Source organism: Streptomyces sp. NPDC059649 (genome assembly GCF_042734445.1).
Lineage (GTDB): Bacteria > Actinomycetota > Actinomycetes > Streptomycetales > Streptomycetaceae > Streptomyces.
This window is the reverse complement of record NZ_JBHWDV010000009.1, coordinates 57,082-111,420: the sequence shown is the minus strand read 5'-3', so window position 1 is coordinate 111,420 and position 54,339 is coordinate 57,082. Positions and strand designations below refer to the sequence as shown.

At 73.3% G+C, this 54,339-nt stretch carries 57 protein-coding genes; 32 read left to right on the top strand and 25 right to left on the bottom strand.

Going from position 1 to position 54,339, the window contains the following annotated elements; genetic code table 11:
- Positions 1-70: 70 nt before the first annotated feature.
- Positions 71-991 (bottom strand): zinc-binding dehydrogenase, encoded by a 921-nt coding sequence (locus tag ACFV1J_RS13900; protein ID WP_385857563.1) that lies wholly within the window; start codon positions 989-991, stop codon positions 71-73.
- Positions 992-1,142: 151 nt separating this feature from the next.
- Here ACFV1J_RS13900 and ACFV1J_RS13895 point away from each other — a divergent pair, with 151 nt between their 5' ends.
- A complete protein-coding gene (locus ACFV1J_RS13895) occupies positions 1,143-2,096 on the top strand; it encodes a LysR family transcriptional regulator (RefSeq protein ID WP_385857562.1) in 954 nt (317 codons plus the stop codon).
- Positions 2,097-2,120: 24 nt separating this feature from the next.
- Here ACFV1J_RS13895 and ACFV1J_RS13890 read toward each other — a convergent pair whose 3' ends face one another.
- Positions 2,121-2,867, bottom strand: coding sequence for a TetR/AcrR family transcriptional regulator (locus tag ACFV1J_RS13890; protein ID WP_385857561.1), 747 nt, complete (start codon positions 2,865-2,867; stop codon positions 2,121-2,123).
- Positions 2,868-2,979: 112 nt separating this feature from the next.
- Between ACFV1J_RS13890 and ACFV1J_RS13885 the strand changes: the two genes are divergently transcribed.
- Entirely contained in the window at positions 2,980-4,065 is a 1,086-nt protein-coding gene (locus tag ACFV1J_RS13885; RefSeq protein WP_385857560.1) for an alpha/beta fold hydrolase, read from the top strand.
- Positions 4,066-4,111: 46 nt separating this feature from the next.
- Here the strand turns inward: ACFV1J_RS13885 and ACFV1J_RS13880 are convergent, their stop codons facing one another.
- Positions 4,112-4,960: a helix-turn-helix transcriptional regulator gene (locus ACFV1J_RS13880; RefSeq protein WP_385857559.1), complete on the bottom strand. Its 849-nt coding sequence runs from the start codon at positions 4,958-4,960 to the stop codon at positions 4,112-4,114.
- Between the two features lie 149 nt (positions 4,961-5,109).
- Here ACFV1J_RS13880 and ACFV1J_RS13875 point away from each other — a divergent pair, with 149 nt between their 5' ends.
- From ACFV1J_RS13875 to ACFV1J_RS13860, 4 genes are all read left to right on the top strand, one after another.
- Complete coding sequence (locus ACFV1J_RS13875) at positions 5,110-5,871, top strand: SDR family oxidoreductase (protein WP_385857558.1); 762 nt, start codon at positions 5,110-5,112, stop codon at positions 5,869-5,871.
- 253 nt (positions 5,872-6,124) lie between these two features.
- Entirely contained in the window at positions 6,125-6,937 is an 813-nt protein-coding gene (locus tag ACFV1J_RS13870) for a family 16 glycosylhydrolase (RefSeq protein WP_385857557.1), read from the top strand.
- Positions 6,938-7,015: 78 nt separating this feature from the next.
- Positions 7,016-8,224, top strand: a complete 1,209-nt coding sequence (locus ACFV1J_RS13865) for a 4-hydroxybenzoate 3-monooxygenase (protein ID WP_385857556.1) — start codon at positions 7,016-7,018, stop codon at positions 8,222-8,224.
- Positions 8,225-8,434: 210 nt separating this feature from the next.
- Positions 8,435-8,512: a 50S ribosomal protein bL37 gene (locus ACFV1J_RS13860; RefSeq protein WP_381394572.1), complete on the top strand. Its 78-nt coding sequence runs from the start codon at positions 8,435-8,437 to the stop codon at positions 8,510-8,512.
- Between the two features lie 155 nt (positions 8,513-8,667).
- Here ACFV1J_RS13860 and ACFV1J_RS13855 read toward each other — a convergent pair whose 3' ends face one another.
- The gene (locus tag ACFV1J_RS13855) at positions 8,668-9,900 is read right to left on the bottom strand and encodes a serine hydrolase domain-containing protein (protein WP_385857555.1); all 1,233 of its coding nucleotides are present in this window, start codon (positions 9,898-9,900) and stop codon (positions 8,668-8,670) included.
- Between the two features lie 197 nt (positions 9,901-10,097).
- Between ACFV1J_RS13855 and ACFV1J_RS13850 the strand changes: the two genes are divergently transcribed.
- Positions 10,098-10,421, top strand: a complete 324-nt coding sequence (locus tag ACFV1J_RS13850) for a putative quinol monooxygenase (RefSeq protein ID WP_385857554.1) — start codon at positions 10,098-10,100, stop codon at positions 10,419-10,421.
- Between the two features lie 78 nt (positions 10,422-10,499).
- Here ACFV1J_RS13850 and ACFV1J_RS13845 read toward each other — a convergent pair whose 3' ends face one another.
- Positions 10,500-11,855: a phosphoribosyltransferase family protein gene (locus ACFV1J_RS13845; RefSeq protein ID WP_385857553.1), complete on the bottom strand. Its 1,356-nt coding sequence runs from the start codon at positions 11,853-11,855 to the stop codon at positions 10,500-10,502.
- A 154-nt stretch (positions 11,856-12,009) separates the two neighbouring features.
- On the opposite strand from ACFV1J_RS13845, the gene ACFV1J_RS13840 reads away from it, so the two are divergent.
- Positions 12,010-12,813 carry a TIGR01458 family HAD-type hydrolase gene (locus tag ACFV1J_RS13840; RefSeq protein WP_385857552.1) on the top strand — a complete coding sequence of 268 codons (804 nt, stop codon included), beginning with the start codon at positions 12,010-12,012 and terminating at the stop codon, positions 12,811-12,813.
- Here the strand turns inward: ACFV1J_RS13840 and ACFV1J_RS13835 are convergent.
- Positions 12,770-13,531: a histone deacetylase gene (locus ACFV1J_RS13835; protein WP_385857619.1), complete on the bottom strand. Its 762-nt coding sequence runs from the start codon at positions 13,529-13,531 to the stop codon at positions 12,770-12,772. The two genes, ACFV1J_RS13840 and ACFV1J_RS13835, sit on opposite strands and share 44 nt — an antisense overlap.
- A 192-nt stretch (positions 13,532-13,723) precedes the next feature.
- Between ACFV1J_RS13835 and ACFV1J_RS13830 the strand changes: the two genes are divergently transcribed.
- The 4 genes from ACFV1J_RS13830 to ACFV1J_RS13815 all read left to right on the top strand — a co-directional run bounded on the left by ACFV1J_RS13830 (position 13,724) and on the right by ACFV1J_RS13815 (position 18,251).
- Positions 13,724-14,830, top strand: coding sequence for a hypothetical protein (locus ACFV1J_RS13830; RefSeq protein ID WP_385857551.1), 1,107 nt, complete (start codon positions 13,724-13,726; stop codon positions 14,828-14,830).
- A gap of 160 nt (positions 14,831-14,990) precedes the next feature.
- The gene (locus ACFV1J_RS13825) at positions 14,991-16,538 is read left to right on the top strand and encodes an ATP-dependent DNA ligase (RefSeq protein WP_385857550.1); all 1,548 of its coding nucleotides are present in this window, start codon (positions 14,991-14,993) and stop codon (positions 16,536-16,538) included.
- Between the two features lie 3 nt (positions 16,539-16,541).
- Positions 16,542-17,015: an NUDIX domain-containing protein gene (locus ACFV1J_RS13820; RefSeq protein WP_385857549.1), complete on the top strand. Its 474-nt coding sequence runs from the start codon at positions 16,542-16,544 to the stop codon at positions 17,013-17,015.
- A gap of 222 nt (positions 17,016-17,237) precedes the next feature.
- Positions 17,238-18,251, top strand: coding sequence for a winged helix-turn-helix domain-containing protein (locus ACFV1J_RS13815; protein WP_385857548.1), 1,014 nt, complete (start codon positions 17,238-17,240; stop codon positions 18,249-18,251).
- 19 nt (positions 18,252-18,270) lie between these two features.
- Here the strand turns inward: ACFV1J_RS13815 and ACFV1J_RS13810 are convergent, their stop codons facing one another.
- The 5 genes from ACFV1J_RS13810 to ACFV1J_RS13790 all read right to left on the bottom strand — a co-directional run bounded on the left by ACFV1J_RS13810 (position 18,271) and on the right by ACFV1J_RS13790 (position 23,395).
- On the bottom strand, positions 18,271-19,263 hold the full coding sequence (locus tag ACFV1J_RS13810; protein WP_385857547.1) for a zinc-dependent alcohol dehydrogenase family protein: 993 nt from the start codon (positions 19,261-19,263) through the stop codon (positions 18,271-18,273).
- Between the two features lie 13 nt (positions 19,264-19,276).
- On the bottom strand, positions 19,277-20,125 hold the full coding sequence (locus tag ACFV1J_RS13805; RefSeq protein WP_385857546.1) for a carbohydrate ABC transporter permease: 849 nt from the start codon (positions 20,123-20,125) through the stop codon (positions 19,277-19,279).
- Positions 20,122-21,105 carry a carbohydrate ABC transporter permease gene (locus ACFV1J_RS13800; protein WP_385857545.1) on the bottom strand — a complete coding sequence of 328 codons (984 nt, stop codon included), beginning with the start codon at positions 21,103-21,105 and terminating at the stop codon, positions 20,122-20,124. Before ACFV1J_RS13800 ends, ACFV1J_RS13805 begins: the two co-directional genes overlap by 4 nt.
- Positions 21,086-22,417: an ABC transporter substrate-binding protein gene (locus tag ACFV1J_RS13795; RefSeq protein WP_385857618.1), complete on the bottom strand. Its 1,332-nt coding sequence runs from the start codon at positions 22,415-22,417 to the stop codon at positions 21,086-21,088. The genes ACFV1J_RS13800 and ACFV1J_RS13795 overlap by 20 nt, the downstream gene beginning before the upstream one ends.
- 216 nt (positions 22,418-22,633) lie before the next feature.
- A complete protein-coding gene (locus ACFV1J_RS13790; protein ID WP_385857544.1) occupies positions 22,634-23,395 on the bottom strand; it encodes a DeoR/GlpR family DNA-binding transcription regulator in 762 nt (253 codons plus the stop codon).
- 292 nt (positions 23,396-23,687) lie between these two features.
- Between ACFV1J_RS13790 and ACFV1J_RS13785 the strand changes: the two genes are divergently transcribed.
- Positions 23,688-24,095, top strand: coding sequence for an STAS domain-containing protein (locus ACFV1J_RS13785; RefSeq protein WP_385857543.1), 408 nt, complete (start codon positions 23,688-23,690; stop codon positions 24,093-24,095).
- Positions 24,096-24,104: 9 nt separating this feature from the next.
- Here ACFV1J_RS13785 and ACFV1J_RS13780 read toward each other — a convergent pair whose 3' ends face one another.
- On the bottom strand, positions 24,105-25,310 hold the full coding sequence (locus tag ACFV1J_RS13780; RefSeq protein WP_385857542.1) for an exo-alpha-sialidase: 1,206 nt from the start codon (positions 25,308-25,310) through the stop codon (positions 24,105-24,107).
- Positions 25,311-25,601: 291 nt separating this feature from the next.
- Here ACFV1J_RS13780 and ACFV1J_RS13775 point away from each other — a divergent pair, with 291 nt between their 5' ends.
- Genes ACFV1J_RS13775 through ACFV1J_RS13765 form a run of 3 tightly spaced genes read left to right on the top strand, consistent with a single transcriptional unit; the run spans position 25,602 to position 29,879 of the window.
- Positions 25,602-26,798, top strand: a complete 1,197-nt coding sequence (locus ACFV1J_RS13775) for an NAD(P)/FAD-dependent oxidoreductase (RefSeq protein WP_385857541.1) — start codon at positions 25,602-25,604, stop codon at positions 26,796-26,798.
- 42 nt (positions 26,799-26,840) lie between these two features.
- Positions 26,841-28,277, top strand: coding sequence for a 2-oxoadipate dioxygenase/decarboxylase family protein (locus ACFV1J_RS13770; protein WP_385857540.1), 1,437 nt, complete (start codon positions 26,841-26,843; stop codon positions 28,275-28,277).
- A 36-nt stretch (positions 28,278-28,313) separates the two neighbouring features.
- Entirely contained in the window at positions 28,314-29,879 is a 1,566-nt protein-coding gene (locus tag ACFV1J_RS13765; protein ID WP_385857538.1) for an aldehyde dehydrogenase family protein, read from the top strand.
- A 20-nt stretch (positions 29,880-29,899) separates the two neighbouring features.
- On the opposite strand, the gene ACFV1J_RS13760 is transcribed toward ACFV1J_RS13765, so the two are convergent.
- A complete protein-coding gene (locus ACFV1J_RS13760) occupies positions 29,900-30,661 on the bottom strand; it encodes a hypothetical protein (protein WP_385857537.1) in 762 nt (253 codons plus the stop codon).
- Positions 30,662-30,663: 2 nt separating this feature from the next.
- Positions 30,664-31,185, bottom strand: coding sequence for an RNA polymerase sigma factor (locus ACFV1J_RS13755; RefSeq protein WP_385857535.1), 522 nt, complete (start codon positions 31,183-31,185; stop codon positions 30,664-30,666).
- 517 nt (positions 31,186-31,702) lie between these two features.
- Here ACFV1J_RS13755 and ACFV1J_RS13750 point away from each other — a divergent pair.
- Positions 31,703-32,521 carry an SAM-dependent methyltransferase gene (locus tag ACFV1J_RS13750; RefSeq protein WP_385857534.1) on the top strand — a complete coding sequence of 273 codons (819 nt, stop codon included), beginning with the start codon at positions 31,703-31,705 and terminating at the stop codon, positions 32,519-32,521.
- A gap of 76 nt (positions 32,522-32,597) precedes the next feature.
- Here the strand turns inward: ACFV1J_RS13750 and ACFV1J_RS13745 are convergent, their stop codons facing one another.
- The 3 genes from ACFV1J_RS13745 to dhaK form a co-directional block, all read right to left on the bottom strand.
- Positions 32,598-33,047 (bottom strand): PTS-dependent dihydroxyacetone kinase phosphotransferase subunit DhaM, encoded by a 450-nt coding sequence (locus ACFV1J_RS13745; protein ID WP_385857533.1) that lies wholly within the window; start codon positions 33,045-33,047, stop codon positions 32,598-32,600.
- Positions 33,044-33,652: a dihydroxyacetone kinase subunit DhaL gene (dhaL, locus tag ACFV1J_RS13740; RefSeq protein ID WP_385857532.1), complete on the bottom strand. Its 609-nt coding sequence runs from the start codon at positions 33,650-33,652 to the stop codon at positions 33,044-33,046. Before dhaL ends, ACFV1J_RS13745 begins: the two co-directional genes overlap by 4 nt.
- 112 nt (positions 33,653-33,764) lie before the next feature.
- Entirely contained in the window at positions 33,765-34,757 is a 993-nt protein-coding gene (gene dhaK, locus ACFV1J_RS13735; protein WP_385857531.1) for a dihydroxyacetone kinase subunit DhaK, read from the bottom strand.
- Between the two features lie 290 nt (positions 34,758-35,047).
- On the opposite strand from dhaK, the gene rpmB reads away from it, so the two are divergent.
- Positions 35,048-35,284: a 50S ribosomal protein L28 gene (rpmB, locus tag ACFV1J_RS13730; protein ID WP_385857530.1), complete on the top strand. Its 237-nt coding sequence runs from the start codon at positions 35,048-35,050 to the stop codon at positions 35,282-35,284.
- A complete protein-coding gene (rpsN, locus tag ACFV1J_RS13725) occupies positions 35,284-35,589 on the top strand; it encodes a 30S ribosomal protein S14 (RefSeq protein ID WP_385857528.1) in 306 nt (101 codons plus the stop codon). Before rpmB ends, rpsN begins: the two co-directional genes overlap by 1 nt.
- 85 nt (positions 35,590-35,674) lie before the next feature.
- On the opposite strand, the gene ACFV1J_RS13720 is transcribed toward rpsN, so the two are convergent.
- Together ACFV1J_RS13720 and ACFV1J_RS13715 are read right to left on the bottom strand one after the other, a co-directional pair.
- Positions 35,675-36,835: an adenosine deaminase gene (locus tag ACFV1J_RS13720; RefSeq protein ID WP_385857527.1), complete on the bottom strand. Its 1,161-nt coding sequence runs from the start codon at positions 36,833-36,835 to the stop codon at positions 35,675-35,677.
- 167 nt (positions 36,836-37,002) lie between these two features.
- Positions 37,003-37,749: a GntR family transcriptional regulator gene (locus ACFV1J_RS13715; RefSeq protein WP_385857526.1), complete on the bottom strand. Its 747-nt coding sequence runs from the start codon at positions 37,747-37,749 to the stop codon at positions 37,003-37,005.
- Between the two features lie 130 nt (positions 37,750-37,879).
- On the opposite strand from ACFV1J_RS13715, the gene ACFV1J_RS13710 reads away from it, so the two are divergent.
- A complete protein-coding gene (locus ACFV1J_RS13710) occupies positions 37,880-39,844 on the top strand; it encodes an aconitate hydratase (RefSeq protein WP_385857524.1) in 1,965 nt (654 codons plus the stop codon).
- 9 nt (positions 39,845-39,853) lie between these two features.
- Here the strand turns inward: ACFV1J_RS13710 and ACFV1J_RS13705 are convergent, their stop codons facing one another.
- On the bottom strand, positions 39,854-40,171 hold the full coding sequence (locus tag ACFV1J_RS13705; protein ID WP_385857523.1) for a DUF6343 family protein: 318 nt from the start codon (positions 40,169-40,171) through the stop codon (positions 39,854-39,856).
- Between the two features lie 314 nt (positions 40,172-40,485).
- Between ACFV1J_RS13705 and ACFV1J_RS13700 the strand changes: the two genes are divergently transcribed.
- The 3 genes from ACFV1J_RS13700 (at position 40,486) to ACFV1J_RS13690 (ending at position 43,601) form a co-directional block, all read left to right on the top strand.
- Positions 40,486-41,277 carry a SigB/SigF/SigG family RNA polymerase sigma factor gene (locus tag ACFV1J_RS13700; protein WP_385857522.1) on the top strand — a complete coding sequence of 264 codons (792 nt, stop codon included), beginning with the start codon at positions 40,486-40,488 and terminating at the stop codon, positions 41,275-41,277.
- Positions 41,278-41,438: 161 nt separating this feature from the next.
- On the top strand, positions 41,439-41,867 hold the full coding sequence (locus ACFV1J_RS13695; protein ID WP_385857521.1) for an SRPBCC family protein: 429 nt from the start codon (positions 41,439-41,441) through the stop codon (positions 41,865-41,867).
- A gap of 105 nt (positions 41,868-41,972) precedes the next feature.
- Entirely contained in the window at positions 41,973-43,601 is a 1,629-nt protein-coding gene (locus tag ACFV1J_RS13690; protein ID WP_385857520.1) for a phytoene desaturase family protein, read from the top strand.
- Between the two features lie 79 nt (positions 43,602-43,680).
- Here ACFV1J_RS13690 and ACFV1J_RS13685 read toward each other — a convergent pair whose 3' ends face one another.
- Positions 43,681-44,577 carry a universal stress protein gene (locus tag ACFV1J_RS13685; protein ID WP_385857519.1) on the bottom strand — a complete coding sequence of 299 codons (897 nt, stop codon included), beginning with the start codon at positions 44,575-44,577 and terminating at the stop codon, positions 43,681-43,683.
- 79 nt (positions 44,578-44,656) lie between these two features.
- The gene (locus tag ACFV1J_RS13680; RefSeq protein ID WP_385857518.1) at positions 44,657-46,807 is read right to left on the bottom strand and encodes a SpoIIE family protein phosphatase; all 2,151 of its coding nucleotides are present in this window, start codon (positions 46,805-46,807) and stop codon (positions 44,657-44,659) included.
- 229 nt (positions 46,808-47,036) lie between these two features.
- On the opposite strand from ACFV1J_RS13680, the gene ACFV1J_RS13675 reads away from it, so the two are divergent.
- From ACFV1J_RS13675 to ACFV1J_RS13635, 9 genes are all read left to right on the top strand, one after another.
- Positions 47,037-47,423, top strand: a complete 387-nt coding sequence (locus ACFV1J_RS13675) for a gas vesicle protein (RefSeq protein WP_385857517.1) — start codon at positions 47,037-47,039, stop codon at positions 47,421-47,423.
- A gap of 90 nt (positions 47,424-47,513) precedes the next feature.
- Complete coding sequence (locus tag ACFV1J_RS13670; protein ID WP_385857516.1) at positions 47,514-47,945, top strand: gas vesicle structural protein GvpA; 432 nt, start codon at positions 47,514-47,516, stop codon at positions 47,943-47,945.
- A gap of 3 nt (positions 47,946-47,948) precedes the next feature.
- The gene (locus ACFV1J_RS13665) at positions 47,949-48,662 is read left to right on the top strand and encodes a GvpL/GvpF family gas vesicle protein (protein ID WP_385857515.1); all 714 of its coding nucleotides are present in this window, start codon (positions 47,949-47,951) and stop codon (positions 48,660-48,662) included.
- 70 nt (positions 48,663-48,732) lie between these two features.
- Entirely contained in the window at positions 48,733-48,984 is a 252-nt protein-coding gene (locus ACFV1J_RS13660) for a gas vesicle protein GvpG (protein ID WP_385857514.1), read from the top strand.
- A gap of 48 nt (positions 48,985-49,032) precedes the next feature.
- Positions 49,033-49,674, top strand: a complete 642-nt coding sequence (locus tag ACFV1J_RS13655; protein ID WP_385857513.1) for a gas vesicle protein — start codon at positions 49,033-49,035, stop codon at positions 49,672-49,674.
- Positions 49,671-50,486, top strand: coding sequence for a GvpL/GvpF family gas vesicle protein (locus ACFV1J_RS13650; protein WP_385857512.1), 816 nt, complete (start codon positions 49,671-49,673; stop codon positions 50,484-50,486). Before ACFV1J_RS13655 ends, ACFV1J_RS13650 begins: the two co-directional genes overlap by 4 nt.
- On the top strand, positions 50,483-50,770 hold the full coding sequence (locus tag ACFV1J_RS13645) for a gas vesicle protein (protein WP_385857511.1): 288 nt from the start codon (positions 50,483-50,485) through the stop codon (positions 50,768-50,770). Before ACFV1J_RS13650 ends, ACFV1J_RS13645 begins: the two co-directional genes overlap by 4 nt.
- Positions 50,767-51,177 (top strand): gas vesicle protein K, encoded by a 411-nt coding sequence (locus ACFV1J_RS13640; protein WP_385857510.1) that lies wholly within the window; start codon positions 50,767-50,769, stop codon positions 51,175-51,177. Before ACFV1J_RS13645 ends, ACFV1J_RS13640 begins: the two co-directional genes overlap by 4 nt.
- 108 nt (positions 51,178-51,285) lie before the next feature.
- Entirely contained in the window at positions 51,286-51,480 is a 195-nt protein-coding gene (locus ACFV1J_RS13635) for a CsbD family protein (protein WP_385857509.1), read from the top strand.
- Between the two features lie 157 nt (positions 51,481-51,637).
- Here ACFV1J_RS13635 and ACFV1J_RS13630 read toward each other — a convergent pair whose 3' ends face one another.
- The 3 genes from ACFV1J_RS13630 to ACFV1J_RS13620 are packed head-to-tail and all read right to left on the bottom strand — an operon-like array spanning position 51,638 to position 54,330.
- Complete coding sequence (locus ACFV1J_RS13630; RefSeq protein WP_385857508.1) at positions 51,638-52,624, bottom strand: Rieske 2Fe-2S domain-containing protein; 987 nt, start codon at positions 52,622-52,624, stop codon at positions 51,638-51,640.
- A 5-nt stretch (positions 52,625-52,629) separates the two neighbouring features.
- On the bottom strand, positions 52,630-53,634 hold the full coding sequence (locus ACFV1J_RS13625; RefSeq protein WP_385857507.1) for an SRPBCC family protein: 1,005 nt from the start codon (positions 53,632-53,634) through the stop codon (positions 52,630-52,632).
- 6 nt (positions 53,635-53,640) lie between these two features.
- Positions 53,641-54,330 (bottom strand): histone protein, encoded by a 690-nt coding sequence (locus tag ACFV1J_RS13620; RefSeq protein WP_385857506.1) that lies wholly within the window; start codon positions 54,328-54,330, stop codon positions 53,641-53,643.
- Positions 54,331-54,339: the final 9 nt, after the last annotated feature.

Genomic DNA, 54,339 nt, shown 5'->3' with positions numbered 1-54,339 from the left:
GTTCGTGTGCGTGCAATGGGCCGGGAGGTCCGGCCGTGGAAGGGAAGGGGAAAGCCGAACGGCGAAGTGTTCAGGACAGGGTGAGCACGGCCTTGCCGCGGATGCGGCGGTCGCGCAGATCGATGAGGGTGGCCGCGGTGTCGGCCCAGTCCGCGACACGGCCGATCTCCGGGTGCAGCCGGCCCTGTTCGGTCAGCCGGACCAGCGCCGCCAGGTCGTCGTCGAGGCGGGTGTCCGCGTCGAGGTAGTGGAAGTGCCGGAGCACGGCCGACTCGGGGCCGCGGAAGAACTCGAAGAAGTCGAGCGTGACCGGGGTGCGGCTGGCCTGCCCGAACCAGATGAGCGTGCCGCGCCGGGCCAGCCGCGCCAGCGCGAGCGGAAGGGCCCGGCCGCCGGTCGACTCCAGTACGAGGTCGTAGGGGCCGCTCGCGTCGGCGACGTCATGGACGATCTCGGCGGCGCCGAGTCCGGCCAGCCGGGCGCCGCGTTCGGCGTCCCTCGTCACGGCGGTGACCTGCGCCCCCGCCGCGGCCGCGAGCTCGGTCACGTAATGGCCCACGCCGCCGGACGCACCGGTCAGCAGGACCCGCCGGCCCACCACGGGCCCGGCCGCGCGCAGCAGCCGCACCGCGGTGAGCCCGGCCAGCGGCAGCGCCGCGCCCTGGAGCACCGACACCCCGTCCGGCAGCACCGCGAGCGCGTCCGTCGGCACCGCCACGTACTCCGCCCAGCCGCCCGCCATGGGGTGGCCGACGACCCGGGTGATCCCGGACGGCCCGCTCCCGTCGGCGGCCGGCTGCACCACCAGCCCCGCGACGTCCTTCCCGGGGCGCTCGCCGGGCACCGGCCGCTCCAGCTTGAACGTCTCGCCCCGGTTGACCGAGAACGCCTCGACCTTGACCAGCGCCTCGTGGGGGCGCGGGGTCGGCTCGGGGACGTCGGCGAGTACGACCGGCTCGGCGGGATCCCCGGTCGGTATCAGCGCTTTCATCGTGGTCGGTCCTCCTTGGTGGCTTCCGGGGCCGCCCCCGGTGCGACGCCCGGTGCGGCGTCGAGGACCATCTGACCGGGCGGTGCGGTGGCCCGGCCAACAACCGAACGGACCGGCCGACAACGCGTGGTTGTCGCATAAGGTCAGCGGCATGGATCTCGACCTCGCCCTGGTCCGTGCGTTCACCACGACCGCCGGGACGCTGCACTTCGGGCGGGCCGCCGAGCAGCTGAAGACCAGTCAGCAGGCGCTGTCCAAGCGCATCGCACGGCTGGAGGAACTGCTGGCCGTGCGGCTCTTCGTGCGCGAGGGCGGCGTCCGGCTGACCGAGGCGGGCGAGCGGTTCCTGCCGGCCGCGCACGAGGCGCTGGCGGCGGGCGAGCGCGCGCTCGCGGCGGTGAGCGGGTCCGGCCCGGCCGTACGGATCGACACCTGGGGCCACCTCTACGCACCGATGCGCACCGTCGCCCAGGCCGTGCAGGCGCTCGGGCCGGTGCGGCTGGAGCCCGGGCCGGGGCGCGACTGGCCCTCGGTCGCGCAGGCCCTGCTGCGCGGCGGGACCGACCTGGGCTTCGGCCGGGTGCACCCGCTGTCCGGCGGCCGCGACGCGGGGCTCACCCAGCGGCTGGTGCGGCTGGAACCCGTCGACGCGGTGGTCGGCCCCGGCCATCCGCTGGCCGGCGCTGAGGCGCTGCGCCCGGCCGACCTGCGCGAGAGCACCCTGTGGTGCCCGGCCGAGCTGACCCGGCTGGACTTCCTCCGCCGCTTCGCCGACGCCTTCGGCCTCACCCGGCGGCAGGACGGCCCCAACCTCGGACTGGACCACCTCGTCCAGCACCTCCGCGGCGACACCGCGTGCTTCACCCTCTTCCCCGCCGACGCCCCGCTGCCCGACCACGCGGGCCTGCGCGCCATCCCGCTCGTCGAGCCGGTCCCGCTCTACGCCTGGTCGCTGGCCTGGCGCGAGTCCACCCGCCACCCGCTGCTCGACACCCTGCTCCGCGGCTTCACCGAAACCGGCCGCTCCCGGCGCTGGCTGGACTACGCCCCGCGGCGCGACTGGCTCCCCGACACCGACCACGCCAAGCTCGCCGCGGGCCGGTAATTCCCTGGGCCGGGGGCCGCATCCCTAACTGCCGCGCGGCGCCTCGCGGTCGATGAGGGTCTGGACACCGTCGAGGATGCGGTCCAGGCCGAAGGCGAGCGGGTCCTCGGCGGCGGGGGCGAAGGCACCGGCGGCGACGGCCCTGGTCAGGGCGGGGAAGCGGTCGGCGTGCCGGTCGAGGAGCTCGCCCGTGAGGCGGTTCCACTCCTCGTCCTGCTGCGCGTCGAAATCCAGCAGCTGCTGGGCGAGGTTGCGGATCAGTCCCACCACGAGCAGGAAGACCTGGTGCCGTTGGGCCGCGGTCAGACCGGTCGGCTCCAGAGCGGCCAACGCGGCGTCCAGCCAGCCCAGTTGGTGGGGGCCCAGGGCCTGGCGGCGCATCGCGGTGGCCGTGAGCAGCCAGGGGTGGGCCTGGTAGACGGCCCAGGACCGGCGGGCCCACTCGGTCAGCCGCGGCCGCCAGCCGTCTCCCGCCGCCGAGAGGTCGGGCCGCTCCGCGAGCACGGCCTCGACCATCAGCTCGACCAGTTCGGCCTTGCCGGGGACATAGCGGTACAGCGCCATCGCCGAGACGCCGAACGTGCCGGCGACCTTGTTCATGGAGACGGCTTCCAGGCCCTCGGCGTCGGCCAGCGCCACGGCGGCCTCCGCTATGCGGTGGGGGGTGAGGCTGGGCTTGGGCCCGCGGGTGGGCCGGCCCTGCTCGTTCCACAGCAGCGCGAGGCTCGCGCGTACGTCCCGCGCCTCCTTGGCCTTGGTGGTCCTGGCCACGGCGGTCCTCCTTCTCCTCGCGGTCGAACGGAAGCCGGTTGACGTCCGCTCCAACTGTATATACCGTAAAGCTCACTGCTGATGGCATAAACAGTTTAGGGGGAACACACTCATGATGCTCGGAACCGTTCTTGCTGTGTCCGGTGCCGCCGTCGTCGCCGGGCCGGCGGCCGGGCTGCTGGGGTACCGCCAGGTCAAGCGCGCTTCGCTGGCCCAGAAGCTGCGCATCACCGCGCCCGGGGGGATCGACGAGGCCGGCTTCGTCCGCCTCGGAGGCATCGACCAGTACGTCTCCGTGCGCGGCGAGGACCGCCGCAACCCGGTCGTCCTGGAGCTGCACGGCGGCCCCGGCGCCTCCAACCTGGTCTTCGCCCCGCGCACCCGCGCCTGGGAGAAGCACTTCACGATCGTGCGGTGGGACATGCGCGGCGCCGGCAAGACCTTCGGCCGGGGCGGCCCGGCCGGGCAGGGCGAGATGAGCCTGGACCGGCTGCTGGCCGACGCCCTGGAGCTGACCGAGCACCTCCGCGCCCGGCTCGGCGTCGGCAAGGTCCTGCTGGTCGCCAACTCCTTCGGCTCCGTGGTCGGGCTCCGCCTGGCCCGCAGCCACCCGGAGCTGTTCTCCGGCTACGTCGGCACCGACCAGAACATCGTCGCGGGCGGCCGCGACCGGTCCTCCTACGATGCGCTGTGCGCGCGCCTCCGGGAGTCCGGCAAGCGCAAGGAGCTGGCCGCCGTCACCGCCACGGGCCCCGACGCCACGGCCTGGAGCCCCGAACAGTGGTCGCAGTACGCCAAGTTCGTCGTCACGTCCGACCCGCTGACCTACGACACCATGAAGACCGTGGTGATCCGGTCGCTCTGGTTCTCCCCGCTGCACAGCCTCCGCGAACTGCGCACCTACCTCAAGGGCATGAACTTCTCCGAGCAGCTCGGGCCCGAGGCCACGGGCATCGACGAATGGGCCGAGGGGACCGCGTTCCGCATCCCGTTCTTCCTGTTCCAGGGCGACCGTGACGTGCTCACCCCGCCCGAGCCCGCCCGGCGGTTCTTCGACGACGTCACCGCACCGGTCAAGGACTTCGCGCTCATACGCAACGCCAGTCACTTCGCGTCGTTCCGGCACCCCGACCAGTTCCTGGACCTGATGCTCACCAAGGTGCGGCCCGTGGTCACCGGCCGGCCGGTCGCCCACTGAGTGCGGAGGGGGGCGGGCGAGCTCCGGCGAGGCCCGCCCGCAGAGGTCAGACCGCCGGGGTCGCCGCCCAGCTGGCCAGCAGTCGCAGGCGTTCCTCGGTCTGCGAACCGGGCTCCGGCGTGTAGACCACCAGCATCTGGTCCGGCACCCCGGAGACGGTCAAGGTCTCGTACGGCATGGTGAGTTCACCCACCACGGGATGCCGCATGCGCTTGGCACCGGAGGTCTTCTCCTTGACCAGGTGGTCCGCCCACAGCCGGCGGAAGTCCTCGCTGCCCAACGACAACTCGCCCACCAGCGTGGCCAGTTGCCGGTCCTGCGGATGGCTGCCCGCGTCCAGGCGCAGATAGGCGACCGTCTCCGCGGCCACCGCCGGCCAGTCGGGATACAGCTCGCGCGCCTGCGGGTTGAGGAACACCTGGCGCGGCATATTGCGCTCCTCGGGCGGCATCTGGGAGAAGCCGACGACGGCATCGCCCAGCGCGTTCCAGGCGAGCACGTCCATGCGGCGGCCGAGGATGAACGCGGGGACCCTGTCGATGCTGTCCAGGAGGAGACGCAGGCCCGGGCGGACCTTCTGGGGCGCGGCTCCGGCGGCGGCCCTGCGACGGGCGGCGGGGCGGGCCACCGTCCGCAGGTACTCCTGCTCGGTGTCGTCGAGGCGCAGGACGCGCCCGACGGCGTCGAGCACGGCATCCGAGACGGACGGGCCACGGCCCTGTTCGAGGCGGATGTAGTAGTCGACGCTGACGCCCGCGAGCTGCGCGACCTCCTCCCGCCGCAGGCCCGGCACCCGCCGCCTGCCGTGACCGGGCAGCCCGACCTCCTCCGGCTGGATACGGGCGCGCCGCGAGCGCAGGAAGTCGCCGAGTTCCCGGTCCGGGGATATGTCCATGACGCGATCCTAGGCGCCGGGAGCCGGTCCGTTCCTGGTACTGCCAGACCCAGGAAAACGGCAGCCCTGGGTAAGTGCGACGGCCGGGCCCAAGGTGGGATCAGCCCCGGGAGACGCCCGGCGGCAACCCCCTCTCACCAGGAGTTCCCATGTCGTACGACACCCTTGCCGGCCGTACCGCCGTCGTCACCGGAGCCGCCAGCGGGATGGGCGAGGCCACCGCCCGGCTGCTCGCCTCGCACGGTGTGCGGGTGGCGCTGCTCGCCCGCCGGGCCGAGCGGCTGACGGAACTGGCCGGCACGATCGAGGCGGCGGGCGGGCAGGCCCTCGCGGTCGCCACCGACGTCACCGACCCGGCGTCCGTGGAGGCGGCGGCGGAGCGGGTGCACGCCGCGTACGGCCGGGTCGACCTGGTGGTCAACGCGGCGGGCGTGATGCTGCCGAACCCGGTCACCGAGGGCCGCGCCGACGAATGGCAGCGGATGCTCGACACCAACGTGGCCGGCGCGCTGCGCGTCATCCGTGCCTTCACGCCCGATCTGATCGCGGTGGCGGAGTCCGGCCGTACCGCGGACCTGGTCAACATCTCCTCGATCGGCGCGCACATCCCCTTCCCGAACTACGCGGTGTACGGCGCGACGAAGGCCGCGCTGACGTACCTCTCGCAGTCCCTGCGCACGGAGCTGGGCCCGCGCGACGTCCGCGTCACCAACATCGAGCCGGGCCTGACGGACACCGAGCTGGGCGGCCACATCGACAACGCGGAGCTGTCCGGCCAGCTGGACGGGATGTTCGACGCCCTGCTCGGCCTGTCCGCGGACGACATCGCGGACCTGATCGCCTACACGACCAGCCGCGCCCGCCACGTCAATCTGCGCCAGGCCATCGTGCTGCCCACGCGCCAGGCGTGAGCCGGCGAGGCGGGAGAGGCCCGATGTGAGACCCCGCACATCGGGCCGGTGAATCTGGCCGGTCCGCGCTCTTTCCGTGTATGCCTGGTATTCGCTCTCGCCCGGTTTCGGGGCGGAGTGACCGGGATTACGTCGTGATGCACCGATGGCGCAGCGCAATCATCGGAGATCCCGTATTCGCAGTTCTTTGTCGAATTCCGTATTCATTGGGGGAATTTCCGAGAGGGGCAGCAGAACCGTGCATCGTCTGAAGGTGGCCGCGACCACACTTGCCGTCGGGGCGCTCGTTTCCGTCCCGGCGATCGCCGAGGGCGCCGCGAAGTCCTCGTCCCAGCCGTCCACCACCACCCGCCCCTTGGCTGCCACCGCGCCCCGGCCCGCATCGGCCGGGCCGGCCGGAATTCCCGGCAGCTGGACGACGAAATTCGCCGATGAATTCAACGGGACGACGCTGTCCCGCACCTGGACGCCCGGCTGGTTCGGCACCGGGGTCACCAAGCCGGTCAACAGCAAGGAACAGGCCTGCTACGACTCCCGCAATGCCACGCTGCCCGGTGACGGCGCCCTGCATCTGAAGGTCAAGGCGGGCCGTTCGACCTGCGGCGGACAGACCAAGCCGAACACCGGGGCGCTGGTCAGCAGCAACGGCCGGTTCTCCTACACCTACGGGGCCGTGGAGTGGCGTGCGTACCTCCCCTCCGCCGGCACGCAGATAGCCAACTGGCCCGCCCTGTGGTCCAACGGCCAGAACTGGCCGACGGACGGCGAGAACGACACGATGGAGGGGCTCGGCGGAAAGGCCTGCTTCCACTTCCATTCGCCCTCGGGGGGCCCGGGTGGTTGCGCCCCCGGCAACCTCAGCGGATGGCACACCTTCGGCGCCGACTGGGAGCCGGGCAGCGTCACCTACTACTACGACGGCGTGAAGGTCGGCCGGATCGCGACGGGCATCACCAGGTCCCCGCAGTACCTCATCATGGACAACACCGTGTCGTCGACGATCGGCGGACCGACCGTCCTGCCGGCGGACATGAAGGTCGATTACGTACGGGTCTGGCAGCACTGAGGCCCGCCGGGCGGGGTGACCCGGCCAACCGCCATACTGCGTGCGATCTTTCTCCCCGCCCGAAGGGAATCGCACGACGTGAATCCGCCTGCCTCCGCCTCCTCCACCCACACCTCGGTCGTCATCGTCGGCGCCGGGCCCGCCGGGCTCACCGTCGCGAATCTGCTCCGCGCGGCCGGTGTCGACTGCGTGGTACTGGAGGCGGAGAGCAGGGAGTTCATCGAACGACGGCCGCGCGCCGGCTTCATCGAGGAATGGGCGGTGCGCGCCCTGGACCGGCACGGCCTGGCCGGCCGGCTGCTCGAAACCGCCGAAACCCAGGCGCAGTTCGAGTTCCGCTTCGACGGGCGGCGGCACACCTTCCGTACGGCCGAACTGACCGGCCGGCGGCACTTCGTCTATCCCCAGCCGCTGTTGGTCACCGACCTGGTCGCGGCGTACGTCGACGAGGCGGGCGGCGACGCCCGCTTCGGCGTGCGTGACGTCCGGCTGCACGACATCGACGGCGACCGGCCCGCCGTGTCGTACACCGATCCGCGGACCGGCGCACGGCACCACATCGCCTGCGACATCATCGCCGGCTGCGACGGCGCGCGCGGCGTGACGCGGGCCGCGATCCCCGCCGGACGGACCGCCCTGACCCGCTACGACCACGGCGTCGCCTGGCTCGCCCTGCTCGCCGAGGCCCCGCCGTCCGCCGATGGCGTGGTCTTCGGCATCCACGAGCGCGGTTTCGGCGCCCATATGGCCCGCAGCCCCGAGGTCACCCGCTACTACCTCCAGGTCCCTCCCGGTGAGGACGCGGACAACTGGCCGCACGCCCGCGTCTGGGACGAGCTGCACACCCGGCTCGCCGCCGCCGGCGCCCCGCCGCTGACCGAAGGGCCCTTGCGGGAGAAGGTCGTTCTGGACATGCACAACTACGTGGTGGAGCCGATGGCGTACGGCCGGCTCTACCTGGCGGGCGACGCCGCCCATCTGGTCGCGCCGATCGCCGCCAAGGGCATGAACCTCGCGATCAACGACGCCCTGCTGCTCGGTGAGGCGCTGATCGCGCACCACCACGGCGACGACACCGGCCTGGCCGGCTACTCGGACGCCGGCCTGCGGCGGGTCTGGCAGTACCTGGAGTTCTCCCAGTGGCTCTCCGAGACGCTGCACGGCGCCTCGTCCGGCGACCGGTTCCGGGCCGGCACCGCCTCGGCCCGGCTGCGGCGGCTGCTCGGTTCCCGTGCGGCGGCCGAGGCGTTCGCCGGTCTGTACCTGGGCGAGGAAGCCGATCTGTGAGGGCGCCGATCGGTGAGGCCGCCGATCTGTGAGGGCGCCGGCCCGGCGGACCGGGCCGGACGGCTTCCGGTGGCACGGCTCACAGGGAGCCGGAGGGTGACGCCCCGCAACGCTGGGTACGGGCCTCATGATCGCCGGGCGGGATACCGCACCGAAGTGGTAGAAATTCGGCGAAACCATCGATGAGCCGCCAGGGAGAAGGGAGACACCATGTCCTCGAAGCGCCGTCGCAAGAAGAAGTCGCGCCGTAAGAGCGGAGCCAACCACGGCAAGCGGCCCCAGTGCTGAGCTGAGGGCCCGACCGCCCTCGCCCGTAGCCGGCACCCCTGGGGATGACCCCGTCAACCCCACGGGCGCCGGCTACGCCTCCGTCCGGCGGAGGCAGCGCCCGGCGGAGGCAGCGCCCGGATCGTGGCTTCTTCAGGGCATCGCCAAAGGCTTCGTCAGGGCTTCGTCAGGGCGTCGGCTATCCGGAGGGTGGCCTGGACCTGGGTGGCGTCGCGCCGGACCGGGTTGAACGACAGGACCGCGCGCCGCTGTTGGTCCCGCGTGGCGACCATGGCCGAGGCGTAGCCGTAGCGTTCGCCGGTCTTCCCCCAGAAGGTGATCCCGTTCACCGTGACCGTCTGCAGGCCCGCGCTGTAGCGCGCCGGGGTGCCGTCCGTCATCCGCACCTCCTCCGGCGGCAGCGTGAACATCCGGTCCAGCTCACGGCCCGGCAGCAGCTCACCGGAGAACAGCGCGGTGAGGAAGCGGTCCAGATCGCCGGTGGTGGAGATCATCTCGCCCTCGCCCCAGGAGTCCGACTGGTCGAAATCGGTGATGTCCAGCAGGGTCCCGTCCGTCATCTTCAGATAGCCGTGCACATGCGGGCCGTGGATCCGCGGGTCGTTGCCCGGCACGCAGGTGTGCCGCAGGCCGAGCGGGCGCAGGATGCGGTCGGCGACGACCTCGCCGTACGGCCGTCCGGTCAGCCGCTCGATGAGCAGCGCCAGCAGGACGTAATTGATGCCGCGGTACTCCTGTGTGCTGCCGGGCGGGAACTTCATCGGGCCGTGCGGGAGGAGCGCGACGAGCTGCCGGGGCGTCCAGCGGTCGTAGCGGTGCCGGGCGACGGCCTCGGGAGTGGACATATCCGGTTCGCCCTGCTCGTGGGGGAGTCCGCTGGTGTGGTTCAGCAACTGCAGCACCGTGATCGGCGGGAACGTGGCCGGCAGCACCCCGGGCAGCTGGCGCTGGATCGGCGACTCCACCGCGACCCGGCCCTCGGCGGCCAGCTGGAGCACCACCGTGGCGACGAAGACCTTGGTGATGCTGCCGATGCGGAAGGTGTCGTGGGCCCGGACCGCCCGGCCGGTGTCCCGGTCGGCGACGCCCGCGGTGCCGTACCACCGTCCCGCCGAGCCGCTCACCCGCACCTGGGCCGCGGTCAGCTGCGGATGCTCCAGATCGCCTATGGCGGCCCGCAGCGCCGGAACGTTCAGCGGAGGCACCGGGGGAGCGGGAGGGGCGGACGCGGCGGACGGGGTGGACGGGGTAGAGGGGACGGGCCGGTGCGGCGGCCGCGGGCCGGGAACCCGGCCGGCGGCCCGGGCGAGGCCCGACGTCGCCAGGACCGCCGCACCGGACAGCGCCACACCCACAACTGCCCTGCGGGACAAGGAAGAAGAACTCATGTGACTCAGCATGAGGAACATCCGCCGCGATTCCGTCAGGGCTTTCCCTGACCCGTCCCTGAGAGAGCCCTGACCCAGCCCTGACCCGGCCCTGATCACCGGTGCACGGCAGGCCACGAAGGGCACCTCAGACCATGACACTCATCCTCAAACCCCCGGGTAACAGGAAAGATCCGTATGTGATCTAGAATCGACGGATGATCTTCATTGTCGTCAAGTTCCCCGTGAAGCCCGAGTACGCCGAGGAGTGGCCGCAGCGCGTCCACGCCTTCACCGGCGCCACCCGTGCCGAACCCGGCAACCTGTGGTTCGAGTGGTCGCGCAGCCTGGAGGACCCCAACACCTACGTACTCGTCGAGGCGTTCCAGGACGACGCCGGCGAGGCGCACGTCAACTCCGACCACTTCCGGGCCGGTCTGGAGGCCATGCGCCCGCTGCTGCGCCGTACCCCCGAGATCGTGAGCACCACCATCGAGGGCGCCCACGGCTGGAGCGCGATGGGCGAACTCACCATCGATTGAGGACGAGACCGACCGACGACGAGACCGACCGACGACGGGCGACCGTACCGGCTCCGGCCCCGGCCCGGCCCGGCCCGCTCAGCCGACCAGGTGGTCGAGGAACCAGTCCCGGGCGAGCTCGGCGACCTGGTCCAGCGCGCCGTGCTCCTCGAAGAGGTGGGTGGCGCCGGGGATGACGTCGAGGCGGGTCTCGCAGCGCAGTGCGGATTCCGCCTCGCGGTTGAGGTCGAGGACCAGCGGGTCGTTGCCGCCGACGATCAGCAGGGTCGGCGCGCGGACGCCGGCCAGCAGCGGCCCGGCGAGGTCCGGGCGGCCGCCGCGCGAGACCACGGCACCGACGTCCGCGCTGGGGGAGGCGGCGGCGCGCAGCGCGGCGGCGGCCCCGGTGCTCGCGCCGAAGTAGCCGATCGGTACGGGGACGCGGCCGCGCAGCCACTCGGTGGCGTCGGTCAGCCGCTCGGCCAGCGTCTCGATGGCGAAGACGTTCGCCCGGTTGGCCTCCTCCGCCGGTGTGAGCAGGTCGAAGAGCAGGGTGCCCAGGCCCGCCCGGTTGAGGGCGGTGGCGACCAGCCGGTTACGGGGGCTGTGCCGGCTGCTCCCGGAGCCGTGGGCGAACATCACGACCGCCTTGGCGCCCGCCGGCAGGTTCAGATCGCCGGTCAGCCGGACCCCGGCGGCGTCGATGGCCACTTCCTCCTCGACGTCCACGTCCTCCACGGGGGCCGCGCCCTCCTCGGGGCCCAGGTCGTCCCCGGCGCCCGAACCCTCGTCGGCGGCCGTGCCGGCACCCGTGCCGGACCGGGCGGCGGCCTGTGCCAGCAGGGAGACCACTTCGTCGTCGGGGGTCTGGGAGAAGTCCTGGTACCACTCGCCCACGGCGGAGAACCCGAACGGCGTGGAAAGACAGACGAATTCATCGGCACTGTTGCGGAGTCGTGCGGCCGCGTCCGGAGGTGCCACCGGCACGGCCAGCACGACCCGGGCCGCGCCCTGCGCCCGTACCACCTCACAGGCGGCGGCCGCCGTGGAGCCGGTGGCGATACCGTCGTCCACCAGGATCGCGGTCCGTCCCTCCAGGGACAGCCGGGGGCGTCCGGCGCGGAACTTCTCCGCCTGGCGTACCAGTTCCGCCTCCTCGGCGCGTTCGACGGACGCCAGGTCCGCCTGGCCGAGGTGGCCGCGACGGACGATGTCGTCGCTGATCACCCGCACCCCGCCCTCACCGATGGCACCGAACCCCAGCTCGCGCTGGTACGGGACGCCCAGTTTGCGGACCACGATCACATCGAGCGGCGCATGGAGCGCCCGCGCCACCTGGAAGGCCACCGGGACCCCGCCCCGCGGCAGGCCCAGCACGACGGGCTCTTCCCCCGCCAGCTGTCGCAGCGCTTCGGCAAGGCGCCGACCTGCGTCGACGCGGTCGGTGAACAGCACGATGCGCACCCCCTGCCCAGGGGACGGATGTCACGTCCATACCTGTCTCGGACCCCGTACACCTGTCTCCGACGTAACCGCAACCGGGGGACGGGCGCAAGTCGGGCCGGCCGCCGCCCGCCGTAGGGGCACGACGGTGGTTACCGTCGTGCACATGGAGAACATCCGGGCGGTGCTGATCGATATCGACGGGGTGCTCACGGTGTCCTGGAAGGCGCTGCCGGGCGCCGTCGAGGCCATGGAACGGCTGCGCGCCGCGGACCTCCCGCTGGCCCTGGTCACCAACACCACCTCGCGCACCCGCGCCGAGATCGCCCGGCGACTGACCGGGGAGGGGTTCCCCGTCAGCGCCGACGACATCCTCACCGCGCCCGCGGTCACCGCCGCCTACCTGCGGGAACACCATCCGGGAGCACGCTGTCTGCTGATCAACAGCGGTGACGTCCGGGCCGATCTGGAGGGCGTCGAGATCGTGCCGGTCACGGACCGGCCGGAGACCGACTCCGGCGCGGCACCGGAGGTGGTGGTCTTCGGCGGGGCGGGCGAGGAATTCAGCTATCCGGCGCTGAACGCGGCGTTCCGGCATCTGCGGTCCGGGGCCCGGCTCGTCGCCATGCACCGCAATCTGTACTGGCGCACGGCGCAGGGGCTGGACCTGGACACCGGCGCCTTCCTCCTGGGACTGGAACGGGCCGCACGGGTCGAGGCCCAGGTCACCGGAAAACCGTCCGAGGCGTTCTTCGGCGCCGCACTGGCGCACCTGGGCGCGTCCGCGTCGGACACGCTGATGGTGGGCGACGACGTCGAGTCCGATGTGCTGGCGGCCCAGCGCTGCGGGATCACCGGTGTGCTGGTCAGGACCGGCAAGTACCAGCCCGAGGCCGTAGGGGCGGCCGACGGCACACCGGACCGGGTCATCGACTCGTTCGCCGATCTGCCGGGGCTGCTGGACCGGTGAGCAGCGCGGCGATGTCCGTCGCCGTCCAGTGGCCGTGGGCCCCCGGGCAGCCCGCCAGGTAGTCGGCGGCGCGGTGTGCGCTCCATCCGTGGGAGGCGATGATCCCGGCCGCGATGTGGCGCAGATAGGCCGCGGACGGCGGGTTCAGGTCGACGGTGCCGTCGTCGCAGCTCCAGGGGGCGGTGAAGGTCAGCACCGGCAGGCCGTCCAGCCGCCCGGCGCGGACCAGGGTTTCGTACCGGCCCGGGCCGAGGCACGCCCTTCCCTCGCGCAGCACCTCGGTGAGATCGAGCTCCCCGCCCGGTTCGCGGTACATCTCCTGGGCGGCGATGTCGCAGAACTGCTGAGAGGTCAGGAGGTAGAGGCGGGCGGGGAGTTCGGGGGCCCGGCCGTCGGGGCCGTGCGGCGGCCGCGGGTCGCGGTGGCCGGGGTCGTAGAAGGCGCGGCCGCCGGTCCATACCTGTGAGGTGGTGGCGAAGTACATCCGGCCCGGCAGCATGACCGGCTCGGTACGGGCCGGCGGACGCGGGTCCCGGCAGCCGGGATGGCTGCGCCGCCCGCCGGGCGGACAGCCGCCGACCAGGTAGGACGTCAGCCGGTCGAGGTGCATGTTGGAGCCGTAGGCGGCGTACCAGAGGTGACGCTCGCCGTCCGGGCGGACGGCGGTGTCGCGGTCCGGGCGCGCGGTCGCCTCATCGAGGCGTCGGGGCCGGGTCACATCTGTCACCTCTTCACGCTACGCGCCGGAGGAGGCGTGGCGCGTGCTCCGCCCGCGTGCGTTCTCCGTCGGGGCCGAAAACGGACTGTCCGGACCGGGTGGGCGAAAGGAGGGCGGTGGCGCGGGTTTTGCGCGGAACGGGCTGGAGAAGCGCTCTGCACGGACAGCGTCGCCCGAAGGACGGAGAGAGTTTTGCCGGACACCGCGGCAGGAACCGGAACGGACGGGATAGCCCAGAGGACAACCGAGCGGGCACCGGAGAGGGCAGCGGCCGTCGGGCGCCGGGCGGTGCTCGCGGCGTCCGCGGCGGCCGGCCTCGCCCTGCTCACCGGCTGCGGGGAGGCACCGCCCCCCGGCCGCTCGGACGCCAAGCCCGCCCCCCGGCCCTCGCACGGCTCGCCCACCCCCTCCACCACCTCCGGCCCAACCGGCTCATCCGGCTCGCACGGCACCCCCGACCCGGACGGGACGTCCCACCGTCCGCACCGCCCCCGACCCCGTCCCGAACTCCCGCGGGGCGGACGGGAGTTGTTCCCGCGGTACCGGATGGTCGGCTTCTGCGGGCTGCCCGGTGCCGCGGCGCTCGGCCGGCTCGGGACCGGGGACCCGGCGGAGCGCGCCGACGAGATCGAGCGGACGGCCCGCCGTTACGCGGCGGGACGCGAACCGCTGCCCGTACTGGAGCTGCTGGCCGTGGTGGCCAACTCGACCCCCGGCCCGGACGGCGCCTACCGTTCCCGAACGCCCGCCGCCACGATCGCCCGCTTCCACCGGCTGGCGCGCCGCCGGCGGGCGATGCTGCTGCTGAACGTCCAGCCGGGACGGGCGGCGGTGCTCGACGAGGTCAAGGCGCTGCGGAAGTGGCTGGTCCACCCGGACGTGGGGGTGGCGCTGGACCCCGAGTGGGAGATGGGCCCCGGTGAGGTACCGGGTGACTCCTTCGGGCGGACCGACGGCCATGAGCTGACCGCGGTGGCCCGCTATCTGGCGGGGCTGGTCGAGGCGCACGATCTGCCGGAGAAGCCGCTGGTCTTCCATCAGGTCGCCACGTCCGTCGTACGGGAGCAGTCCGCGCTGCGGCCGCAACCGGGTGTGGCACTGATCAAGAGCGCCGACGGCATCGGCTCACCGGGGCTCAAACGCGGTACCTGGCGGCGGCTGGTGCGCGATCTGCCGGACGGGCTGCACACCGGCTTCAAGCTCTTCTACGAGGAGGACGCACAGGGCGGCGGCCGGCTGATGTCACCGAAGGAGGTGTTGGCGCTCAGGCCGCAGCCGGAGTACGTGATGTACGAGTGAGGGTGCCGGCCGAGGGGCGCTTCCGTCACCGCCCCAACGGGCCGCCCCTGCCGTTTCCACCGGACGCGGTGGCGCACCGTGCGCGGAAAGTGCTTGTGCGGGCGGCCACTTCGTGGCGGGCCCACCTGCGCCGCGGGCGTCGGGGAGGCACCATGGCCCTATGTTGCTGGCCGATCTCGCACAGGTGTCGGGGGAGGTGGCCGCGACCTCGGCGCGGTCGCGGAAGATCGCGCTGCTGGCCGGGCTGTTCCGGGCCGCGGCGCCGGAGGACGTCCCCGTGGTCATCCCGTATCTGGCCGGGAGGCTGCCCCAGGGACGGATCGGGGTCGGCTGGAGCGTCCTGCGCGAGCCGGTGCCGGCGGCGGAGCGGGCCACGCTGACCGTACGGGACGCGGACGCGGCGCTGACCGGCCTGGCCGGGGTCGCCGGGGCCGGGGCGCAGGCCGAGCGGCGCCGGCGGGTGCGGGAGCTGCTGGGCGCGGCGACCGCGGAGGAGCAGCGCTTCCTGGTCGGGCTGCTCACCGGTGAGGTGCGCCAGGGCGCGCTGGACGCCCTCGCGGTCGAGGGGTTGGCCGCGGCGACCGAGGTGCCCGCCGAGGACGTCCGGCGGGCGGTGATGCTCGCGGGCTCGCTGCAGGACGTGGCCCGGGAGCTGCTCGCCGAGGGGCCGGCGGCGCTGACCCGCTTCCGGCTGACCGTCGGCCGGCCGGTCGGGCCGATGCTGGCGCACAGCGCGAAGTCCGTGGCCGAGGCCGTCGACAAACTGGGGGCCTGCGCGGTGGAGGAGAAGCTCGACGGCATCCGCGTGCAGGTGCACCGGGACGGCGAGGACGTACGGGTCTACACCCGCACGCTGGACGAGGTCACCGGCCGGCTGCCCGAGGTGACCGCCGCCGCCCGGGAGCTGCCGGCCGCCCGCTTCATCCTCGACGGTGAGGTGATCGCCCTCGGCCGGGACGGCCGTCCGGTGCCGTTCCAGCAGGTCGCGGGCCGGTTCGGATCGCGGGTCGATGTCGCCGCCGCACAGGCCGCGCTGCCGCTCTCCGCGGTCTTCTTCGACGTCCTGGCGGTGGACGGCCGGGAACTGCTGGAGCTGCCGGGCGCCCGGCGGCACTCGGAGCTGGCGCGGCTGGTGCCGGAGCCGATGCGGGTGCGGCGCTGTGTGGTCGAGGACCCGGCCGATCCCGCGGCCCGCGCGGCCGCCGAGGAGTTCTGGACCCGGACGCTCGACCGCGGCCACGAGGGCGTGCTGGTCAAGGCGCTCGACGCCCCGTACAGCGCCGGCCGCCGGGGCGCCGCCTGGCTGAAGGTGAAACCGGTGCACACCCTCGACCTGGTGGTGCTCGCGGCGGAGTGGGGGCACGGCCGGCGCACCGGGAAGCTGTCCAACCTCCACCTGGGCGCCCGCGACCCGGACGGCGGGTTCGTGATGCTCGGCAAGACCTTCAAGGGGCTCACCGACGCCGTGCTGAGCTGGCAGACCGAGCGGCTGCGGGAGCTCGCGGTGTCCGACGACGGGTACGTGGTGACCGTACGGCCGGAACTCGTCGTGGAGATCGCCTACGACGGGCTGCAGACGTCCTCGCGCTACCCGGCGGGGGTGACGCTGCGGTTCGCGCGGGTGGTGCGCTACCGGGAGGACAAGACGGCCGCGGACGCGGACACGGTCGAGACGGTGCTCGCCGCGCATCCCGGCGGGGAGGCGTAGGCCGTGGCGGCGCGGCGCAGCGCCGGGCTGCTGTTGTACCGGAGCGGCGGGCCCGGCGTCGAGGTGCTGCTGGCGCACATGGGCGGCCCGCTGTGGGCCCGGCGGGACGCGGGCGCCTGGTCCGTGCCCAAGGGCGAGTACCTGCCGCCCGAGGAACCGCGGGCCGCCGCCCGGCGGGAGTTCGAGGAGGAACTCGGCGTGCCGCCGCCCGACGGCACGTACCTGCCCCTGGGGGAGACCCGTCAGTCCGGCGGCAAGGTGGTGACCGTATGGGCCGTCGAGGGCGATCTCGACCCGGAACGGATCGTGCCCGGCACCTTCACCATGGAGTGGCCGCGCGGTTCCGGTACGGTCCGCAGCTTCCCGGAGATCGACCGGGTGGCGTGGTTCTCCCCGGACGAGGCGCACGAGCGGCTGGTGACGGGGCAGCGGGTGTTCCTGGCCCGCCTCGCCGAGCGGCTCACGGCCGGCGACTGACCTCCGGGCCGCCGCATGCGCCCCGGGCCGGAACCGGCCGCCGGGCCGCCGTGCACCGCGCCCCGCGCTCCCCGCTCCCGGCCTTCACCACCTGTGCACACGGCCGGCCGCCTTCCGCCCTGGACACCCCCGCCCCGGACCGGCAGGCTGACGGCGGGGCCTGGGGGAGGCCCGGAACGGGGGGCTCCGGCAACGGGGTCATGAGCATGCCGCGGGGGCCGCATGTTGCGCATCCACTTCGAGGACCGGGACATCGCACGGGTGCGGATCGCCGCGGAACCCGATCCGCTCTGGGAAACGGTGCTGGCGGTGCACCAGCTGTTACCGGCCGGCCCCGGGGTGCCGCTGTACGCGGCCTGGCGCGCCCGGGCCCGGCGCGAACTCGACGTGCGCGGGCTGGCCCGGGCCGCCCGGCTGATCGGCGCACTCGCCCCGGCCGACGCCCGCTACTTCCCGGACTTCCTCACCCCCGACGCGGCCCGTGACGGGCTCGCGGCGGGCCTGGCCGAGCTCCGCGACACGCCCGCCGAGCGGCTGGCCGCGGAGGCCGCGCGGGCCGCACTGCCGGCCCGGCTGCCGCGCTGGACCGGCGCGCTGGCCGCGGGCCGCCGGCAGCCGCTCGACGAACTGGCCACCGCCCTGAAGGAGGTGCACCGGGCCGTGGTCGCCCCCGACTGGACGGAGGTGGCGGCCACGGTCGGCTGCGACCGCGCCGCCCGCACCCGCGCGCTCTGCCGCGGCGGGGTGGACGGCATGCTCAACTCCCTCCGCCCGTCCGCGCATTGGGATCCTCCGGTGCTGTCCGTGGACTATCCCTGCGAGCGCGAGCTGCGGCTGCGCGGACGCGGGCTGCGGCTGATCCCGTCCCACTTCTGCTGGCGCCGGCCCATCGCGCTCGCCGACCCGGGACTGCCGCCGGTCCTCGTCCACCCCGTGGAACACCTCACCGGGTGGGCGCCGACGGCCACCCGCGGCTGCCGTGCGGAGGCCCTGTCCGCCCTGCTCGGCCGGACCCGGGCCAGGATCCTCGCCGCCCTCGACGCACCCGCCACCACCGGCGAACTGGCCCGCCGCTTACGGGTCTCCGCGCCGTCGGCCAGCGAGCACGTCAGCGCCTTGCGCGAGGCCGCGCTGGCCCGTAGCCGGCGCGACGGCGGCTGCGTCGTCCATGCCCTCACCCCGCTCGGCACCGCGCTGCTGCACGGCGAGCTCGCGCCGGCACGCCGGCCGGAGTGAGGGCCGGACACCCCATGCCCTAAGGGCAGACCTGGATCTTGCGGCCCTGGCCCGCCCGGAAACGGCCGAGGGCCTCGGCGTAATCGTCCAGGGGGAGACGGTCGCTGATGAAGACCTCCGGGTCGAGGACGCCGGCCGCGAAGAGTTCCGCGGCGCGTTCATAGCTGTGCAGGACGGCCATCGAGCCGGTGATGGTGATCTCCTGGTTGTAGATCCGGTACGGCTCGATGACCGCGCGGGCGGCGTAGTCGGCCACGCCGAACTGGAGGTAGGTGCCGCCCTTGCCGACCCGGCCGAGCGCGTCCTGGATGGCGCGTTCGTTGCCGGTGGCGTCGATGACCACGTCCCAGCCGCGCGGCCGGTCCAGCTCGTCGGCGGAGCCGGCGGCGTTGTTGCAGCCCAGCGTGCGGGCGGTGGCCAGCCGTTCGGGGTTGAGGTCGACCACGTCCACGCCGGCCGCTCCGGTCCGTTTGGCCAGCTCCAGCATCATCAGGCCCATCGTGCCCGACCCGTAGATCAGCACCTGGCTGCCCAGTTGCTGGGAGCGCAGGATGTCGTAGCCGCGGACCGCGCAGGACAGCGGCTCGATCAGGGCCGCGTCCTCGGTGCGCACGTGGTCGGGCAGTTTGACGCAGTTCGCGACGGGGGCCACGGCGAACTCGGCGGCGCCGCCGGCCGTGGTCACCCCGATCGCGGCCCAGCGCTCGCAGAGGTTGTTGCGGCCGATCCGGCAGTAATGGCACTCGTGGCAGTACAGGGAGGGGTCGACGGCCACCCGGTCGCCCTCGGCGAGCTCGGTGACCGCGCTGCCGGTGGCGACGACCGTACCGGCGAATTCGTGGCCCGGGACGACCGGCAGGGTGGGCGCGAACTCGCCCTGGAGGATGTGCAGATCGGTGCCGCACAGCCCGCAGGCGGCGACCGAGACCACGACCTCGCGCGGGCCGGGGGTGGGGTCGTCGACGGTGGTGACCTCGACCTCGCCGGGGGCGCTGATCAGTGCGGCCTTCATTTGACGGTTCCCTTCATTTCACTGCTCCGAGCGACAGGCCCTGGACGAGTTTGTCCTGGGCGGCGAACCCGGCGACGAGCACCGGGAGAGAGATGACGGTGGCGGCGGCGCACACCTTGGCCAGGAACAGGCCCTGGCTGGTCACGAGTCCGGTCAGGAACACCGGCGCGGTACCGGCCACGATCCCGGTCAGGACCCGGGCGAACAGCAGCTCGTTCCAGCTGAAGATGAACGAGATCAGCGCGGTCGCGGCGATGCCGGGCAGGGCGACCGGCGCGACGATGCGGGTCAGGGTGGTGGTCAGCCCGGCCCCGTCGATCGAGGCGGCCTCCAGCATCTCCACCGGCACCTCGGCGAGGAACGAGCGCATCATCCACACCGCGATCGGCAGGTTCATCGACGTGTAGAGGATGACCAGCAGCCAGACGCTGTCGAGCAGCCCGGTGTTCTGCGCGACGAGGTACACCGGCAGCAGCCCGGCCACCAGCGGCAGCATCTTCGTGGAGAGGAAGAAGAAGAGGACGTCGCTCCACTTCCGTACCGGCCTGATGGCCAGGGCGTACGCGGCCGGGACGGCGAGCGCGAGCACCAGCAGGGTGGAAACCACGGAGGCCGTCAGGGAGTTGACCAGCGGCGGCCAGGGGCTGACACCGCTGCCGGAGCCGAAGAACTCCCGGTAGCCGTGCAGGCTCAGGCCCGCGCCGACGCTCGGCGGGTTGGTCGCCGCGTCCGCCTCGCTGTGGAAGGACGTCAGCACCATCCAGGCGACGGGCAGGAAGAAGGTGATGCCGCACAGCCAGGCCGCGAGGCCGAGCAGGCTCCCGGTCCGCCGTTGGCGCCGGGTCAGGGGTGCGCGGTTCATCGGGTGACCTCCTCGCGCAGCAGGGACGAGACGGTACGCAGCGCGAAGGTCGCCACGAGCAGGGAGCACACCACCACGACGACGCCCTGTGCGGACGCCCGTCCGTAGTCGTGGGCCTGGTAGAAGGTCTGGTAGATGGTGTACGGGAGGTTGGCGGTGCCCAGGCCCCCGGAGGTGATGGTGAACACCGCGTCGAAGTTCTGGACGACGTAGACGGTGCCCAGCAGCGCGGCCAGTTCGAGGTAGCGGCGCAGATGCGGCAGGGTGAGGTAGCGGAAGATGTCGAAGGCGGACGCCCCGTCCATCCGGGCCGCCTCGACCGCGTCGGTCGCCCGGCTCTGCAGCCCGGCGAGCAGGATCAGCATCATGAACGGCGTCCACTGCCAGATCAGCGACACCTCGACCGCGGCCAGCGGCACCTCGGTCATCCAGTCCGGCTGCGGCGGGCTGTCACTGCCGAACAGTCCCCATATCCAGGTCAGTGAGCCGTTGATCAGCCCGTACGAGGCGTTGTAGAGGGCGTGCTTCCACAGCAGCGCGGAGGCGACCGGAACGACCAGGAACGGGGTGATGAGCAGGGTCCGGACGATGCCGCGGCCGCGGAAGCCGCGGTCCAGCAGCAGCGCCAGGCCCAGCCCGAGCACCAGGCTGACCAGTACCACGGTCACGGTCAGCAGCACCGTCGTGCCCACCGAGGACCGCAGCGCCGGATCGGTGAAGACCGCCCGGTAGTTGGCGAAGGCGGCGAAGCCGCGGTTGTCGGGGGCCAGCGCGTTCCAGCGGGTGAAGGAGATCACCACCGTCGCCACGAACGGGAGCTGGGTGACGGCGATGAGGAAGACCAGGGCGGGCAGGAGCGGGGCGCGGCGCGCCCAGTCCTTGGCCCGCTCGGCGCGGCGGGCGCGGGCGGCCGCCGCGCCGGCCGGCGGTACGCCCCGGCTCGTGGCCTCCCGGGCCGGTTCAGTGGTCTGCGTAGGCATCGGACACCTCCTGCGCCAGTCGCTGGCTCGGGGTAAGGGCCTCGGGCACGCTCTGCTTGCCGGCGATGGCCGCGCTGATCTCGTGCGAGACCTTGGTGCCGAGGTCGGAGAATTCGGGGATGCCGACGAACTGGATCCCGGGGGCGGGGCGTTGCTGGACGCCGGGGTCGCCGGGCCGGGCCGAGCCGATGGCGTGCTGGGTGGCCGCGGCGAAGGCGCCGGCGGAGCGGGTGTAGTCGGGGTTGCGGTAGAGCGAGGCGCGCTTGCCGCCGGGGACCCGTGACCAGCCCAGTTCCCGGCCGGCCAGCCGTTCGTAGGAGGCGCCCGAGGCCCAGCGGATGAACTTCCAGGCCGCGTCCTGGTGCTTACTGGCCTTCTGTACGCCCCAGGCCCAGGTGTAGAGCCAGCCGGAGTTGCGGGTGCGCTCGACGGGGGCGGGGGCGTAGCCGATCTTGCCGGCGACCTTGGAGCCGGCGGTCTCCAGGGAGCCGGCGCCGGCGGTGGCGTCGTACCACATGGCGACCTTGCCCTGCTGCATGTCGTTGAGGCACTCGGTGTAGCCGGCCTGCGGGGCGCCCGCCTCACCGTGTTTGCGGACCAGATCGACGTAGAACTGCGTGGCCCGGGTGAATTCCGGGCTGTCGACCCGGGCCTTCCAGTCCTTGTCGAACCACGTGCCGCCGAAGGTGTTGACGACGGTGGTCAGCGGGGCGGCCAGCTGGCCCCAGCCGGGCTGGCCGCGCAGACAGATGCCCTTCATGCCCTTGCGGAAGCCGTCCAACTTGGCTGCCAGTGCGGCCACTTGATGCCAGGTGGGGTGGGCGGGCATGGTCAGTCCGGCGGCCTTGAGCAGGTCCTTGCGGTACATCAGGAAGGACGATTCGCCGTAGAACGGCTCCGCGTAGACCTTGCCGTCGGCGGCGGTGAGGGAGCTGCGGAGCGGCGCCAGGATGTCGTGCTGGTCGAACGTCCGGTCCTTGGCGGCGCGGGTGCCGAGCTCCGTGAGCCAGCCGTTGCGGGCGTAGATGGGGGTTTCGTAATTGCTGAGGCTGGCCACGTCGTACTGGCCGGCCTGGCTGGAGAAGTCCTGGCTCATCTTGTCGCGCAGATCGTCCTCCGGCAGCACGGTGAAGTTGACCTTGATGCCGGTGTCCTTGGTGAAGTGCTCGGCGGTGAGCTTCTGCAGATCCACCATCTGCGGGTTGTTGACCATCAGGACGTTCAGGGTGTTGCGGCCGTCGTTGCCCGCGTCACCGGCGCCGCGGTAGCAGCCGGTGGTGGACAGCGACAGGGCCAGCGCCAGGGCGGTCAGCCCCGCCGCGCGGGGACCGCGGCCTGGCCCGGGGGATCGTGCTCGCACGGCTCATACCTCTCTTTTTCACTGCATGTCGGCATGTTGGGGATACGGAGTCGTGCCGAGGCACGGTGGGGGAACCGCCCGAGGGCCCGCGGTGCGGTGCGGCCTCGGCGGCTGCTGGTGGTGTGGTGATGTGGTGGTGCGGTGCGGACCGGTTCCGTCCGCCTTGGATCAGACCCGGAGCACCTGCGGCCCCAGGAGGGAGTAGCGGTGGGCCTCCGGCGCGGACAGCCCCGCGTCGGTGACGATCGTGTCGAAGTCGCCGACCTCGGCGAACCGGCAGAAGCTGCTGGCGCCGAATTTGCTGTGCACCCCGACCAGCACCCGCCGCCGGGAGGAGCGGACGGCCTGCTCCTTCACCTCGGCGACCGCCGGATCGGGGGTGGTCAGTCCGTGCTCCCGGGAGACGCCGTTCGCCCCGAGGAACGCCAGGTCGATCACGAACCGGGAGAGCATGTCGCGGGCCCAGGACCCCACCGTCGCCTGCGTCCCGGAGCGTACCCGGCCGCCGGCCAGCAGGACGGTGGCGGACTCCGCGGCGGAGACCAGGGACGCGGTCCGCAGCGAGGCGGTGATCACGGTCAGCGGGCGGTCGGTGGGCAGCAGCATGGCGACCAGCTCAGGGGTGTAGCCCTCGTCGACGAAGACCGTCTCCGCGGACCCGACCAGCTCCGCGGCCGCCGCCGCGATCCGACGTTTCTCGGCCACCTGCTGGGTCTCCCGCCGGGCGAGCGTGGTCTCGAAACCGGCGCTCTCGACCGGGTACGCCGCCCCGTGCGTGCGCCGGACCAGCCCGCGGCGCTCCAGCTCGCTCAGGTCGCGGCGGACGGTCTCGCGGGCCACGCCGAACTCGGACGCGGCATCGGCGACCTCGACCCGGCCGGACTGCCGGGCCAACGCGAGGATGCGGTGCTGGCGTTCCTCGGCCCTCATGGCTCACTCCTGCCCGGTGTCCGGCGGTTTCCGGTGGCTTCCGTTCGGTCACGGGCCTGCCCGTTTCGGCCCGCATCAGGTTTATAGCAACCGGGGACGACCGGATGCCTGCCCGTCATAGCAAAAAATCTGCCCGCTTTTGCCCGCTTCGGACCGCCGGTGTACGGGCCGGGCCCGCGCTCGGCTGCCCGTAGCGCGCCCCTGGGGTGCCCGTGGCCCACCGGGAGCGCCCGGCCCGTTCCGGCCGCCCGCAACGGTGGTGCCGGCGGCGGCGCCGCATAGTCTGGACGGCATGAGCTCGGAGATGCGGTCGTTGGCGGTCACCTCGATCGTGGAGGCGGAGGAGTGTGCGGTGCTGCGGGTCAGCGGGGAGCTGGACCTGCGCACCGAGCAGGCGTTCCTCGCCGAGGCCCGGTCGGTGGTCTCGGCCGGGCACCGCTTCCTGGTGCTGGACCTGACCGCCCTGCGCTTCTGCGACTCCCGGGGGCTGAGCTGTCTGCTCGCCCTGGAATGGCTGTGCCGCCGCCTGGAGGGCCGGCTGCTGCTGGCCTCCCTGGGCGTACGGATGCTCCGGCTGCTGGTCGGCACCCAGTCCCTCGGCGTCTTCTCCTGCTATCCGACGGTCGGCCATGCGCTGGCCGCCGTGCCCGACGGCGCCCGCCCGGCCTGGCCGCCCGCCGTCGAGGACCCGTCCGTGTGAAGCGGCCGTTCACCCGGGTGACGGCCCCGGACAGCGCATCCCCAGCCAGGCCCCGTTGAACCGGGCGAAGGTGATCCTCCGGTACGGGCCGGCCTCGTAGAGCAGCCCGAACGTGCCGTCCGTCAGCCGGGTCAGCGTCGAGTACGCGGCCGGCCCCGGCACCACGGTCCGGGCCACCGGCCAGCTCTCGCCGTCGTCGCACGAGCCCCGCACGGTGAGGTTCTCCCGGGCCCGGGCGCTCGCCGTGTTGCTGAACAGCAGCCAGTGCGCCCGCGGCCGGCGGGCCGGCGCCCCCGGGTCGTAGCGCAGGATCGAGGCGTTGTTCGCCGGGTCGGGCAGCTCGTCGTCGGCCGCCGGGGCGCTGTAGGTCAGCCCGCCGTCCCGTGAGTGCGCGACCAGCCGCCGGGCCGTGCTCGTGGTGCGGCTGTTGAGCAGCACCCGCCCGTCGGCCAGCTCCACGGTCTTGTTCTCGTCCATCCGGGGCCCCACCGGCGTCCCCAGCCGCCAGGTCGCCCCGTGGTCGTCGCTGTACGCGCTCGCCGCCCACATGCTGCCGTCCGCCTTGCGGAACGCGTACTGCTGCAGCAGCCGGCCGCCGGACAGTTGGTTGCCCGCGCCCGACGAGGCGAAGATGCCGCGCCAGGACGGGTCCTTGAGGGCGCGGGTGATCCGGCGGTGCCGCCAGCTGCGGCCGCCGTCGTCGGAGAAGCTGTAGTCGGTGTGCAGGATGCTGGTGCTGTCGTGCGCGTTGCCGGTGCCCGAGGAGCCGAAACCGACCCCCTTGGGCGCGTACGCGTGGAAGAGGAAGATCCGCCCGGTCGTCCGGTCCACCAGCAGGCTCGGATCCCCGGCACCCACCCCGCCGTCGTAGTCCACCACCGCCCGCGGCGCGCTCCAGGTACGCCCCTTGTCGGAGCTGCGCCGCACCATCACGTCCACGTCGCCCGGCAGATCGGCCGCGCTGGCGTTCCGCCGGTCGTACGCCGCGATCAGCGTGCCGTCCGGCAGCGTGGCCAGCGCGGGGATGCGGTACGTGTGCGCGCCCTGCCCGGACACCGCCAGATCCGTGGTCTCGAACAGCGCGCCCCGGGCGGCACCCCGGCCGGCTTCCGGGACGGGTACGGCGGCGGGCACCCCCGGCGCGGTCAGCAGGGCCGCGCCGACGCCCACGGCGAGCAGCACGGCCAGGGTGCGGGAACGGGCGGCTGCGGGCACCGGAACCTCCAGGCGGACACGACGGGGGCCGCTCCAGCGTGCGCGAGGCCGTCCGGGCGGGCGCGCTGACCGGCCCCGTCGGGGTGACCGGAGCGCGCGCCCGGGCAGCCGGCCACCTTGCGCGAGCCCGCCCCGCCCAGAACCCTGGGACCGGGAACCCGCGGTTCCGGAACCCGGAACACCGCGTCCGGCACCGCCCCATGGACGTGCGACGGCAGACCCGTCATCCTCTGCACCACCGGTGCCCGACCGGCACCGGCTCCCGCACCTCGACACGGGAAGGCGGACCGGATGGCTTCCACCCCGGCACCGGCGACGGCCGCGGCGCCCCTGCCCGAACGGGCCGACGTGGTGATCGTCGGCGGCGGGGTGATCGGCGCGAGCATCGCCTTCCACCTGGCCGAGGCGGGCGTCTCCGAGGTGCTCCTGCTGGAGCGCGACCGGCCCGCGTCGGGGTCCTCCGGCAAACCGATCGGCGGCGTCCGCGCCCAGTTCTCCGACCCGCTCAACATCCGTCTCGGACTGCGCAGTCTGGCCGCCTGGCGGGACTTCACCCGCCGGCCCGGCGCCGACATCGGCCTGACCACCGTCGGCTACCTCTTCCTCCTCGCCGACGACCGCGAACTGGCCGTCTTCACCGAGGGGGTCGAGACCCAGAACCGGCACGGTGTGCCCAGCCGCATCATCGACCCGCGCGCCGCCCAGGAACTCTGCCCCTACGTCGACCCCCGCGGCATCGTCGCCGCCGCCTTCTCACCCACCGACGGCCACGCCCTGCCGCGCGCCGCGGTGGCCGGCTATCTGCGCGCCGCCCGCCGGCTCGGCGCGACCCTGCGCACCCGCTGCCCGGTCACCGCCGTCGACACCGCGCACGGCGTGATCCGTGCCGTGCACACCCCGCACGGCACGGTCCGCACCTCCACCGTCATCGCTTGCGCGGGCCCCTGGTCCCGGGCCGTCGGCGCACTGGCCGGGGTCGCCCTCCCGGTCACCCCGCTGCGCCGGCAGATCGCCTTCACCGGCCCGCTGCACCCCGCCCCGCCCCGGATCCCCTTCACCCTCGACTTCGGCTCCACCCTCTACTTCCACGACGACGGCGCCGGCGGACTGCTCATGGGCCTCTCCGACAGCCGCCAACGGCCGGGCTTCGGGCGGGAGTTCAGCCGCGAATGGCTGGCGCCGCTGCGCACCGCCGCGGCCCGCCGGGCCCCGGACCTCGCCCGCCTCCCGGTCGTCGACGGCTGGGCCGGCCTCTACGAGATGACCCCCGACCGCAACGCGCTGATCGGCGAGGCCGCCCGTCCCGGCCGGTTCCTGTACGCCACCGGCTTCTCCGGCCACGGCTTCCTCCAGGCCCCGGCCGTCGGCGAACTCGTCCGCGACCTCTACCTGGGCCACGAGCCGTTCCTCGACATCGGCCCGCTCGCCGCGACCCGCTTCGACGACGGCGCGCGGCCCACGCCCCGCCCGGAGGCCCACATCATCTGATCCGCCCGGCACCCGTCCCGTCCCCGTCCCCCGGAGCTGCGTATGGTCCCCACCTGGCAACTGCGCGCCGCGTTCGCCCGCCGGCTGTCCGTCATGTACGGCACCGAAGTCCCCGCCTACACCACGCTGCTGGAGGTGACCGGGCAGATCAACGACGAGGTCGCGGCCCGGGACCCGGAGGCCGCCCGGCTCGGCGGCCTCGGCCGGGTCGGCGTGGAACGGCACGGCGCCGTCCGCGTGGGCACACCGGAGGAACTCCGGCAGGCCGCCCAGGTCTTCGCGGCGCTCGGCATGCACCCGGTGGGCTTCTACGACCTGCGGGACGGCGGAGAGGGCGCGGTGCCCGTCGTCTCCACCGCCTTCCGGCCGACCGCACCCGAGGAACTGGAACGCAACCCCTTCCGGGTCTTCACCTCCCTCCTGACCACCTCCGACCGCCGCTTCTTCACCCCGGACCTCGCCGCCCGGCTCGACGCCTTCCTCGCCCGCCGGCAGCTCTTCCCGCCCGAGCTCCTCACCCTGGCCGCCCGCGCCGAGGCCGAGGGCGGACTCCCCGACCCCCAGGCCGAACGTTTCCTCACCCTCGCGGCCGCCGCGTTCGCCCTCTCGCCGGAGCCGGTCGACCGCGCCTGGTACACCGAACTGGAACGGGTCTCCGCCGTCGCCGCCGACATCGGCGGGGTGCGCACCACCCACCTCAACCACCTCACCCCGCGCGTCCTCGACATCGACGCCCTCCACCGCCGCATGGGCGAACGCGGCATCACCATGATCGACCGCATCCAGGGACCCCCGCGCTGGGAGGGCCCGGACGTCCTGCTGCGCCAGACCTCCTTCCGGGCCCTGGCCGAGACCCGGACCTTCCGCGAGGCCGACGGCCGGCTCACCCGCGGCGCGCTGCGCGTCCGCTTCGGCGAGGTCGAGGCCCGCGGCATCGCCCTCACCCGCGCCGGCCGGGCCCGCTACGACCACCTCATGGCCGAGACCGACCGCAGGACGGCGCTGCGGCCGGGTGCCGACCGGCAGCGGACCGCCCGCTGCCTCTGGCTCCAGGGCTTCCCCGGCTCCGAACACCAACTGGCCGTCTCCCACCTGGCGTTCTTCACCTACCGTCCGGCGCCCGCGCGCCCCCGCGACGGCCGCCGCCCGCCCGCCGACCTGGCCGGTCTGCTCACCCACGGCTGGCTCACCGCCCACCCGATCGTCTACGAGGACTTCCTGCCGCGCTCCGCCGCCGGCATCTTCCGCTCCAACCTGACCGGCGCCGGCCACCACGACGCGGACCTGGCCGGCGCGCCCTACGACGCCGACCGGCTGGCCGGCGCGATCGGCCGCCCGGTGGTCGACCCGTACGCGCGCTACGCCGAGCAGCAGGACCGCTCCCTGCGGCAGGCCCTGTTCACCCTCCGGGCGGGCGCCGCGCTACGCGCCCTGGACCACGGGGAACTGATCGACGCGGAACCGGTCCCCGCCCCTTGAACAGCCCTTGGCCCCTTCTCACCCCAGGAGCGCGACATGTCCGCCGCCAGCGCCACCCCCGCCGGCCCCCGGCTCCCCGACACCGCCGTGCTGCGCGCCCGCGCGGCCACCGCCCTTGGCCGCTGCGGCGCCGACCTCGACGCGGTCACCGCCCGCACCGGCGAGACCCTGACCGCCCGTACCCCCCTCACCGGCGGCACCCTCGCCGACCTCGCCGCCACCACGCCGGAGCAGCTCGACGCGGCCGTCGCCGAGGCGCACCGGACGTTCCGGGAGTGGCGCACGGTGCCGGCCCCGCGGCGCGGGGCACTGGTCAAGCGGCTGGGCGCGCTGCTGACCGCCCATCAGGAGGACCTCGCCGACCTGGTCACCATCGAGGCCGGCAAGATCCGTTCCGAGGCGCTCGGCGAGGTCCAGGAGATGATCGACATCTGCGACTTCGCGGTCGGCCTGTCCCGGCAGCTCCACGGCCGCACCATCGCCGGTGAACGCCCCGGCCACCGGCTCTCCGAGAGCTGGCACCCGCTCGGCGTGGTCGGTGTGCTCTCCGCCTTCAACTTCCCCGTCGCCGTGTGGTCCTGGAACACCGCGATCGCCCTGGTCTGCGGTGACCCGGTGGTCTGGAAGCCCTCCGAGCTGACCCCGCTCACCGCGCTGGCCTGCGACGCGCTGCTCGCCCGGGCCGCCGCCGACACCGGTGCGCCGGCCGGGGTGCACCGGCTGCTGCTCGGCGCCCGGGACTGCGGGGAACAGCTGGTCGACGACCCGCGGGTGGCGCTGGTCAGCGCGACCGGGTCGGTCCGCATGGGCCGCGAGGTCGCACCCCGGGTGGCCGCCCGCTTCGGCCGCTGCCTGCTCGAACTCGGCGGCAACAACGCCGCCGTGGTCACCCCGTCGGCCGACCTGGACCTGACCGTCCGCGGGGTGGTCTTCTCCGCCGCCGGCACCGCCGGCCAGCGCTGTACGACGCTGCGCCGGCTGATCGTCCACGAGGACATCGCCGACCCCCTCCTCACCCGGATCGTCCAGGCGTACCGGCAGCTGCCGCTGGGCGACCCGTTCGATCCGGCCACCCTGGTCGGCCCGCTGATCGGCCCCGCCGCCCGCACGGCGATGTCCGAGGCGCTGGCGGCCGCGCAGCGGGCCGGCGGCAAGCTGCTGACCGGCGGCGAGCGGTGCCTGGCGGACGAGGCCCCGGACGCCGCCTATGTGCGCCCGGCGATCGTGCGGATGCCCGAGCAGACCGACATCGTGCGCACCGAGACCTTCGCACCGATCCTCTACGTCCTGACCTACCGCACCTTCGACGAGGCGCTCGCGCTGCACAACGACGTGCCGCAGGGGCTGTCCTCCAGCATCTTCACCCGTGACCAGCGCGAGGCCGAGCGCTTCCTCGCCGCCGACGGCTCCGACTGCGGGATCGCCAACGTCAACATCGGCACGTCGGGGGCGGAGATCGGCGGAGCCTTCGGCGGGGAGAAGGAGACCGGCGGCGGCCGCGAGTCCGGCTCCGACGCCTGGCGCGCCTATATGCGCCGGGCCACCAACACCGTCAACTACTCGGCGGACCTCCCGCTCGCCCAGGGCGTCAGCTTCCTGTGAGCCCGCCCGCCGGCCGCCGGCTAGGTGGTCCGGCCGAGGTCCCGGACCAGGGTGGGGGAGGGGCGCGGGACCTCCCCGAAGTCCTCGTCGTCGCTGTCCACGACGAGTTGGTTGATCACATGCTCCAGGGCGGCCGGCAGGGTCGGCGCGAGCCCGCTGTGCCACTGGACCAGGAGGTTGTGCCGGGCCGCGTCCGGGAGCAGCTGCTTCTCGTCGAACGCGGCCGCCGACGGCCGCTCCTCGTCGGGCCCGTGCGCGGCCTGCTCCCGCCAGTAGGCGGCGTCGCGGTACTCACCGTTGCGGCGGTGCGAGAGGTACAGGCAGTACGCGGCGGTCCGGCTGCCGGCGCCGGCGCCGAAGTGCCACCAGAAGTGCGCCGCGTCGGTGCGGCCCGTGATGTGCAGCAGACAGGCGAAGACCAGCGCGCCCTCGGGGTCGATGTGGTGGTCGTTGACCAGCCGCTCCAGACTGGCCGCGGCCGCCGCGGCGTTCACCACCAGCGCACACGCCAGCTGGAGTTCATGGGTGGCCTCGTCCCGGGCGCTCGGATAGCCGCTCGGCGCGGCCCGGTCCGCCCGGCCCGCCGGACCGGCCGGCCGCGTCCCGTCCGCCGCGAGCGCGCCCGCCGGAACGGGGACGCCGATCCGGCGGGGGCCGCCGGGCGGCGTGGGGCCGTCGAGACGGTACAGGCCCGCCGGACCGTCCGTCCCGGACATCGCGGCGGCGGCGCCGAGCAGCGTCTCGACGGTCTCCCGGCGGTCCGCGGAATGGGTGTGCGACATGGTCAGTTCCCCCTGGGATGTCCCTGATCGATACCGAGCGCCGCGGCGAGCTTGCGTTTGCCGCGGCTGGCGTAGGAGCGGACGGTGACTTCGTCGACGCCGAGCAGGGCGCCGATCTGCGCGTCGCTGTAGCCGATGACGTGCCGGAGCACGATCACGTCGCACTGCCGCTCCGGCAGTCTGGCGATCGCCGCGTACAGCCCCAACTGGCTTTCCAGCATGGCGAACTGCTGCTGGCACTCGCGCAGCAGGGCATGGGTGACGACGGCGAAGGCGGCAGTCTCGGTCAGAGCGGTGGGCTGCTGGTGGTCGTAGAGCCACTCCACCACCCGCTCCTTGAGGACCGACCAGGCGTACGCCTCCACCGATGCCTGCCGCAGCGCGTGCGGCCACAGTCGGCCGAGCTGCTCGTAGGCGGCCAGGGTGACCTCGCGGGCCGCGGCCTCACTGCCCGTGTGCAGATAGGCATAGGTGAGCCACTTGCGGGCATGGGTCGCGAGGAAGGCCTCGAAGGTTATCGACATCTGACGGTGGGACCGGTCCGATGTGACGGGCGGAAGCGGGCACCGGGGGAGCGCGGCTAACTCCGTCATGAGGGTGTGCGCCGGGGCGCACGCCGGCAGAAGTCGGTCCCGGTCTGCGCTCACGAGCAGTCCTCGTTCCGTTGGCCGTGCACCGCTGACCGGGTGGCGGGGCGCCGGGGACAGCGGGAGGACGGTTTGCCCTCACCCTCCAATGAACAGGAAACTGGGCCCGATTGTGGCACGAGGGGCGCAAAAATCTTCCGCTGCGTATTCATATGATTACCCGTGACGATGGCATGTGACGAATCGTGGCACCGGGATGGCGCACTGTCACTGCCCGCGCGGGTGTGCGCCCCGCATGATCCGGCCGTCACCGGGCAGAGCTCCCACAGCCCAGCGCACAACGGCCGAAAGCGCGCGCTTGGGGGCGCACGGTTCCATGACGTGCTCCCCTGGTCCGCCCCGCCAGGCGGCGCCGGGCCCGAGCGGTGTTCCGTACCTGGGGAGGCAGCGGACGATGAACGGACCCGAGCCCGTGGTGGACCTACAGCTGGACCGGGCGCACTCGTCCCGGATCTACGACTACTTCCTGGGCGGCAAGACCAACTTCCTGGCCGACCGGATGGCCGCCGGCAGCGTGCTCGCGGTGTTCCCCGCCGCGCTCGTCGCGGCCCGCATCAACCGCGAGTTCATGCACCGCGCCACCCGCTTCCTCGCCGAGTCCGGCCTGCGCCAGTTCCTCGACATCGGCACCGGCATCCCCACCCCGCCCAACCTGCACGACATCGCCCAGGGCATCGCCCCCGACGCCCGGGTCGTCTACACCGACAACGACCCGATCGTCCTCGCGCACGCCGCCGCCCTGCTGCTCAGCACCCCCGAGGGCCGCACCGCCTACGTCCAGGCCGACGTCACCGACCCCGGGGGCGTCCTCGGCGCACCGCAACTCCTCGACACCCTCGACCTGTCCCGGCCGGTCGCCCTCAGCCTCAACGCCCTGATGCACTTCGTCCCCGACGACGGCTCGGACCGCGCCCACACCATCGTCGACACCCTCAAATCGGCGCTCCCCAGCGGCTCCACGCTCGCCATGAGCCACGCCACCGCCGACTTCGCCCCCGAGGCGATGCGGAAGATCCTCAAGATCTACGGCGACGCCGGCACCCGCCTCCAGTTCCGCACCCGCCCCGAGTTCCTCCGCTTCTTCGACGGCTGGGAACTGCTGGACCCGGGCGTCACCCTCTCCCACCAGTGGCGACCGGACGACCCCGCCGACGCCACCCACGTCACCGACGCCGAGGCCGCCTGCTACGCCGCCATCGCCCGCAAGCCCTGACGACGGACCCGGAGACCGGGCCGGAGGCACCGCGATCCCACGGGCCCGTCCGTATCCCACGGGCCCGTCCGTCCGCTCATTCCTTCCGGTACCCGTACGCCTCGCCGGCCGCCGCCGCGACCGCGTCCAGATCCGCCCCCGCCGAGGCGGTCACCACCGCGGCCACCGCACCCTCCACGAAAGGGGCGTCCACCAGCCGTGCGCCCGCGGGGAGTTCGTCCCCCTCGGCGATCAGCGCCTTGACGGTCAGCACCGCGCTGCCCAGATCGACCAGCAGCGCCACCCCCGCACCCCGGTCCACCCGCCGGGCCGCCTCGGTGATCAGCTCCGCGCTGGTGCCCAGACCGCCGTCCGGAGTGCCGCCCGCGGCCGCCACCGGCGCCTTGGCGCCGCCGCCGGCCAGCCCGACGGCCAGCGCGGCCACGGACTCGGCGACCGGCCCGCTGTGCGACACCAGCACCACCCCGACCAGCGCCTCCCCGCCGCCGGCCGGGCCCCCGCCGGTCACTTCGCCACCGCGGCTCACTTCGCCACCTCGGCGAGTGCCGCGAACAGCAGCGCCGAGGACGTCGCCCCCGGGTCCTGATGCCCGATGCTGCGCGCGCCCAGATAGCTCGCCCGGCCCTTCTTGGCCAGCATCGGCACCGTCGACCGCGCGCCCTCCTCGGCCGCCTCGGCCGCCGCCTCGAAGGACGTGGCCAGCCCCTCCACACCGGGCACCAGCGCGTCCAGCATCGTCTTGTCACCCGGCGCCGACCCGCCGAGCTGCCCCACCGCGTCCACCCCGGCGCGCAGCCCGGCCCGCAGCTCCTCCGCGGAGACCTCGGCGGCGTCCCCCAGCGTCTTCCCGGTACGCCGCAGCAGCGTGCCGTACAGCGGTCCGGACGCCCCGCCCACGCTGGAGATCAGCTGCCGCCCGGCCGCGGTCAGCACCGCCCCGGGCGTCGCCGGCGGCTCCGCCTCCACCAGCTTCACCACCGCCGCGAAACCGCGCTGCATGTTCGTGCCGTGGTCGGCATCGCCGATGGCCGAGTCCAGCTCGGTGAGCCGCTCCGCCTCCCGGTCGATGGCGGCGGCCGCCGTCGTCATCCAGCACACGAAGAACGCGGCATCCAGGGCCGTTCCGGACACGGACCACTCTCCTCAGATCGGGTTGCCCTCGGTTCACCTGCGGCAACGGGTACCCAGCTACATACACGAGCACCAGGACGGGTAAACGAACCGGCGCCGCCGGGGGTGTCCGCTACCGGCCCCACCGGAGCGCGGCCGTCTCCACCGGCGCGTCCCACAGCCGCAGCAGCTCCCCGTCCACCTGGCACAGCGTCACCGAAGCGCCCGCCATGTCCAGCGACGTCACATAGTTGCCGACGAGCGTACGGGCCACCGCCACCTTCCGCTCGTCGAGCACCCGGCGCACCTCCGCGGCGAACCCGTACAGCTCCAGCAGCGGTGTCGCGCCCATGCCGTTGACCAGGACCAGCACCGGCAGCCGCGGTTGGAGATCCTCCAGGACCGCGTCCAACGCGACGTCCGCGATCTCCCGCGAGGTCATCATCGGCCGGCGCTCCCGCCCCGGCTCGCCGTGGATCCCCACCCCCAACTCCAGCTCCCCGGCGGGCAGTTCGAACGTCGGGCTGCCCTTGGCCGGCGTGGTGCAGGCGGCGAGCGCCACCCCGAAGCTGCGCGAGGATCCGACGACCTGCCGGGCCACCGCCTCCACCCGCTCCAGCGGCATGCCCTCCTCGGCCGCCGCTCCGGCGATCTTCTCCACGAACAGCGTCGCGCCCGTGCCGCGCCGGCCCGCCGTGAACGTCGAGTCCGTCACCGCCACGTCGTCGTCCACCAGCACGCTGGCGACCTGGATCCCCTCGTCCTCCGCCAGCTCCGCCGCCATCTGGAAGTTGAGCACGTCCCCCGTGTAGTTCTTCACCACGAACAGCACCCCGCGCCCGCTGTCCACCGCGGCCGCCGCCCGCACCATCTGGTCCGGCACGGGCGAGGTGAACACCTCTCCGGGGCACGCCGCGTCCAGCATCCCGGGCCCGACGAAACCCGCGTGCAGCGGCTCGTGCCCGCTGCCGCCGCCCGACAGCAGCGCCACCTTCTCCGCCACCGGCGCGTCCCGCCGCACCACCACCCGGTTCTCGGCGTCCACCACCAGCTCCGGATGCGCGGCGGCCATCCCCCGCAGCGCATCCGCGACGACGGTCTCCGGCACGTTGATCAGCATCTTCACGGGTACCTCCTGGTGGGCGGGCGGTCCGGCGGTTCAAGTATCGGCCGCGGGCGGCGCCGACGGCAGCGGCGCGCCCCGGTGTCGCGGCCCCGTTACGGCCTACCCCTCGCGGCGCGGCACACGCGCCGCCGGCCCTCCGCGCGAGTGAGCGGCCGGGAGGTGGGGTGCTGGCACGGGGCATGGAAGCCATGGACAGCATTTGGAAATGGTTTCCATTACGGTTAACGTGGTCGGTGAGATCAGGGCCGGGGCCGCGATCGAGGCTCAGGCCGACGAGAGGGAGTCCGTACATGTCCGCCCACTGCCAACTGACCGGCGCCAAACCGGGCTTCGGCAAGACCGTTTCCCATTCGCACCGCCGGACGTCCCGCCGGTTCGACCCGAACATCCAGCGCAAGCGCTACTGGCTCGCGAGCGAGGGTCGGTACGTCCGGCTCACGCTCAGCGCCAAGGGGATCAAGACGGTCGACGCCCTCGGGGTCGAGGCCGCGGTGGCGCGCATCCGCGCGCGAGGGGGGAAGGTCTGATGGCCAAGCGGAGCAAGATCGCCAAGAACGAGCGGCGCAAGGTGATCGTCGAGCGGTATGCGACCCGGCGCGCGGAGCTGAAGGAGATCATCCGGCGGCCCTCGTCGACCGAGGGCGAACGCGCGGCCGCGCAGGCGGAGTTGCGCCGGCAGCCGCGCGATGCGAGTGCGACGCGGGTGCGGAACCGGGACAGTGTGGACGGGCGGCCGCGCGGGCACCTGCGGAAGTTCGGCCTGTCCCGGGTGCGGGTGCGGCAGCAGGCGCACGCCGGGTTCCTCCCCGGCGTCACCAAGTCGTCCTGGTAGCTGGTGCGGACGGGCGGGCCGGCGGACGGGCCAACGGGCCCGGGCTCACGTCGCCCGGCCGCCGGCCCGTCGTGGTGGCCAGCTGTCAGACAAGGCTGCCCGCGCCGGCCGGGACGCGGCCGAGTTCCTCGGCGCGCAGTCGGGCGTAGCCGGGGAGGACGACCTCGTTGAGCAGCGCGGTGCGCTCGTCGAAGGGGAGGAAGGCGGCCTTGACCGCGTTGACCGTGAACTCCTCCAGCTCGGCCGCGCCGTAGCCGAAGGTGGTGGCCAGGTGCTGGAACTCCTGCGTCATCGTCGTGCCGCTGACCAGGCGGTTGTCGGTGTTGAGGCACACCCGGAAGCCGAGCCGGCGGAGCAGGTCGATCGGGTGCTCGGGGTAGCTCGTGGCGGCGCCCGTCTGGAGGTTGGAGGTGGGGCACACCTCCAGGGCGATCCGCATGTCGCGGACGTACGAGGCGAGCCGGCCCAGCGTGACCCGGCCGTCGGGACCGGTCGAGAGGTCGTCGGTGATGCGTACGCCGTGGCCGATGCGGTGGGCGCCGCAGCGCAGCACCGCCTCGTGGATGGAGTCCATGCCGACGGCCTCCCCGGCGTGGATGGTCACCTGGGCGCCCTGGGCGCGGAGGTAGTCGAACGCCTCGGCGTGCTTGCTCGCCGGGTTGCCGATCTCGCCGCCGGCGATGTCGAACCCGGCCACCCCGCGGTCACGGTGCGCGACCGCGAGCCGGGCGATTTCCCGGGAGCGGTCCGCGTGCCGCATGGCGCAGAGCAAGGTGCCGACCCGGATGCGGTGGCCGGCGGCCGCGGCCCGGCGCTCGCCCTCCCGGAACCCTGCGTTGACCGCGTCCACGACCTCGTCCAGGGTCAGCCCGCCGGCCAGGTGCTGCTCGGGGGCGTAGCGCACCTCGGCGTAGACCACGCCGTCGGCCGCGAGGTCCTCGGCGCACTCGGCGGCGATCCGGAAGAGCGCCTCCGGGGTCTGCATGACCGCGCAGGTGTGCGCGAACGTCTCCAGGTAGCGCTCCAGCGAACCGGAATCGGCGGCGTCGCGGAACCAGCGGCCCAGCTCGGCGGGGTCGGTGCTGGGCAGATTCCGGTACCCGGTGTGCGCGGCCAGCTCGATGACCGTGGCGGGGCGCAGACCGCCGTCGAGATGGTCGTGCAGCAGCACCTTGGGGGCGCGCCGGATCTGCTGCTCGTCGAGGACATGGGGAGCCGCCAGCGGCAGCTTGTCAGACAAGGTCATGGGGCGGGAGTATGACACGACTTCCCGGGGACGGCGAAAGCGTGCCGGCGCACGTGGGCCGGGGAGGCACGCCGGCCGGCGGCGCTGCGGGGCGTCCCGGCGTGGCCGGCCTGCCGCCCGTCGGCCCACCGGCCACCCCTCGGCCCACCGGCCGCCCCCCCGGCCGGCTACCGGGCCTGCCAGACCGGCAGGGCGGGCGCGCCCGGCGGCAGCATGTGCTTGGCCGCCAGCAGCGGCGTACGGTCCAGCCGGACGACCTGGGTGACCAGCACCGCGGGGGTGTCGGCCGGCCGGCCCAGCTGCGCCCCGCGCTGCCGGCCGAGCGTGGTGGCCACGACCGTGCTGCCGCCGGTCAGCGGCAGCCCGCGCCCGGCCGCGAGCAGCAGCCGGAGCATCGACGACGAGCCCGCCGCCGGCCCGTCGAACGCCTCCACCGCCGCCGGCAGCAGCTCCGCCAGCAGCTCGTCCCGCGCCGCCCACTCCTGCGTCAGGCACGAGGGTAGACCGGCCACCTCGACGAGGCTCTCCCAGAAGCGCACCCGGCAGGTGCCCGGCAACAGCAGATGCTGGGTGGAGAAGTCGGTCGGCTCCTCGTACGTACGGGCCAGGGCGGTGGTGGCGACCTGGCGGCCCTCGCCCAGCAGCTCCTCGACCGGCTTGAGGTACTCGAAACCGCGCGGTGGCAGATGGTGGCTGACCGTGCGGCCGACCCCGCGCCGTACGTTGATCACGCCGTCCTCCTGGAGCAGGATCAGCGCCTCCCGCAGCGCCGGGCGGCTCACGCCCAGCTCGGCGGCGAGCCGGGGCTCGGTCGGGAGGGTGGAGCCCGGTGGGTACGTGCCGTCCCGGACCGCCTCGACCATGCGCTCGTAGAGCGCGACGACCGGTCGCCGCTGCGGTTGCCTGCCGGCCATGTCGTTCTCCCTCTCCCGCTGCGGCCCGTCCTGTCCGACAAGTCTGCCCCAGATGCGGAGGATCATGGACCGGTGTCCCGCCGGCCGCGGAGCACGGCGGGGCGCGTCAGAGGAGGGCTAACATGAACAAATGGGGCGTTCGCATGGGGCCGTGACGCAGCGATTGATCGGCGACCACCTGGTGTCCGGCCGTATGGAGCCGGGCGAGGAGATCGCCCTCCGGGTGGACCAGACGCTCACTCAGGACGCCACCGGAACGCTGGTGATGCAGGAGCTGGAGGCGCTGGCGCTGGACCGGGTGCGGACCGAGGTCAGCGTGCAGTACGTCGACCACAACATCCTGCAGGCCGACGAGCGCAATGCGGAGGACCACCTCTTCCTGCGCTCGGCCGCCCGCCGTTTCGGACTGTGGTTCTCCAAACCCGGGAACGGCGTCTCCCATCCGACGCATATGCAGCACTTCGGAATTCCCGGGAAAACCCTGGCCGGTTCGGATTCCCACACCTGCGCCGGCGGATCCCTGGGAATGCTGGCGATCGGAACCGGCGGGCTGGAAGTGGCGCTCGCCATGGCCGGACGGCCGCTGCACCTCACCATGCCGGAGATCTGGGGAATCCGGCTGACCGGCGAACTCCCGCCGTGGGTGAGCGCCAAGGACGTCATCCTGGAAATGCTGCGCCGCCACGGCGTCCAGGGCGGCGTGCACCGCATCCTCGAATACCACGGACCCGGACTGGCCTCCCTCACCGCCATGGACCGGCACGTCATCGCCAATATGGGCGCGGAACTCGGCGCCACCACCACCGTTTTCCCCGCCGACGCCGCCGTACGGGCATTCCTCGAAGCGGTCGGACGCGGCGCCGACTTCACCGAAATCGTCGCGGAACCGGATGTCGCGTATGACCTGGCGGAGGAGATCGACCTGGCATCGCTGGAACCCCTGATCGCCCGGCCGACCTCGCCGGGAAATGTCGTCGGCGTACGGGAGGTCGCCGGGGAACCGGTCGGACAGGTCGTCATCGGATCCTCCGCGAACCCCGGATTCCGCGACTTCGCGGTGCCCGCCGCCATGGTGAAGGGGCGGCAGACCGCCCCCGGAGTGAGCTTCGACATCAATCCCACCTCCCGGGAGATCCTCCAGGACCTGACCCGGTGCGGGGCCACCTTCGAACTGATCGCGGCCGGTGCCAGAATTCACCAGTCGGGCTGTCTCGGCTGCATCGGCATGGGGGAGGCACCGGCCGCGGGCCGCAATTCGCTGCGTACCTTCCCGCGGAACTTCCCCGGCCGTTCCGGCACCCACGACGACGCGGTCTGGCTGTGCTCGCCGGAAACCGCCACCGCCTCCGCGCTGACCGGCGCCATCACCGATCCCCGCGCCTGGGCCGCCCGCTTCGCCATGGACCCGCCGGCACCGGACGCCCCGGATCCGGTATCCGTCAACGACGCCATGCTGGAGCCGCCGTTGCCACCGGACGAGGCGCGGCGGGTGGAGCTGGAACGCGGCCCCAACATCTCCGCACTGCCCGAACTCGACCCGCTGCCGGACGAGTTGGAACTCCCCGTTCTCCTCAAGGCAGGTGACGACGTCTCGACCGACGAGATCTCCCCGGCGGGCGCCCGGGCCCTGCCCTACCGGTCCAACATCCCGGAACTCGCGGAATTCACCCTGACCCGGCTCGACCCGGAATATCCCCGGCGCGCGACAGCGGCCCAGGAAGGCGGCGGTCATGTCATCGTCGCCGGGGAGAATTACGGGCAGGGCTCCTCACGGGAACACGCCGCCATCACTCCGCGCTATCTCGGCCTACGCGCCGTCATCGCCAAGTCCTACGCCCGTATCCACTGGCAGAACCTCGCCAACTTCGGCGTTCTGGCGCTGGAATTCGACGATCCGGACGACTACCGGCGCATCGAGCCCGGGGACCGGCTGCGGCTCACCGGCCTGCACGAGGCGCTCGCCGCGCCCGGCCCGCCGGCCCTGCGCGTCCGCAACACCACCCGCGACGAGGAGTATCCGGTCCATCACCGGCTCTCGCCCGGCCGGCGCGAGGCGGTCCTGGCGGGCGGCATCATCCCGGCCCTGGCTCGCTGAGTCCGGGGCTCAGCCACCGCCCGGCCCGGTGGACGGGCGCCGCTCGCGGCGGATGCGGCGCAGCAGGACGACGAGGTCCAGCGCGGCGACGAGCACCAGCACCGCGCAGACCACGGCCAGGACCAGCAGCACGGTCGGGCCGGGGGAGTCCTGCGGGCCGGAGGCGGCCGACCACACCGCGAAGCGAGCCGTTCCCGCGCCGAAGACCACCACCGCGGCGGCCGACAGGACCAGCCGGAGCCGCAGCGGGCTGCGGGCCGTGACCGGCTCGCTGCCGCTGCGTCGTCGGTCCTCGGGCCCGGTCTCGTCCGGACGCTCCTCGGGCACGGTCGTGTCCCCCTTCGGATCGGACGACCCCGTGCCGGGGAATCCCCGGCACGGGGGCCGCTGAGCCGAGCCGTTCGTCACCGGGGGGCACCGCGCCGGTTCCCTCACCCACCGCCTGCGGACCCGAGGCGTGGCTCGTCCTCCCTTCCATTCTCCCACCGTGGGCCCCGGCCCGGGCGGCGCGGCGGGCCGGGCCCCCGGTCGTCTCGCGCGCATCCGCCCCTGGCCGCACAGTGGAAACGATGAGCTCGACGAGCAGCGGGCGGACCGCCCGCGGGCAGGGAGACATGGCTGATCGGGAGGCGTGAGCTGCGATGACCAGCGGTGCCGGTTCCGGCCGGTACGCGCACCTGGACCCGGACACCGGCCCGGCCTTCGAGGAACTGGCCACGCTGGCCGACGGTGACCGCAAGGAGAGGCTGCGCGAGGAGATCCTGCGGGCCTGGCTGCCGATGGCCCACCGGCTGGCCCGCCGCTACACCGGCCGCGGGGAGAGCGACGAGGACCTGCGGCAGGTGGCCGCGCTCGGACTGCTCAAGGCGATCGACGCGTTCGACCCGGGGGCGGACACCCCGTTCGGCGCGTTCGCGGTGCCCACCATCGTCGGGGAGCTCAAGCGGCACTTCCGCGACGCGATGTGGGCGGTGCACGTCCCACGCAGCGTCAAGGACCTGCGGACCAAGGTCTTCCGCGCCCGCGAGGAGCTGTCCGCCCGCGCCGGTCAGCAGGAGGTCACCGTACGCGACCTGGCCGCCCACACCGGCCTCACCCAGGACGAGGTCCTGCTCGGCCTCGACGCCGAGAACACCTTCACCATCCTGTCCCTGGAACGTCCCCTGGGCGGCGACGGCTCCGACACGCTCGGCGAACTCGTCGGCCAGGAGGACCCCGCACTGGCCCTGGTCGACGACCGCGCGGCGGCCACCGCGGGCCTGCGCATGCTCCCGGAGCGTGAACGCCGCATCCTCTACCTGCGCTACTTCATGGGCCTGACGCAGAAGGAGATAGGCGACCGGGTCGGCCTCTCCCAGATGCACATCTCCCGCCTCCTGCGCCGTTCCTGCGACTTCGTCCGCGAACAGACCTTCGCGGCGCCGCGGACCTAGCGCCGGTCCGCCGGGCCATGGCCGGGTCCGCGCCCCGACCGCCGGACCGGCCCCGGGAAAACACGGCGCCCGGCGCCCTCCCGGCCGGGTCGCCGCCGGGCTGGGGGCGGGGCACCCTGGAAGCGTAATCGCGTGCCATGAGCCGAGCTGTGAGGTGCCTGATGAGCACTCTCGAAGAACACATAGACATCAGCGTTCCGCTCGATACGGCATGGGAATGCCTGCATCGTGCGGAGTCCTATCCGCAGTTCCTGGACGGTGTGCGGGCGGCCCGGTCGGAGGGCGAGCGGACCCGGCTGGACGTCGAGGCGGGCGGCCGCACCCGGGAGTTCGAGGTCACCATCACCGACCGGGGCGGGGAGAACGTGATGACGTGGCGGACCACGAGCGGGCCCACCCTGGGCGGCGCCTTCTCGCTGCTGCCCCTCGACGACGCGCACACCCGCCTGCAGGCCCGCTTCGAGTACGAGCCGGGCACCATCACCGAGACCTTCGGCGGGCCCAAGGGCTTCGCCCAGGCCGCCGCCATCGAGCGGGGTCTGCGCAGCGATCTGCAGCAGTTCAAGGAGCTGGTGGAGCAGGCCGGGTGAGCCGCGCCGGTTCCTCCTGACGCGGCGGGGGTGCCGCGCCGGTTCTTCCTGATGCGGCGGGGTGCCGGGCCGACGCGGAGGGCGGTTTCCTGACGGGAGACGGCGATGCCGGACGCAGTGGTGATCGGGGCCGGGCCCAACGGGCTGGTCGCGGCCAACCTGCTGGCCGACGCCGGCTGGACGGTGGAGGTGCTGGAGGAGCAGGAGGAGCCGGGCGGAGCGGTCCGCAGCGACCGTGGCGTGCACGCCGATTACGTCAGTGACCTGTGCAGCTCCTTCTACCCGCTGGCCGCCGCCTCGCCGGTCCTCGCCCGCCTGGACCTGTACGAGCAGGGGCTGGTGTGGAGCCATGCGCCCCGGGTGCTGGCCCATCCGCTCACGGACGGCCGCTGCGCGGTGCTGGACCGCTCCCCCGGGGACACCGCGGCCGCACTGGAGACCTTCGGTGCCGGCGACGGGGTCGCCTGGCAGGGGCTGTGCGGCATCTGGGACCGGATCGGCCCGGACCTGCTCCGGGCCCTGTTCACCCCGTTCCCCCCGGTGCGCGCGACGGCCCGGCTGGCCGCCCGGCTCCGCGCGGCGGGCGGGCTGCGACTGGCCCGGCAGCTGCTGCTGCCCGTACGGCGCCTGGGCGACGAGGAGTTCCACGGGGAGGCCGGGCGGCTGCTGCTGGCGGGCAACGCGCTGCACGCCGACCTCGCCCCGGAAGCGGCGGGCAGCGGCGGCTTCGGCTGGCTGATGTCGATGCTGGCGCAGGCCTACGGCTTCCCGGTGCCGGCCGGCGGCGCGCAGGAGTTGACCACGGCGCTGGTCCGGCGGCTGCAACGGCACGGCGGGGTGCTGCGCTGCGGGGAGCGGGTGGTCGGGATCGTGGTACGTACCGGGCGTGCGGTGGCGGTGCGCACCGCGATCGGCGAGACCGTGCCGGCGCGCCGGGCGGTGCTGGCCGATGTGTCCGTCCCGGCGCTGTACGGCCGGCTGCTCGACCCCCGTGAGCTGCCCGGCCGTCTGCTGGCGGATCTGCGGCGCTTCCAGTGGGACTTCGCCACGTTCAAGGTGGACTGGGCGCTGGGCGGCCCGGTGCCGTGGGCGGCCGAGGCCGCGGCCACCGCCGGCACCGTGCACCTCGCCGACGGGATGGACGAACTGACCCGGTTCGCCGCCCAGATCGCGATGGGGCAGGTGCCGGACCGGCCGTTCGCGCTGTTCGGGCAGATGACCACCGCGGACCCCACCCGCTCACCGCCCGGCACCGAGTCGGCCTGGGCCTACACCCACGTACCGCACCGGGTCCGCGGGGACGCGGCGGAGGAGGGCGGGATCACCGGCGCCTGGGACCGCGGGGAGCAGGAGGCGATGGCGGACCGGGTGGAGGCACAGGTCGAGCGGTTCGCCCCCGGCTTCCGGGGGCGGATCAAGGCCCGGCGGATCCTCGCCCCGCCCACCCTGGAGGCACTGGACGCCAATCTGCACGGCGGCGCGATCAACGGCGGCACCACCGCCGTCCACCAGCAGCTGTTCTTCCGGCCGCTGCCGGGCCTGGGACGTCCGGAAACCCCCGTCGAGGGGCTCTTCCTGGCCTCGGCCGGCGCGCATCCGGGCGGCGGGGTGCACGGCGCACCGGGGGCCAACGCGGCCCGGGCCGCCCTGCACCGCTCGCCGGGCAGCCTGCTCCACCGCACCCAGCGCGCCCTGGGCCGCGGCGCCCCGCTCCGGGCGGGCACCTGGCCCTGACACCTGGCCCTGACACCTGGTCCCGACCCGCCTGCCGGCGCCCCGTGATGGCGCGTGGGCCCTGGACGGACCTGCTCGTCTAGGACGCCCGGTGGTCGCCGTCCCGCCCCGGCACGACCAGGACCGGCGCGGCCGCCCGGTGCAGCACCTCACCGCTCACCGATCCGAGCATCAGCCGGCGCAGCCCCCGGCGGCCGTGGGTGCCGACGACCAGCAGGGCGGCGCCGCGGGACGCCTCGGTCAGCATCGCCGCCGGGCGGATGCGTTCCACACGGGCGTGCACGGTGACGTCGGGGAAGCGGTCGAGTCGCTTGGCCGCCTCGGTACGGAGGATCTCCAGCGCGGCCGCGTCGAGCGCCTCGTAGTCGGGCGCGACCAGACTGGGGCCGGTCGGCACCTCGCCGGGATGAAAGGTGGCGTGCAGCAGCTCCAGGCCCGCCCCGCGCGCCGCCGCCTCCTCGTACGCCGCGTCCAGGGCCTGCGCCGAGAGGTCGCCGAGGGCCACCCCGACCACCACCCGGTTGTCCGGCTCCGCGGAGGTCTCCCCGGGCCGTACGACGATGACCGGGCAGTCGGCGTGGGTGGCCACCTGCTGGCTGACCGACCCCAGCGGCAGCCGGGGGAAACCGCCGCTGCCGCGGTGGCCGAGGACGAGGAAGGAGGCCGTCGCGGCGCGCTCCAGCAGGACCGGCGCGGGCCGGCCGGGCACCGTCTCCGTGGTCACCGTGATGCCGGGGAACTCCCGGCGGGCGAGCTCCGCGAGCCGTTCGGTGACCGCGGCGGCCGGGGCCGGCGGGCCGTGCCCGGCCTCGTCCGCCGCGGTGCCGGCGGTGTCCGGATGGCCGGTGACATGGAGCAGATGCAGCGGGGTGTGGTGCAGTCCGGCCTGCCGCGCGGCGTGCCGCACCACCGTCCGTTGGTCGCTTCCTTCGTCAACACCCGCCAGGACCGGGCGGATCGGTGAGGCACCGGACATCGGATCACTCCTGTTCGCGTGGGGCACGCCGGGGCCGGGCGACCCCGGGGGAAGGGCGGCTACCCCGCAGCGGGAGCGGTCAAGCGGGCCCGTCCGGGCCGATCGTGTCCGGGGCCAGCAGCATGAGCGCCACGTCGTCCTGCCGGTCCGCCCCGGAGTACCGGTTCTCCAGCAGGATGTCCGCGAGGGCGTCGGGCTGCCCGGATGGTGCCGCGCTCAGCCGGCCGGCCAGCTCCGCGACCGCGGAGTCCAGGTCGACGCCCGGCTGCTCCACGAGCCCGTCGGTGTAGAGGGCCAGCACGGAGTCCGGCGGCAGGTCGATCTCGGTGGCCTCGTACCGGGCGTCGGGGTCGATGCCCAGCAGCAGCCCGTGCGGCACGTCCAGCACCCGGGTGTGCCGGTCGGGAGGGCGGAGCAGCGGCGGCGGGTGGCCGGCACTGGCCAGACAGGCCAGGCCGGAGCGCAGATTGATGTGGACGTACAGACAGCTGGTGAACAGGTCCGGGTCCAGATCGGTCAGCAGCCGGTTCGTCCGGGCCAGCACCTCGCCCGGGGGCGCGCCCGCCGACGCATGGGCGTGCACGGCGGTACGGGCCTGCCCCATCAGGGCAGCCGCCGCCGCGTTGTGGCCCTGTACGTCCCCGATGACCGCGGCCACGCTGTCGGCGTCGAGGCGGATCAGGTCGTAGAAGTCGCCGCCGATGTCCATCCCGCGGGTCGACGGCAGATAGCGGGCCGCGACCGCGAGGCCGGGCACCCGCGGCAGGCTGTGCGGCAGCAGTCCGGCCTGCAGGTCGTGGGCCAGCTGGTGTTTGGCGTCGTACAGCCGGGCCCGGTCCAGCGCCTGTGCGATCAGCCCGGCCAGCGAGGTGAGGACCTGGCGCTCCTCCATGCTGAAGGTGCGGGGGCGGTCGTAGGAGAGGATGCAGCAGCCGACCGGGCGGCCGGAGACGATCAGCGGCAGCACGGCCCGGGCGGCCTTGCCGGTCAGCTGCGGCAGCCCGGGGTAGTCGCGTTCCATCTGCTCGGGGCTGGTGTAGAAGCTGGGCTCCCCGGTGGCCAGGGCATGCACGGCCGGGCTCTTCGCGGCGCCCAGCGCGAGCCCCTCGAAGGCGGTGATGGCCTCCGTGGGGTAACCACGGTGGCCGATGGTCCGCAGCCGGCCGGCCTCCGCCGCGTACATGAGCATGCCCTGGGCGCCGAACGCCGGCATGATCTGGTCGGCGACGAGGTCGACGACGTCCTGGACGCCCACCGCCTCGGTGAGCGCGGCCGCCAGATGCAGTACGTGGTAGATCTGCCCGGCCCGGGGCGGCACCGCCTCTCCCGGTGCGGGCACCGGCAGCGGGCCGTACTCCTTGCCGGCCGGGACCTCCGAGGGGGCGATCCGCACGCTCAGGCCGCGGCCGTCCGGGAAGAGCCGGAAGGTGAGCCACCGATCGGGCGGGCGGAAGGCGATGAAGGACATCGGCTGACGGCTGATCACCGCCGCGCGGTACCGGTCCTCGAACGCCGGGTCGCGCAGCCAGGGCAGTGCCTCCCAGGGGCGCGCCCCGAGCAGCCGGTCCGGATCCTCGCCGAGCAGCTCCGCCGCGCCGGTCGTGATCAGGGTGATGCTGCCGTCCAGGTCGAGCGCGCAGGCGCCGCCCGGCAGGCGTTCGGCGAAATCGACCGCGGCCCACGCCTCCCGGGGGCCGACGGTCCGGACCGGCGGCGGGGTCAGCACCCGCGGCTCGACCGGCCGCGCCGGATTCCCGTCGGTCCGCCGGGGGTGGCGCGCCAGCACCTCCGCCAGCTGCCGGCAGCCGTCCTCCACGCGGGCTCGCTCGTCCGCCGACAGGCGTGACGGATGCCCGGCCGGCCACAGCAGCAGCAGTGCGCCCCGGCCCTCGGCGCGGTCCCCGTCCCAGTCGCCGATCGGCGCCGCGGCCAGCGCGAAGTCGTACGGCACGGCCACCGCCGTACGGGGGAAGTCACGGACCAGCTGCTGATGGTTGCCCGCCCACACCAGATGCCGCCGGCGGACGGCGACCGCGACCGGGATGGGGGCGGCCAGGGCCACCCGGCTCCACGGCTCCAGGAACGGCGCCGGCACCCCGCTCATGACGGTCAGCTGCAGCACCGGCTCGTCGTCCGCCAGCACGTACACGCCGCCGGCGGACGCCCCGGCGTCCAGCAGCACCCGGAGCAGTGCCCGGTCCAGCGGGTCGGTTCCGGCCCCGCCGTTCATCTCGCACCCACACCGCTGTCGTCCTGACATGTACGACCCACTCCGGCCTGCCGTCCGTCCGGAACAGTGCTGACGTTACGCCGACGACCGGACCACGGCATGCGAGCGCCCGTGGGCGGTCCGTCCCGGGAGCTATCCCGAGAGATGGGGCAAAGCGCCGTATATCATGTAATGGCGCCTCTTGAACCTGGCGCGGGCAGCATGTCACCTCCGCATTCGGAGAGGAAACATGGCCGCAGACGAAGAGGACGAAGAAACACCGGACCGGCGCCCGACCCGTAAGAAGACGGCCGGGAAAAGCAGCGACACGGACGCCGGCGACCGGACCAGCGACAGGGGAACGGAGCGCGCAGCCCGCCGCGTTTCCGCGCCGCGGGCGATGCGCTACGCGGCCGAACAGCTCCAGGACCTTCTGGGCCGCGCTCCCGAGTCCGTCTCCGCGGTGCAACCGACGGAGGACGGCTGGATGGCCGACGTGGAAGTCCTGGAACTCGAGCGCGTCCCCACGACGAGCAGCGTGATGGCGAGCTACCGGGTGACGCTGGACGAGGAAGGCGAACTGGTGTCGTACGAGCGCACCCGCCGCTACACGCGAGGGCAGGTCGGCCAGAGCTAGGCCGGGCATCGCCGACACCCATCCGTTCGCCAAGTGAACGACACGGCCACTCCGGGGTGACCTGGGGTGAGCCGGTGAAAGGGAGGCACCGTGACTGTAGTGCCGCAAGGCGGAGGGGCCGTGGCCACCGGTGGTGGCGGGACCGGCAACCTCTACGACATCGTCGAACTGCTCCTGGACCGCGGACTCGTCATCGACGTCTTCGCCCGCGTCTCGCTCGTGGGTCTGGAGATCCTCAAGGTCGATGCCCGCATCGTCGTGGCCAGCGTGGACACCTACCTGCGCTTCGCCGAGGCCTGCAACCGCCTCGACCTGGAGTCCGGCCGCAAGGCACCCGCCAAGCTGACGGACGTCGTCGGCGAGGTCACCGAGGGCGGCGCGCGCGGCAAGACCAAGGGGGCCCTGAGCGGCGTCGCGGATGCGGTCGCCGACGCCCTCAAGTCCACCACTGAGGAGGCCGAGGAACGGCACAGGGAGCCCGCGGGCAAGCGCGAGCGACCGGTGAGGCACCGAAAGGACTGAGCCATGTCCGTCTACGTCTACTCGATCGTGTCCCGCAAGCATCCGCAGAACCTCGACGGCGTACAGGGAGTGGGCGACCCGCCGTCAGCTTTGCGCACCCTGGCCGTCGACAAGCTGTCCGCGGTGATCAGCGACGCTCCTGACGAGCTGCGGCCCAAGCGCCGCGACCTCGCCGCCCACCAGGGCGTCCAGGAACGGCTGATGGCCGACGGCACGGTCCTGCCCCTGCAGTTCGGCTTCATCGCCGACGACGAGGACGCGGTACGGACCGTGCTGGAGGAACGCGCGGACGAGTTCGCCGAGCGGCTGCAAGCACTGGAAGGCTGCGTCGAGTACCACCTCAAGGCAGCCCAGAGCGAGGAGGCGATGCTCCGCCAGATCCTCCTGGAGTCCGACCAGGCGCGCCGGATGAACGAGGAGATCAGAAGCGGCCAGGGCGGCCCGGACCTCCCGCTCGCCCTTGGTGAACTGATCTCCAAGGAAGTCGAGGCGCGCAAGGAACGGCTCGCCGCCGCGGTCGCCGAGGCGCTGCGCGGCTTCGCCCGTGAGGAGAGCACCGCGAAGCCGTCCGGCGACGACTTCCTCAGCGTGTCCTTCCTCGTGGACCGGGCGCAGGAGGACCGTCTGCGCACCGTCGTCCAGGAACTGTCCGACAAGCTGGGCGAGGACTTCGACCTGCGGCTGCGCGGTCCGCTCCCCGCCTACAGCTTCGTCTAGTCCGTCCGCGCTCCCGGGCGTTCGGCCCTCCGGTCGCCCGGCCCCGCGGCTTCGTCAGGGAGTTTTTTCCATGGGCGTGCTGACACAGATCGCCACCCTCCCGCTCGCCCCGGTGCGCGGCATCTGGTGGGTCATGGGGAAGGTGCTCGAGGCCGCCGAGAACGAGTACTACGACCCGGCCCCCGTGGAACGCCAACTCGCCGAGCTGGAAAAGGCGTTGCTGGCCGGGGAGATCGACGAGGAGACCTTCGACCGGCGTGAGGACGAACTGCTGGACCGGCTGGACGAGATCCGGGCCCACGTCCAGGGCACCGGTGGCTGACCGGGACCGCACGCACGCCGGAACCCCAGGGAATCGAGGTGCAGGGCCGTGAGCGAACCCCTCGCCCGGAGGCTGGGCGACCATCCGTCCAGGGCCGCCCCGACCGGTGGCCAGGGCACCTCGGCCAACCTCGCGGACATCCTGGAACGGGTCCTGGAAAAGGGCCTGGTGATCGCCGGTGACATCCAGATCAACCTGCTGGACATCGAGCTGCTCACCATCAAGCTGCGGCTGCTGATCGCGTCGGTGGACAAGGCGAAGGAGATGGGCATCGACTGGTGGGAGCACGACCCCGCACTGTCCTCCCGGGCCTCCGACGGCTACCGCTCGCTCGCCGAGGAGAACCGGCGGCTGCGGGCCGAACTCGCCGCGGCGCGCGGCCGGCCCGCGGACGACGCACTGCCACCGGGCGACACGGCGGACGAGCCCGCGGAAGCCGAAGAAGAAGCGCGAGAAGCCGCAGGAACCGAAGAAGCCGCAGAGGCCGGAGAGGCCGAGAGGGTCCGGGCGAACGAGCGGGCCGAGGTGACCGAGCAGGCCGGGGCGGCCCGGCGGACGGACCGACCGCCGGCCCGCGGCCGGCGCAACGTCAGCGGCGGCTCGGGCACGTCGGGCCGGGCCCGCACCTCCGGCACCGCACGCAAGCGGGCCGAGCCGCGCCCGCGGGGGAAGCAGCAGGACGAGCCATGACCGAGGTCAACAGCTATGCGTACGCGGTCGCCCGGGACGCCGACGGCTCGCTGGAGGAGGCGCTGGCCGGGCTTCCGGGGGTGGCCGACGCACCGGTGCGCCTGGTGCGCACGGGCGACGACGGCGATGTGGTCGTCGCCGTCAGCGCGGTGCCCGCGGCGGACTTCGACGAGGGCGCGCTGCGCTCCCACCTCGAAGACCTGGACTGGCTGGAGGCGGTCGCCCGTGCCCACCACCGGGTGATCGAGGCACTGGCCGCCCGTACCTCCGTGCTGCCGCTGCGGCTGGCCACCGTCTACCTCGACGACGAAAGCGTCCGGCTGATGCTGGCGGACCGCCGGCGGGCGTTCGCCGACCGGCTCACCGAGCTGGCCGCACAGACCGAGTGGGGGGTCAAGATCTACGCCGAGGAAGCCGCGCCCCCCGAGGCTCCCGAGGAACCGTCCGCCGGCCAGGACCTGAGCCCCGGGCGGGCCTACCTCAGCCGGCGCAGGGCCCAGCGGCACGCCCGTCAGGACGCCTTCCGGCATGCCGAAGAGGTGGCCCGGCGGGTCGAGGACACCGCCCGCACGTACGCCGTCGACCAGGTCAGGCACCGGGCACAACAGGGCGAACTGGCCAAGGGCCCGGGGGAGAACGTCGTCAACGACGCCTACCTCGTGCCGCAGCAGGACGCCGAGGACTTCCGCGCCGAGGTCCTCCGGGCCGGTGAGGGCTTCCCCGGCGTCCGCGTGGAGGTCACCGGGCCCTGGGCCCCCTACTCCTTCGCCGTCCCCGCCGAGGCCGAACCGCTGCGGAGAACCTCGCCGTGAGGACCGTGGGCGGGCCGCCGGCCAGGGCGGCGGACGAGCCGCTGCCGAACCCGCAGATCGCGCTGATCGACCTGCTGGACCGGCTGCTCAGCGGCGGCGTGGTGCTCACCGGCGACGTGGTGCTCTCCATCGCCGACATCGACCTCGTCCGCATCTCGCTGCGCGCGCTGATCGTCTCCATCAGCGCCGCGAACCCCTCCCCGTGGCCGGCACACGAGGAACTGACGCAGCGCGAGGCGTTGCCGTACGAGCAGGACCTGACGCCCCCGGAGGCCGGGCCGTGACGGAGGACGCCCGGTGGCCGGCCGGCGCCCGCTTCGACGAGGTCGCCGACGCGGCGGCGCGCGCCTTCCGCCTGCTGCCCGCGGCACCGGAGGACGACGTGCTGCGCACGCCCGGCGGGCAGGCGCACCGGCCCGCACACCGGATCGCCACCGATCCCGACACGGTGGAACGGGACCTGATGAAGCTCGTCCTCACCCTCGTCGAGCTGCTGCGGCAGCTCATGGAACGCCAGGCCCTGCACCGGGTCGACGCCGGGGACCTCAGCGAGGAGCAGGAGGAGCGGCTGGGCGAGACGCTGATGATCCTGCACAGCCGGATGGTGGACCTCTGCGCCCGCTACGACCTGTCACTGGAAGACCTCAATCTGGACCTCGGGCCCCTCGGGACCCTGCTGCCACCGTCCTGACCGGCACCGTCCGTGAACCACCGGCCCGGAACCGGGCCGCCACCCCAAGGAGCACGACCAAGGAGCACGACACAAGAGCACGACACAACAGCACGACAGGAGCGCGAGATGGACATCAGGAAGAAGACCCGGGAGCTCGGCGGCACGGCCGCGGGCAAGGCCAGGGAAGCGATCGGCAAGACCAAGGAAACGACCGGCAAGGCCCGCGGTGACGCGCGGCTCGAACACAAGGGGAAAGCCGAGAAGGCCATGGGGAAGGTCAAGCAGGCCGTGGAGCGGGGCCGGCACACCCTGAAGCACTGAGCGTGCCGTCCGGCGCAGAACCGGTCCCCGCCGCCCGTGTCTCCGTGCGGGCGGCGGGGACCGGTGGCGTATGCGCCGCGTGGCCCCGCCTTGGGCCGCGCCGCGTGGCCCGGCCTTGGGGAGCGGGCCGGTGCCCGGCCTTGGGGAGCCGGCCGGTTCAGCCGCCGGCGTCGGGCAGTCGGACCCGGACGGTGCCGTCGGCCTCCACGCTCACCTCGAACGCGGGCTGCGGCGCGGTGGCGGGGCCCCGTACGTTGGCGCCGTCCGCCAGCCGGAAGACGCTGCCGTGCCAGGGGCACTCCACACAGCCGTCCGCGACCTTCCCGTCGGACAGCGGCCCCGCCATGTGGCTGCACCGGTCGGCGAGGACGTGGAGGTGGCCGCCCGGCTGCCGCACCACCAGCAGGGGCACCTCACCCAGCTCGCGGCGGACCGCCTCGCCGACCGGGAAGTCCGTCACCCGGCCCACGGTGTGCCAGCCCGCCGCCACGAGGTGCGGCACCGGCTGTGCCTTGTTGGCGCCCGCGGCCTGCCGGTAGGCGAGGTGCCCGCCCAGCAGCCCACCGGTGCCGGCCGCGCACAGCCCCGCGAGCCCGAGGGCCTTGCCCAGCGCGGTGCGGCCGCGGCCGCGCTGCACCCACGAGTTCGCGTACAGACCGATGGCCACGGCGTTCGACGCGGCGTGCACGAGCCCGGTGCGCAGCTGCTCCTGGTGCTGCTCGGCCCAGTCCACCCAGCCGGCCAGCGCGGCCGGTACGGCGGACAGCACGCCCACCCCCACCAGCACCCGGGCCCCGCGCCGGGTGCCGGGCACCAGGTCCAGCACCGCGGCGGACAGCCACGAGCCCAGCGGGAGCTGGACCAGCGCCGGGTGCAGCGGATGGCCGATCGGCAGCCCGTGCAGCACATCGCGCCAGCGCCCCAGCGGCAGTCCGCGGACCGCCCGCCGGAGCGGGCGGATCAGCGGGTCCAGCTTCTCCAGGCGGCCCAGCTCGTCGAGGGAGCGCAGGAAGGTGGCTTCGGTGCGGGCCGCGGCGCCTTTCAGCGTGCCGGTGTCGCCGCCGGAACCGGTGGCCGTCCGCAGGCCGCCACCCGCGCCCGGGGAGAGGACGGCGAATTTCGTGTACCGCGCGGAGAGCCGCATCAGCCTCACTCCTCTTCGGTCTCTTCTTCGTCCTCTTCGGCGGGCTCTTCCTCTTCCTCTTCCTCTTCCTCGGGTTCTTCGCCTTCCGCCCCCTCTTCTTCCTCTTCCTCTTCCTCCTCCTCTTCTTCTCCCCGTGCCTCCTCTTCGCCTTCTTCGCCTTCTTCGCCCTCTTCCGCGCCTTCCTCGGCCGCTTCGCTCTCCTCTTCCTCAAGGGCCTCTTCATGGGTCTGTACGACCTCGCCGTCGCGGATCTCGCCGCGCCAGCCTTCCGGTTCCTCGGTGGTGAGGGTCACGTAACGCTGGAAGTGTTTGAAGTCCAGCCGCAGCCGTCGGCCCTGCGCCCGCCAGATGTTTCCGGTCTTCTCGAAGAATCCCGAGGCGTAATACTCGACGACCAGGACGATGCGGGTCAGATTCGGCGCCAGTTCATGGAAACTCACCGCGCCCCGGGTCGATCCCTTGGCCCCCTCGGAGGTCCAGACGATCCGGTCGTCCGGTATCTGTTCCTGGACGGTCGCCTTCCAGCCGCGGGTCGACGGTCCGACCTTGGCCTTCCAGTCGCTGGTCGTCTCGTCGTGCGGCGACACATTGCGCACGCCTTTGGTGAAGCGGCTGAACTTCTCGTACTGCGTCCAGTGGTCATAGGCGGTACGCACCGGCACACCGACGTCGAGGACCTCGATGATGTTGGTGACCTTCCGGTCGCCCGAGGCGCGTTTCTTCCCGCCGCCGAGGGCCGCCTTGGCCTTCCCGAGCAGGCTGTCCTTGACGCTCTTCGCCGTTCCGGAGAGCACCGCCTTGGCGGGGGAGGAGCCGCCCAGCAGGCCCAGGCCGATCTCCTTGCCCAGCGATCCGCCGTGCTCGGCGACATCGGTGAGCCGGTCCGTCATGTCCGTCAGCTTGTCGCCGGCCCGTTCGGCGAGGTTTCCCACCAACGCCGTCATGAGGTTGCCGAACTCGTCACGCAGCTGGTCGAGCCCCGATTCCACGCCCCGTCCCGTTTGTGCCATGACAGATCACCTTCCGCCTCTGTCGCGCGACGTGGTCTTCTTGGCGGCGCTCTTCTTCGACGGCGCCCTCTTGGCCGTCTTGGCCGTCTTCTTCGCCGCCGGGGCCTTCTTGGCGGCCTTCTTCGCCGGAGCCTTCTTGGCGGCCTTCTTGCCCGGGGCCTTCTTGGCGGTCTTCTTCGCCGGGGCCCGCTCGGCCGCGGACCGCTTCGCCGGGGCCCGTTCCGCGCGGGCTCCGCGAGGCCGCTCCTCGGCCTCCTCTTCCTCCGGCTCTTCTTCCTCGTCCTCGTACTCGCCTTCCTCTTCCTCCTCCTCGGGCTCCTCTTCCTCCTCCCGCGGCTCCTCCTCGTACTCCTCTTCCTCCTCGTCCTCGTACTCCTGCGGGCCGAGTTCGAGGAGGCGGGTCCGCTCGTGGAGCGTCTCGGCGAGCGAGCTCAGCTGGCGGTTCGCGGCGGCCGCCAGGGCCTTGCGGCCGGCGCCCATCACCTCACCGCGGAGCTGGTCGCCCAGATCCGCGACCTGGGGTATCTCCCCGAGCTTGCGGACGCTGTCGGACACCAGCTGACGCGGGTCGAGACCGGATTGGCGTCCGGCGAGATAGGACGCCGCCGTGAAAGCGAGCCGGCCCTTCTTGGTACGGCCCAGCACATAGCCGCCGGCCACGGCGGCGGCGAGCATGATCTTCGTTCTCTCGTTCATGGACGTGTC

What these genes read in the sequence shown, in the direction of transcription:
- ACFV1J_RS13900 (WP_385857563.1), bottom strand. Translation starts at nt 991, where the DNA reads ATGAAAGCGCTGATACCGACCGGGGATCCCGCCGAGCCGGTCGTACTC.
- ACFV1J_RS13895 (WP_385857562.1), top strand. Translation starts at nt 1,143, where the DNA reads ATGGATCTCGACCTCGCCCTGGTCCGTGCGTTCACCACGACCGCCGGG.
- ACFV1J_RS13885 (WP_385857560.1), top strand. Translation starts at nt 2,980, where the DNA reads ATGATGCTCGGAACCGTTCTTGCTGTGTCCGGTGCCGCCGTCGTCGCC.
- ACFV1J_RS13880 (WP_385857559.1), bottom strand. Translation starts at nt 4,960, where the DNA reads ATGGACATATCCCCGGACCGGGAACTCGGCGACTTCCTGCGCTCGCGG.
- ACFV1J_RS13875 (WP_385857558.1), top strand. Translation starts at nt 5,110, where the DNA reads ATGTCGTACGACACCCTTGCCGGCCGTACCGCCGTCGTCACCGGAGCC.
- ACFV1J_RS13860 (WP_381394572.1), top strand. Translation starts at nt 8,435, where the DNA reads ATGTCCTCGAAGCGCCGTCGCAAGAAGAAGTCGCGCCGTAAGAGCGGA.
- ACFV1J_RS13855 (WP_385857555.1), bottom strand. Translation starts at nt 9,900, where the DNA reads ATGAGTTCTTCTTCCTTGTCCCGCAGGGCAGTTGTGGGTGTGGCGCTG.
- ACFV1J_RS13850 (WP_385857554.1), top strand. Translation starts at nt 10,098, where the DNA reads ATGATCTTCATTGTCGTCAAGTTCCCCGTGAAGCCCGAGTACGCCGAG.
- ACFV1J_RS13840 (WP_385857552.1), top strand. Translation starts at nt 12,010, where the DNA reads ATGGAGAACATCCGGGCGGTGCTGATCGATATCGACGGGGTGCTCACG.
- ACFV1J_RS13825 (WP_385857550.1), top strand. Translation starts at nt 14,991, where the DNA reads ATGTTGCTGGCCGATCTCGCACAGGTGTCGGGGGAGGTGGCCGCGACC.
- ACFV1J_RS13815 (WP_385857548.1), top strand. Translation starts at nt 17,238, where the DNA reads ATGTTGCGCATCCACTTCGAGGACCGGGACATCGCACGGGTGCGGATC.
- ACFV1J_RS13810 (WP_385857547.1), bottom strand. Translation starts at nt 19,263, where the DNA reads ATGAAGGCCGCACTGATCAGCGCCCCCGGCGAGGTCGAGGTCACCACC.
- ACFV1J_RS13805 (WP_385857546.1), bottom strand. Translation starts at nt 20,125, where the DNA reads ATGAACCGCGCACCCCTGACCCGGCGCCAACGGCGGACCGGGAGCCTG.
- ACFV1J_RS13800 (WP_385857545.1), bottom strand. Translation starts at nt 21,105, where the DNA reads ATGCCTACGCAGACCACTGAACCGGCCCGGGAGGCCACGAGCCGGGGC.
- ACFV1J_RS13790 (WP_385857544.1), bottom strand. Translation starts at nt 23,395, where the DNA reads ATGAGGGCCGAGGAACGCCAGCACCGCATCCTCGCGTTGGCCCGGCAG.
- ACFV1J_RS13785 (WP_385857543.1), top strand. Translation starts at nt 23,688, where the DNA reads ATGAGCTCGGAGATGCGGTCGTTGGCGGTCACCTCGATCGTGGAGGCG.
- ACFV1J_RS13775 (WP_385857541.1), top strand. Translation starts at nt 25,602, where the DNA reads ATGGCTTCCACCCCGGCACCGGCGACGGCCGCGGCGCCCCTGCCCGAA.
- ACFV1J_RS13770 (WP_385857540.1), top strand. Translation starts at nt 26,841, where the DNA reads ATGGTCCCCACCTGGCAACTGCGCGCCGCGTTCGCCCGCCGGCTGTCC.
- ACFV1J_RS13765 (WP_385857538.1), top strand. Translation starts at nt 28,314, where the DNA reads ATGTCCGCCGCCAGCGCCACCCCCGCCGGCCCCCGGCTCCCCGACACC.
- ACFV1J_RS13760 (WP_385857537.1), bottom strand. Translation starts at nt 30,661, where the DNA reads ATGTCGCACACCCATTCCGCGGACCGCCGGGAGACCGTCGAGACGCTG.
- ACFV1J_RS13755 (WP_385857535.1), bottom strand. Translation starts at nt 31,185, where the DNA reads ATGTCGATAACCTTCGAGGCCTTCCTCGCGACCCATGCCCGCAAGTGG.
- ACFV1J_RS13750 (WP_385857534.1), top strand. Translation starts at nt 31,703, where the DNA reads ATGAACGGACCCGAGCCCGTGGTGGACCTACAGCTGGACCGGGCGCAC.
- rpmB (WP_385857530.1), top strand. Translation starts at nt 35,048, where the DNA reads ATGTCCGCCCACTGCCAACTGACCGGCGCCAAACCGGGCTTCGGCAAG.
- rpsN (WP_385857528.1), top strand. Translation starts at nt 35,284, where the DNA reads ATGGCCAAGCGGAGCAAGATCGCCAAGAACGAGCGGCGCAAGGTGATC.
- ACFV1J_RS13720 (WP_385857527.1), bottom strand. Translation starts at nt 36,835, where the DNA reads ATGACCTTGTCTGACAAGCTGCCGCTGGCGGCTCCCCATGTCCTCGAC.
- ACFV1J_RS13715 (WP_385857526.1), bottom strand. Translation starts at nt 37,749, where the DNA reads ATGGCCGGCAGGCAACCGCAGCGGCGACCGGTCGTCGCGCTCTACGAG.
- ACFV1J_RS13710 (WP_385857524.1), top strand. Translation starts at nt 37,880, where the DNA reads ATGGGGCGTTCGCATGGGGCCGTGACGCAGCGATTGATCGGCGACCAC.
- ACFV1J_RS13700 (WP_385857522.1), top strand. Translation starts at nt 40,486, where the DNA reads ATGACCAGCGGTGCCGGTTCCGGCCGGTACGCGCACCTGGACCCGGAC.
- ACFV1J_RS13695 (WP_385857521.1), top strand. Translation starts at nt 41,439, where the DNA reads ATGAGCACTCTCGAAGAACACATAGACATCAGCGTTCCGCTCGATACG.
- ACFV1J_RS13690 (WP_385857520.1), top strand. Translation starts at nt 41,973, where the DNA reads ATGCCGGACGCAGTGGTGATCGGGGCCGGGCCCAACGGGCTGGTCGCG.
- ACFV1J_RS13685 (WP_385857519.1), bottom strand. Translation starts at nt 44,577, where the DNA reads ATGTCCGGTGCCTCACCGATCCGCCCGGTCCTGGCGGGTGTTGACGAA.
- ACFV1J_RS13680 (WP_385857518.1), bottom strand. Translation starts at nt 46,807, where the DNA reads ATGAACGGCGGGGCCGGAACCGACCCGCTGGACCGGGCACTGCTCCGG.
- ACFV1J_RS13675 (WP_385857517.1), top strand. Translation starts at nt 47,037, where the DNA reads ATGGCCGCAGACGAAGAGGACGAAGAAACACCGGACCGGCGCCCGACC.
- ACFV1J_RS13665 (WP_385857515.1), top strand. Translation starts at nt 47,949, where the DNA reads ATGTCCGTCTACGTCTACTCGATCGTGTCCCGCAAGCATCCGCAGAAC.
- ACFV1J_RS13660 (WP_385857514.1), top strand. Translation starts at nt 48,733, where the DNA reads ATGGGCGTGCTGACACAGATCGCCACCCTCCCGCTCGCCCCGGTGCGC.
- ACFV1J_RS13650 (WP_385857512.1), top strand. Translation starts at nt 49,671, where the DNA reads ATGACCGAGGTCAACAGCTATGCGTACGCGGTCGCCCGGGACGCCGAC.
- ACFV1J_RS13635 (WP_385857509.1), top strand. Translation starts at nt 51,286, where the DNA reads ATGGACATCAGGAAGAAGACCCGGGAGCTCGGCGGCACGGCCGCGGGC.
- ACFV1J_RS13630 (WP_385857508.1), bottom strand. Translation starts at nt 52,624, where the DNA reads ATGCGGCTCTCCGCGCGGTACACGAAATTCGCCGTCCTCTCCCCGGGC.
- ACFV1J_RS13625 (WP_385857507.1), bottom strand. Translation starts at nt 53,634, where the DNA reads ATGGCACAAACGGGACGGGGCGTGGAATCGGGGCTCGACCAGCTGCGT.
- ACFV1J_RS13620 (WP_385857506.1), bottom strand. Translation starts at nt 54,330, where the DNA reads ATGAACGAGAGAACGAAGATCATGCTCGCCGCCGCCGTGGCCGGCGGC.